The organism is Halopseudomonas sp. 4NH20-0008 (assembly GCF_057548395.1).
Window position 1 is genome coordinate 173,015 of record NZ_BAAJMD010000006.1, and the last position, 45,845, is coordinate 218,859.

The following is a 45,845-nucleotide window of genomic DNA, read 5'->3' on the forward strand; positions in this document are numbered from 1 at the left end:
TATAATTGCTCTCCCCCCATGACTGACTCGGACAATATTCAGCTATGCTTGATAGCAGTCAGGCTATATCGGGGTCAGCGTGAAGCTCTTTTTAGTTTCCATCAGCATCTGGGCATTATTTCCGCTTGAAGTCCTTCATGCGGCTTCTCTGAACTGGGGCTTTTCTCCAACTGACCCACCGCCCTATGTGGTTACCCGTGATGGTCAACTGGAAAACAGTCTGACCCGTGTCATTGGTGAGCGCGTTGCACAGGAACTAGGGTGGCAGGTGCAGTTTGTCGATACGCCCAATGCGCGCATTGATGAGGCCCTGGAATCGGGTCGTATCGACCTGATCTGTAACACTCAACCAGGCTGGCATGCACGGGCAGAAAACCTGCTGTGGACGAACGTGCTCTACCATGATGCAGACATTCTGATTGTGCCTGAGGGCGAGCCTGCTCCGGACAGTATCAATGCGCTGCATGGCAAGATTGTTGGTGCCTCACTGGGTTATCACTATGCACCGGCCTTGACCGAGGCCTTTGACAAGGGTTTGGTTCAAAGACTGGATGTCCGTGATATAGAAACCCGTCTGAGAATGCTGCAACGTGGCCGTCTACACGCATCCGTCGATCTGAGACGGGCAGCCAGCCACTTGATTCGGCAGCATCGCCTGGAAGGCCTCCAAGTCAGTCAGTGGAGCCTTGAGGAAATGGCGTTGAGCTGCGCTATTGGCATCCAGGAACAAGCCAGAGCCGAGCAGTTGAGGGGTGTTATCAATAAGCTACAGGAAGAAGGTCAAATCAACGAACTGGTGAGTCTGTTCGACTGAACAGTTACCCACAAGATCTGTGGATAACTCTGTGGGCAAGGTCTGAGAAAGAAGCCAAAACCCCTACAAGACGTGCTGCGACTCAAACTGCGCACTTTTTGATCAAATAAAAAAATATCAACAATATCATGGAGTTGAAGTGACAGCGAAAGAATCAGGGGGCGCAGAAGCAGACGCGAGGAAGTGTTACCGCAAAATGTGCATAACAGTAACACTCCGGAGCCTGCACGCTCTATTATAGGGCTCCGGAGCTGTTACTAGGCAGACTACTCGCCGAGGTTGGCGATTTCCAGCAACTCGATCTCAAATTCCAGAACCGAGTTCGGCGGAATAGCCGGGCTGGGTGAACGCACACCATAAGCCAGATCACTTGGAATGGTGACTTTCCACTTGTCACCAACCTGCATCAATTGCAGTACTTCAACCCAACCAGGAATCACGCCACCCACAGGAAACTCGATGGGCTCATTGCGACTGATCGAGCTGTCAAACACAGTGCCATCAAGCAGCTTGCCTTCATAGTGCACAGTAACGATGTCGCTTTCCGTAGGGCTCGGGCCTTCGCTTTCAGCCTGGGTCAGCACTTCATACTGCAATCCGGATTCAGTTGTAGTGACGCCTTCGCGCTTGCCATTCTCGGCCAGGTAGGCTTCATTGGCAGCCAACACTTCACCAGCCAATTCTGAGGCACGCTCCTGAACGTTTTTCTGATGCTCTTCAAAAGCGGCTGCCAGCTCTTCTTCACCCAAACGCGCAGGCTCATTCGACATGGCATCCTGCAACCCGAGAGCCAGAGCCTGAACATCAATATCAGTCAAACCATCTTCACGCATGCTGGTTCCGATATTCATACCCACGCCATAGGAAAAATGCTGTGCCGGGGTTTCCAACTCAGGCTCTTTTTCACAACCGGCAAGAACTAGAACACTTAATGCAACACTGGCTGCCAGAAAATTACGCTTCATGCTTACCTCAATAGACTGACCCTGAAAGGGCATGGGAAAACGTTGAGCTTAGCAGGGCTTGGGGTATTCAGGCTACTGGGCAATTCTGGAAGTGTGTACACAGGCAAGGACAAGAAGGGGTGGTGCGAAAAGCGTGGGGAAAAAATGGCGCAGCGGACGGGACTCGAACCCGCGACCCCCGGCGTGACAGGCCGGTATTCTAACCAACTGAACTACCGCTGCGCTATACGACGAGTGCGAGTGGTGGGTGATGACGGGATCGAACCGCCGACCCTCTGCTTGTAAGGCAGATGCTCTCCCAGCTGAGCTAATCACCCATTTGCTCTCGAAGTGGGGCGCATTCTAGGCAGCTTTTACTGCGCTGGCAATACCTTTTTGAAAAATAAATTCAGCCATTATCAATATGTTAATAATCAAGACGCATTGACTGGCCGAAGCATCCCCGCTCAGGCAATATTGTCCCCTTTTGTGCCGCACGAACAAGGACAAGCCCCCATGTGGTTTCGTAATCTTCAGCTCTATCGCTTCAGTCAGACCATCCCCTTTTCCGAATCCGAACTGATCAGCGCACTTGAACAGCGGCCTGCCCGGCCCTGTGGCAGCCAGGAAACCCATACGCTGGGGTGGACTACGCCCTTTGGTCGCCATGCCGAGAACCTGCTGCAGGTCAATGCAGGTTACTGGCTGCTGGCTCTGCGCAAGGAAGAACGCATTTTGCCTGGCAGTGTTGTTCGAGATGGTTTGAGTGAAAAGGTTGAAGAAATCGAAGCGCGTGATGGCCGCAAGGTCTACAAGAAGGAACGCGATACCTTGAAGGACGAGCTGGTCATGTCGCTTTTGCCACGCGCCTTTACCCGCACCCAGACCACCTTCGCTTGTATCGCGCCACAGCACGGCTGGATTGCCATTGACACCTCCAGCAGCAAGCGTGCAGAGGACCTGCTAAGCCTGCTGCGCGAGTGCACCGGCAGCCTCCCCGTTCGCCCTCTGAACGTCAAGATAGCGCCCTCTGCCTGCATGACCGAGTGGGTCAAGACCGGTACCGCACCGGAGGGACTGGAAATCGGTGATGAATGCGAACTACGCGATACCAGCGATGAAGGGGGTGTCATCCGCTGCAAGCGCCAGGACCTGTCCAGCGAAGAAATCCAGCAGCATCTGACGGCCGGCAAACAGGTCAGCCAATTGGCTCTGCAATGGCAAAACAAGCTGGCCTTCAGCCTCGACGATAAACTCGGCATCAAGCGCCTGCGCTTCGAAGACCTGTTGACCGAGCAAGCCGAGGAGCAAGGTGGGGACGATATGGCAAGCCAGCTGGATGCCAACTTCAGCATCATGACACTGACGCTGTCCGAGCTTATCCCTTCCCTGACCGCAGCCCTTGGCGGCGAAGACATCCCCGAAGGAATCTGAATCAGCCTGGACTCAATAGCTATCCACAAAATCTGTGCATAACTTTGTGGATAGCCTGACAAAAAGCCGCTAAGAGCCCTGAAACACGGGGTCACATCCTAGAATGGCTAAAAAATGACCAAAATAATACCTATTTAAATCAATGACTTAGGATCATCAAGCAGATATCAATGACTTACGTAGGTTTTTGACAGTGAGATTGCAAGGGTGCGCACAAACTGTGCACAAAGTTGGCTCAAGCACAATGAAAGGCTGGCACTTTGCCCTAAAACATGGCAGGCCGACCGGAACCTGAATCCATCACAACGCATCACAGTTCCTGGTGCAGATCCAACCAGCGACGTGCATCAATGGCCGCCTCATTGCGCGGATAATGTTGCAGCACATAGCGTAAACGCGAAACACCCAACTCGCGCTTGCCACCCTCGATATCAGCCAAGGCAATCTGGTATTCGGCTCTGGCCATGCCTTCGTGAAGCGCCTCCAGCCGCGGCACAACCTCCTGGCGGTAAGCTGAATCCGGATAACTCCGTACGAAGGCAACCAACTGCTCATGGGCCTTTCGACCAGCGTCAAGACGGCTATTCGGATCACCTTCGGCCAGCTCGAACCGCACGTAATCAACCAGTGCCAGCAGGTAGACTGAGTAATCCACGTTGGGCGGATTGCCGTGTCGCGACTGGTAATCCGACAGCAACTGCTCGACCATCAACACCTGACCTTGCTGCAGACAGGCATAGGCCGCCTCCTGCTCCAGGCCAGGTCGTGCCAGAGCACGAACTTCTTCGACCAGCTCGGCACCGCATCGCCCAAGCCCAAGCTTGGCTCGAATATCGACCAATACAGCATCGGATCCAGGCTGCCTGCCTTGACTTGCACAACCGGCCATCAAGATAAAAGCCAAGATTAGAATCTGATAGCGCATACCGCGTACTCCCCAGAGGTGGTTCATCGGCTATTGCAGCCAGGCTTGCCATTCAATCCAGCCATCGGGCCCGGGAGTACCCAAGAGCCCCAGACCACCAACCAGCCCCGCATCGGCTGTACTGCGTGCCTGCAGGCGAGTATTAAGCTCCATGGGCTGGCCCGGACGCCAGCGTGCCGTCCCCTGAAGCCCCAGCGGACCACCCTGATCAGACAGGGTGAAATTGAGCCAACCATCCATACCCTGCAGTTCAGCACTGAGATGCCCAAGGGGAATAGGCTGTGGCAAGCCACCTGCAGCGCTGTCCCATACCAGGCGACCACTGGCCTGACCGACATGCTCAAGATTATTCAGCTCCAGCACAGGGACATCAAGCAACCAACTGCCTGCCAACACGAAAGGTGCTTTATTGACCGCCGCCATGCTCGCTGCATCCAACCGCCCATTGACCTCACGTAAGGTCACACGGCGCAAACCGGCATGTAGCTCGGCATAAACCTGACCATTACGCGGCCGCCAATCAAGATCGAGGCTGATGGCACCTTTGAGCAAGCCCGCTGGCCGCCAGTCCCAACTCAGTGCGCCTTGATCAATGCCATTCACCTCAATGCGACCTACCTGACCTGACCATAAAGTGCCGGTCAGGCCGTGCAAAGTCACAGCAACCGGCAATCGATCTGCAAGGTTTTTCCAGACAGTCGCTGCGGGCAAGTTCCATATCAGCGAAAGAACGTACAGGAGGCTTGCCAGGATCAGGCTGCGTTTCAAAGTGATAGCCTCAAGCATCAGCGTGGCTCCACCAGAATGCGTGCCGCGACCATGCCAGGCTCCGACCCGGCATCCACCGATATCTGACTGACCTTCAACCCCTGTCGCTGCTCAAGCTCAGACAGCCAGGCAAGCAGTTGATCGAAACCAACCTGTTCAAACCAGAGCCTGGCGCCCTGCCCCTCCGGCTGTACCCGATCCATGACCGACTTGATCCCCGCTGCATTGGCAGATACTTCCACCAGCGTCAGGACTGAACCTGCACCCACCGACGCTGTATTGCTGTCACGCTGCATACCCGCGCGCCGACGAACTTCAACCGCATGTTGCTGCATGAACTGATAGTCCGATGACAGGGCTTCAACCTCGGCCCGCAAGGCGGCTCTTCTATCGGCAATGGGCTCCAACACCATCAACCAGAGGATGATGATCAGCAGCATAAGTGAGCCAAGCATGACTATGATGCGTTCACGCGGGGCAAGACCCGCCCACCAGGCGTTCATGGTGCACTCCTTGAAATTTTCAGCCGCGCAGTGACGCCCTCAGGCGTCGAGTCGGCACCCTGCAAGCTCTCACTGAGCCCGGCATTGCCGGCCAGATTCGCACGCAAGGTTTCGAGCTCGGCAAAGGAACTCAACTGCAATTCGATATCCAGTTCTGTCGGCGAAGCACGAAACTGCACGACCTTTGCGCCAGCACTGGCCTTGACCACTGATAACACGTCGTACAGCAAGCCTCCACCGCTCTCCTGGGTCGTTCCCGTGGCGCCACTCAGTACCTGTCGGAATTGCTCGGCGGGAAATGGCGTCATACGACTGTTCGGCAAGCTGCTATTGAATACAGACTCAATGCCAGCAACCAAACGATCACGCTCGCGCGATAACGTCAGCCACTCAACCATGACCTGGGCCAGTACAATGGCCAGAACAACTCCGGCAGCGACCATCAAGGGCTTGAGTTTGCGCCAGGGCGGCGCAGCCATGCTGGCTGCGTAAGGGCCGGACAACAGATTGAGTGCCGGTGAAGCGGCCAGACTGGCGGTCAAACCAGCCTGTAACACAGCATTGCCACTTGCACCGGCATCATCGCCACTGAAATCCAGCACCTCAGTCTCGGATCCCAAACCCAGGCTCTCTGCACTGTAACCACGCAACTCAACGCGCTTCTGGTCTTCCGGCAAATCAGCCAAACGACGCTTCAGCCACAAGCCCAGCAGTCCGGATTCAATCAATACCGGCTCCTGATCTTGCGCCGTGACCAGAGCCAGCGGAACAGTAGAAGGCCAGGGCGAAGGCACTACCCGCAGGCCAGATGTCGGGGGCTGATCAGCATGCAGCGCAGGCAACGGCAACAGGGCCTCAAGGCGCCAGCCAGAATCGGCAATCCAGGCCTGCCATTGTTGCATGCGACTGTCATCAATGACTGCCGCCGCTATCAGGCCATCCCCACGCCGTGGACCGGCCACGCAATGCAACATCTCCAGATCCTGACTGAGCTGATCTTCCAGCGCGAAAGGCAATGCGGCACGAATCGCGGCGGCGCGCCGCACCGGCATGACCAGACGGTACAAACTCACCGCCATGGGCGGAGCCAGTGCACGCAAGCGTTCAGCTGGGAAGCGTGTTTTCAAGGTGCTTAGCGCATCCTGGCCCTGACTCACAATCTGACCATCACGTTCAAGTTGCCACCAGTACAGGGGCAACTGAGCCAGGTCTTCTTCCTGCCGGCATTCGGGTAACAGCACTATCAGCATAGGATCAATCCGTTATTGTCAGGGCTCGCAGGCCGTTTGTTCTCTGAGGACCACTTTGCCGTTGGGGGCATCCAACAGCGAGCATTGATAAAAGCGCCGCTCGCCAAACTCGGCTACCAGCTCCAGACGCATAAACCAGGGCGCCTCCTCAGGCGCTGCCCGGCCTTCGAAGACCTCCTTGATCAGCTCTGGGCTGCGCTCCAGATCAATCGGGCTCGACGGCCCCGGATAGGCGGTAACAAAGGGCGCTAAGGCCTGCCAGGCTTCTGTATTCATACCCACCACCGAATTCAACTCGGAGGCCAGCAACATCTCGCGGTTACCCGCCAGACGGGACGGCTCATCCAGCCGGTATACCGGATCATCCGTCTCGGGATTCATCCAGTCGGTTACCGCCACGGCCAATTGCGCACCGGCTGGCATGCTTACCCCGCTTTCAGCCCCAACGCGATCAACCAGGCGGGCAAAGTAACCCTGTTCAGCCTCATCCGCGCCGGCCAACGCATTCAGGTTATAGCGACACTGCATGTTATCGAGCGTTGCCTGAAGTCGCACACCGTCCACCGTGAACGGCAGTACCGGCGAACGACAGGTTTCCCATAACAAATCCTCCGGGCTTTCAACGCGTTCAAGCAGCTGTAACACCATCTTTTCTCCCCCCAGGGACACCTGTCTGGAGAAATCGCGTTCAAATACTGCACTGGTGCGCCGAACATCCACTTGCCCACGCATGGCCATGGCCACTGCCGCACTCACAGCCAACGCAACCACCAGCAACGCGGTAATCAGCGCCACCCCCCGTTGCTGGCTGAAAGGCGTCATAGCCCCACCGCCATAAGACGTCGTATTTCGCCGTAACCAGGCAACTCCAGCGTCACTTCAACAGCCAAAGGCAGGGTCGCCGATAACGCGTCAGTATTGACCGGCGGCCAAGAATCGAGACGATCAAGGCTACCGTCTTCCAGCCGCACTATGACGGCAAAGCCACTTTCCAACCCCATTGCTTCATCCGCTTCAACCAGCGTGCCAAAAGGCTGTACACGGGCACTTTCACTGTCCGCAATATCCACGCCCGGCCACAGCTGGCGCTGCAAGCCCTGCTCGGTGATCAGCCAAGCGGTGCGCCGCAGACGCTGATCGCCGCCAGCACCGGCACGAACCAGTTCCAGCAGCTTGGCGTCGCCACCAGCCCGCAGACGCAACGAGGGCATACGGTCGCCGAACTCATCACGCACCGCCAACTCAACAACCTGGGCCAGGTCACGCTCCAGAACACTCAGGGTGACTTGCAAGTCTGCCAACCGCTGTGCATGTCGCTGGGTCACCTCATCGGCGGTCAAGACCGCACGCAGTCCGCTGTAGGCCATGACACTCATCATGGCAAACACGGCCATCGCCACCAGCAACTCCAACAGGGTAAACCCCCCTTGAGCTCGCTTCATGGCAGAGCAAACCCGACGACAGATGCTCGCTGTTGCTGTTCACCCTGTTCAGCCAGCCACAAACGGATATCAATACGCTTGACCGCCGGCAAGGGAATCGGTGCTTCAGGCGTATAGTCACTGATACTGACCTGATAGCCGTATCGAAACGGCCCCATGGTCACGTCACCTGAGCGGTTGCCTTCGGCCAGCGGGCGCATACCCGCCTCGTATTCGGCCAGCAGATTCTGCCCGGCCCAATGCGCCAGCGTGCGCTCCTGCAGGTAGAGCGTATTGCGCGAGTGATCCGAACCACCCTTGATCAGGGCTGCCAGCGCTACCGCCAGAATAGTCAGCGCTACCAGCACCTCCAACAGGGTGAAGCCCTTATTCCGGCAAGGCATCCAGCACCTCGATGCGGCCTTCAAGACCAATCTCGATATAGCGTCGAAGGGGCTTGCCGACGACTTTCAGGGTAATCAGGGCCGGTGTCATTTCACCGGTATTGCCAAGGCGTATATGGGGTTCCCAACCCAGTGTCTGAGGCAGCGATCTGCGCTGACCGTCCATTTCCAATTCCACTTCAATCAGGTCCCGTTCAAACTGCCATGGTCCCAGCTGGGTATCATTCAACGGCTGCCACTCGCGGGTTGAATCATCAAGCACGACCAACTCCAGAAAACTGTAGGCGTCCTGACGTAAGCCTAACGCGCGCTCTGCACTGCCGGTAATAAGGGATTCGTCCCGGGCTAGTCGCAGCACACCGGCCAGCCGTTGGGTTTCGGTACGCAATTGCCGGTCGGCGCCATCACCTATTGCCAGGGTTGCCAGACTGGCAACCACGCCGACCAATACCAGCACAACCAGCAGCTCGATCAGAGTAAAACCTGCATAACCGGAGCTGAGGCGTGGGTGCTGGCGCAGCATGTTCAGCGAGCCTCGGCGCGATCAACGTTCCAGTTGCCGATATCTGCGTTCGCGCCTTCACCACCGGGGCGCGCATCCGCGCCAAGGCTGAACAGATCATATTCCCGACCGTCTCGACCGGGACGCATGTACTGGTATTCGTTACCCCATGGATCCTTCTGCAAGCGGTCGATATAGCCACCATTGCGGTAATTACGCGGTGCATCCGAGCCTGTCGGGCGAACGACCAGAGCAATCAGGCCCTGCTCGGTACTCGGATAAACGAAATTATCCAGACGGTAGAGGTTGAGCGCGCTTTCCAGCGCACGAATATCGTTCTGAGCCTTGGTTGTGCGCGCCTGATCCGGACGATCCATGACCCGGGGCACGACCACAGCCGCCAGAATCCCCAGAATCACCACCACCACCATGACCTCGATCAGAGTGAAACCACGCTGGGCCGCTCGGGCCATATGACTTGTCTTGTGCATCATCAGTTAACCAGTTGATTGAGTTCAAAGATCGGCAACAGAATGGCCAGTACGATGATCAATACCACGCCCCCCATTGCCAGGATCAGCAGCGGCTCGAATACCCCCATTACAATGGCAATACGGGCCTCGAGTTCACGCTCCTGGGTTTCAGCTGCCCGCTCAAGCATGGTATCGAGCGTGCCGCTACTCTCTCCACTTTTAATCAGGCTCAATGTCATCGGTGGAAAATAGCCGCTGCGCTCCAACGCATGCCCCACCCCGGATCCCTCTCGCACCCGTTTGGCGGCATCGGTTACTGCATCACGCATGGGCACGTTGCTGATCACGCTGGCACTCATGTTCAACGCATCCAGCAAAGGCACGCCGCTACCAGCCAGGATGTTCAGCGTTCGGGCAAAGCGCGCGGTGTTCAGGCCGCGAATCAGTCGACCCAACAGTGGCACCTTCAACAGCCAGGCGTCCCAGCGGTATCGGGCCTGGGGGCGTTTGAGCAATTGCTTGAACGCAATGAAACCGACAACCCCCGCCACCAGCATCAAAAGCCCCCAGTTACGCATCGCATCACTGGTTGCGATAAGCGCACGGGTCAACCAGGGCAATTCCTGATTCATGCCAGCAAACACCTGCACCACCTCAGGTACCACATAGGTCAGTAGTGCCACAGTAACAAGCAGGGCAATGACCGTCAGAATCGCTGGATAGAACATCGCCAGTTGGATCTTCTGGCGCATAGCATTCTGCGCCTCGACATTGTCAGCCAGTCGCTCCAATACCAGGTCCAGACGACCGGCCTGCTCCCCTGCAGCCAGAGTGGTACGGTAGATCGCCGGAAACACCGAGGGAAACTCACCCAGCGCGTGGGCCAGCGGCAAGCCTTCCATGACACGCGTGCGCACCGCTGACAGGGTGGATTTGACCTTCTGGGTTTCACTTTGCCGGGCAACCGTACCGAGTACTTCTTCAATCGGCATGCCGGCCCTTGCCAGCGTCGCCATCTGCCGGGTTGCCAGCGCCAGCTCAAGGGGCTTGATACCGCGCTGCATGACCGGCATGCGCATCACGGTCTTGCGTTCGGCAACCTGGTTGACTGACATGGGCATCAAGCCCTGATCTCTTAGCCGCCCACGGACCTGACGGGAAGAATCACCCTCCTCGACGCCCTTGCGGGTGCGACCGGCCTGATCGACTGCAACGTACTCGAATGCCGGCAAAATCAATCCTCCCTGGTAACGCGCAGCACTTCTTCCAGGGTGGTCTGACCCGCCAGCACGCGCCGGATACCATCCTGACGTATGCCGGTTTGTGCCAGACGGGCATGCCGGACCATAGCCTGCTCACTGGCACCGTCATGGATCAGACCTCGGAGGGTATCATCCACCTCAATCAGCTCATAAATACCGGTTCGGCCTTTGTAACCGTGGTTATTACACTCGTCACAACCGACCGGACTATAAATGGTCGGGGTCTCTGCGGCATCCACGCCCATCAATCGGCATTCGCTGGCTGAGGCCGGATGCGCGCGCCGACAGGTTGGGCACAGCGTCCGCACCAGTCGCTGGGCCAGCACGCCGTTCAGGGTCGAGGACAAAAGAAAGGGCTCCACGCCCATGTCACGTAATCGAGTAATAGCACCAACGGCAGTATTGGTATGCAAGGTGGAAAACACCAAGTGGCCGGTCAAGCTGGCCTGAATGGCAATCTGTACCGTTTCGACATCGCGAATTTCACCGACCATCACCACATCCGGATCCTGACGCAGGATGGCCCGCAGACCACGAGCAAAGGTCATGTCGACCTTGGTGTTGATTTGTGTCTGACCAATGCCATCGAGGTAGTATTCGATCGGATCCTCTACCGTGAGAATATTGCGACTGCGATCATTCAATTGCATCAAGGCCGAATACAGTGTGGTGGTCTTGCCCGAGCCGGTGGGTCCGGTTACCAATACAATCCCATGCGGACGACTGATGACCCGTTCCATGGCTTCGTAGTGATCCGCACCCATGCCCAACTGGCGCAACTCAAGCCGTCCAGCCTGCTTGTCGAGCAAACGCAATACCACCCGCTCACCATGGCCGGAAGGCAAGGTCGAGACCCGCACATCCACTGCGCGTCCTACCAGGCGCAGACCAATACGGCCATCCTGGGGCAGCCGCTTCTCGGCAATATCCAGCTTGGCCATCACCTTGATGCGCGAGACGATGACCGGCGCCAGTGCGCGCGGCGGCTCGAGAATATCGCGCAACACGCCATCCACCCGCAGGCGAATAGACAGGCGGTTTTCGAAGGGTTCAATGTGGATATCCGAGGCATTTTCCTTGACCGCCTCGGAGAGCAGCGCGTTGATCAGGCGGATGATCGGCGCTTCATCCTGTGACTCCAGCAAATCCTCAGGCTCAGCCAGGGACTGGGCCACCGACATCAGATCGGCATCCTCGCTGAGGCCCTCGACAAATTGCATGGCATCATTGGCTGAGCGCTCGTAGCGATCACGCAGCCGTGCAGCAAAGGCATCATCATCCAGAACATGGGGTTTCAACGGGTGCTCGGATCGCCTCCGCAGCTCAATCAAGGCTTGCGGATCACAGTCAGAGCGCACATACACATCCAGAAAACCCTGAATCACCGAACCTGGCAGCACGCCAAAGCGCCGGGCAAAACGGTAGCCGGTTTCGGCCTGAGGGCCTTCTGTAGCCGGCAGCATGTCACTCAGCTCTGCGTCACTCATGGCAGCACCCCATCTTTATTCTGCCACCGGTGGGGGTGGTGCCGGCAATGCGGCACGTGCCGGAACACCACCCATGATGGCATTCTCGAAGGGCGCCGGTAGTGACATCAGATAACTCCAGTCGGGGAGAACCGGTGTGTCGTTGCGCGGCAACAGATTGCCGGCGCGGTTGCGCTCCTGCAGTTGCTGATCGCGGATATAGCTGTATTTGGAATGGGTCAGATCCTGGGCAACAGCACTGTCACGGATGATCACCGGGCGCAGGAATACCATCAGATTGCGCTTTTCCATGCGCGCCGTGTCGTAGCGGAACAAACGACCCAAGCCAGGAATGTCACCCAGACCGGGGACCTTGTCCCGGGTCTCGACCAATTGATCATCAATCAAACCGCCGAGTACGATCAGTTCATTATCATCGACCATGACGTGGGTCTTCAGACTACGGGTATTGGTGATCAGGTCAGCTGCACCGGTCACGCCCTGGGCGATCTGCGAGACTTCCTGCTCGATTTCCAGGCGCACGGCGTTACCTTCGTTAATTTGCGGTTTGATCCGCAATTTGATACCCACGTCCTCGCGCTGAATGGTGTCGAAAGCCTGACCCGAGGCCTCAACCGAACGTCCGGAGATAAAGGGGACGTTTTGACCGACGACAATCTCGGCCTCTTCATTGTCCAGCGTCATCAGCGAGGGTGTAGAAAGAATATTACTGGAGCTGTCGCTTTGCAGCGCGTTGATCAGCAAAGCAATCTGGCTACTACCAATGCTCGCCAGACCACCCAGTGCCAGACCATTGCCCAGCGACGGCGGTGTCGTCACTGTACCTTCGAGGAAGGCGTTAACACCGGAGGCCAGATTGACGATGCCATTGCCACCACGATTGAAGTTGATAATACCGACACCAGCACTTTCGTTACCCACGCCCCACTGCACACCCAGCTCCTTGGCGCGGTCATAGGACACTTCAGCGATGACCGCCTCGACCAGGACCTGAGCACGGCGAATATCCAACTGCCGAATAATCGAAGCCATTTCACGGGACAGCTCGGCGGGGCCATAGATAACCACCGAATTGGTGCTCTCATGTGCCTGAATTCGAATGCTGCTGGTTTGGGTTCCGTACTGGCTGCTACCCATGCCGCCATCGGCACTCTGCTGAGTCGGGGCTTGCTCCTGCTCCAACCCTTCGGCAATCCCGCGCAGCACTTCTGCAACGTCTTCGGCCTTGGCATAACGCAGGTAATGCACCTGGGTTGCGCCGTCATCCGCTGGCGTATCCAGACGCTGGATAATGCCGCGCAAGGCCAGACGGTTTTCCGGATCACCACGCAGAATCACGGTATTGGTCCGGTCATCGGCAATCACCCGCGCGCGCTTGGTGAAGTCCTCGCCGGGAATCGGCGCATCAAGGGTTTGAACCATGCGCACCACATCAACAGCTGAAGCATGCTCAAGGGAGATGATCTCGAAATCTTCCATCGATTCGGTATCAATTTGCTGTATCAGACCTTGGATCCGGCGCACGTTTGCAGCGGTATCGGAAATCAGCAGCGTATTGGACTCCACAGCCGCAGCCAGATGGGCACTCTTGGGCATCAACGGACGCAGGATACGCACCAGTTGTCCGGCATTGACATAACGGACACCGATGACATGGGTGATGATGTCATCTGACCGGCTGCCTTCATCCAGCGGCGCAATCTCGTTTTCCTTGGCTTGAACGTCCGGAAGAATACGCACTACCCCGTCCGGGCTGGTGACTGCGGCAAAACCATAGGACTTGAGCACACCAAGAAACAGGTCGTAGAGTTCACCCCGGCGAATAGGTTGGCCTGACACCACATTGACCTGCCCTCTTACCCTGGGATCAACGATGAAATTGATGCCCGTCTCCTGACTGACGATTTCGATCAGCCCGTTAATTTCAGCATCACGCAGATTGAGCACCAACTCCTCATCCGGGTCACCAACGGAGAACACGGCAGTTTGCGCCTGCACAGCAGTACTGAGAAGGCTCAGGCCCAGCATCAAGGGCAGGGTACGGCGGGTCATCTTGGACAACATCAGCATCGTGTCTCAATCCATCGTTATCGTTATAGACAGGGGCTCACCGCCTCTTTCAAGCAGCAGGGTCACAGTGTCCCCGGTCAGCTCCTGAAGGATGTCACGGTAGTCATTGATTTCTGCTACTGGCGTGCCTTCGACGGCAATCACCACATCACCAGGCTGCAAACCGGCAGCCTCAAACTCTCGGGCATTGCGCGACGGGCTCACCTCGATACCGTACATGGCGCCGTCAACCAAAACCGGACTGGCGCTGATCACATCCATGAAGCGCTCGGGGTCCGACATCCATGCCTCGCGATCAATACGGGCAACGCCGCCATCCTCGGCCAGACTCAGATTGGAATCGACGGGGGGTAAATTGGCCGTGCGCCTGGATGGCGATCGAGCAGGCCCAGGCTGTGTGCGCTGCAAACGCAGGGTTTCAAGTTTGCCATCACGAGCCAGAATGACCCGATCAGACAAAACCTGCTCGAGTCTCACGTTACCCGGCAGGCTGGCACCCACACGATAGGCACGCTCCGGCTGGCCCTGAGGCGCGAGAATGGCGGCGCTGCGCTGCGGGTCAGGGTCTGACAACACGCCCTTGAGCACCCAGCTCAAGGAGGTATCAGGGGCGTTGACCACCGCCGTACCGCTTTGCGCAGCAGCACCGAACACCGAAAGGGAGGCAATCTCGAGATAGCCGCGCTGGGCACCTGAAGGGGTCGCGCTTGAGCTGTCAACGCCTCCGACTAATATGGGCGGGAGCACGCTGTCAGGCTCGACAATAGCCCAGGTCAGCCGCCCAAGTAGTACAGCAGACAACATCACCAACACCAGCGTCAGCAGCTTGAGCAGAGGATCAATTGACAAGCGGGCATCCAGGGGCATGCGTTCTCCAGAGCAAAGACAAGGGCCTTTCAAGGGGCCAGATCATCGGCAGCAATACTAATGACCTTTCTTTGCAAAATTATTGTTATAGGTCTGAAACAAGGGTTGCAGGCGAATCGATTGTCACGAAATTGCCATCCCCCGACAACCCCCTGAACGGGTTAATCCGTCCCCCTCAGGCAGAAAAGACAAAACAGACAGGTTTAACTGGTCACCAGCATCACCCAAAAGGGTTAGATTTCCGACACAGTGATCATAACTATTGATGGGGCTCTATCCATTCGACTGAAAACCATGTCCAGTTACAAACTGCTGTCTTGCCGTGAGACAGCTTACAGGCTTTACTAGTGCCAGCATTGCCAGCATTAACACCGCATCAACATAACAACAATTTTTGGCCTTGCCGTCAGGAGAAGAACAATGCACGTATTAAAGAAGTCAGCTTATCTCGGCCTTGTGATCAGCGCCGTTGCCTTGGGTGGTTGTTTGAGTGGTGGTGGCGGTGGTGGCGGTAGCGCCGCCGACAGATCAACACCGCAGCTTGAAAGGATTGACGATGGATTCTTTGTGGTCAATGAAGCTCAACTGCCGTTCGAGCCTCTGGCTGCAGTTCCCGTTTATGAGAACACCAGCCGCTGGACTGGGGTGCTCGGCGGTGCCGGTTATCGTGTTGAAGTACCCGAAAACTGGAATGGCATGCTGGTTATGTATACCCACGGTTTTCGCGGTGAAGGCTCAGAGCTGACAGTTGACAGCCCCCCAATGCGGCAATATCTGATTGATAACGGTTACGCATGGGCCGCTTCATCTTACAGTTCCAACTTCTATGATGTTCGGACTGGTGTTGAAGATACCAACGCGCTAGCTCTGGCATTTACTGATATCGCCGCTGAAAACGGTCGCATTCTGAACGAGCCGAGCAAATACTACATCACTGGTGTTTCCATGGGCGGCCATGTTGCCGGCGCAGCCATTGAGCGCGAAACCCAGCAAACAGCCAACAATTTTGTACCATACGCTGGTGCAGCCCCAATGTGCGGCGTCATGGGCGATACTGCCCTCTTTGATTACTTTGCTGGCTACACACTGTCTCTTTTTGAAATTGCCGGTGTCGGTGCTGATAGCTTTCCGATATCTGAAGCTGATGCTGCGGCTAAACTAACAGACGCACAAGCAGCCATTTGGACCGATTATGCCGCCAATCCGAGAGCGGATGGACTCACCTTTCCAGCCGGTCTGCAGTTTCTTAATACGTTACAAAATCTGAGCGGTGGTCCGCGTCCAGTTTACCAAGTAGCTTTTGGTGGATTCCAAGACTTGCTGCAAAGTTTTGCGGGTGCTGATGGAACAGTGACCGGCATATTGGACAGATCGGTTGTCGATACCAGAGACATTGTCTATCGATTTGAAACCTCCCCGGGAGAACCCCTCTCATCGACTGAGCAGCAATTTAACAATATTATTGTTCAAGCCGAACCTGAAAGACGAGCTAACCCGTTACGCAACGATGGATTGCGCCTGATACCCAAGGTTGATGGCGATCTGTACGCCGATATTCCGGTCGTAACGATTCATACCCTTGGTGACTTGTTCGTCCCCATCAGAATGCAACAAATTTATCGCCAGCGCATGGAATCCAATGGTTGGGGCGACAATCTGGTTCAACGTGCAGTCCGCGCTCCGGGACATTGTGACTTCTCCATTGATGAGTTCACCAACACCCTGGATGCCATGTTGCAATGGGAACAGAACAATATTGTGCCCGCCGGTGACGATCTGCTGGACCCCGTGGCTATGGCCGACCCTCTGTTTGGGTGTGAGTTCACGGTTGATGGGTTCCCGCAAACAACCACACGGCAATCAATCTCTCCATTTATTGGTACCTGCCCAACGCCCTAAAACCACACAAAGCTAGTTGCTTTCGGATTACAGGCCTGCCACGTACCAGCGTGTCAGGCCTGTTTTTTTTCACCATCCAGCTCCACCAACTCCAACGCCCTGCGCCGAATATTGGTGGTTCGCAAACGCTTGACCTTCTGATCCAGCGCCTGCAGCTCATCATTGGGCAGTTCTTCCGTGACTTGCCGCTGCACATCAGCAAAGGCCGCCTTGGCCTTGCCCAGCATCAAACCGAGCATTTTCAGCAAGGTCATACAGCGCTGCGGGCCCAATACCAGCAGCGCCACCATGACAATCACCAGCCACTCCATCATGCCGCTGTCAAACATGCTGCCACCCCCTGTCAGGAAGCGCTGCGTTCGCTGTTAGGATTTGATGGCGATACCTGCACCGCCCCCGCCTCAAGGTTCAAAGCCTCACGACTATCCTCGCCGTCCTTGACTGCCTTTTTGAAGCCGCTCAAGGCACTGCCCAGATCACCACCAATACTGCGCAAGCGCTTGGTGCCAAACAGCAACATGACAATCACCAATACGATCAACAGCGAGCCAATACTTACGCCGCCAATACCCATAATTCAATCCTCGTTCAAATGGCCGCCAATCGGCGTCTCTGGATAAAGTTAAAACCTGGGCTGACCATGCGAGGCACAGCCAGCCCGTGGCGCATCAGCTACCTATAATGCCGCCGTCGTCCTTGGTGATGACAACAGTGCACGAGCGTGGCGAAATACTGTCGTTGTAATCCGGGAAGCGGCTACGTACTGTGCCCTCCGACCACTCAGTTGATGTGGTGGTGGCGCCAGGATGCTGCACGTTGATAAACAGGGTGCGCTGATCCGGCGTGCTGATGCAGCCGGTGATTTCCTGGCCAACCGGGCCGGTCAGGAAGCGACGAATCTCACCACTGACCGGATCCGCTGCAAACATGCAGTTGTTGCCCATGATCTGGTAGACACCGGTGTTCTGACTGCCCTCACCGATATCGGTCTGGATCCAGACCCGGCTGTCGTAGTCAATCCACAGACCGTCCGGCGAACTCATGTAGGCCTCAGGCGTCAGCACATCACCGTTGAGATCGCGGCCGATCAGGTTGCTCTGACCTTCTTCACCTCCGTCACCACCCAGCAGGAACAATTCCCACTCGAAGCGTAGCGATGTATGGTCAGCGTTTTCCTCCGTCCAGCGTACAATCTGGCCATGACGGTTGGTCACCCGCGGGTTCGCCGCATCAATATTGCCGTCGTTACGACCGCTGTTATTGGTCAACGTGAAGTACACATCACCGTTATTCGGATCAACCGCACCCCACTCCGGGCGATCCATCGGCGTGGCACCGACGGTATCAGCGGCCAGACGGGTATTGACCAGTACATCCGCCTGATTGCTGAAACCATTGGCATCGGTCAGACCATTCTGGCCATAGACCAGCGGCAGCCAGTCACCCGTGCCGTCTTCGTTGAAGCGAGCAACATACAGAATGCCGTTATCCAGCAGGCTGCCGTTAGCGGTGGCAGCATTAAATGACTGAGCAGTAACGAATTTGTAAATGTACTGGAAGGTGGAATCATCACCCGAATAACACACCACTGAGCGCCCTTCGACCGCCGGCGCAAAGATCACGCCCTCATGGGCGAAGCGGCCCATGGCAGTGCGTTTCTTCGGCACATCCTCGGGATCGAACGGATCAACCTCGACCATCCAGCCAAAGCACAGCGGCTCGTTACGATAGTCTTCAGTGGCGTTGGCGCCCTTGATGCTGGCATCAAAACGGATGTACTGATCCTCGCCGCTTTGTGCCAACTCCCAGGCATAACGACCGGTGCCAGTCGGGCTGGAGTTGACCCCATAGCGTGAATGCTCACGGGGATTAGCATTGCCGCCATTACGGAAGTAACCGGCCCAGTTCTCCTCGGAGAACATGTAGGTATTCCAGGGTGTCACACCGTGGCCGCAGTTATTCAGGGTGCCGCGTGTCATGGTACCGGTCGGGCTGTAGAGGGTACGAACAAAGTCGGTACCACGAACCGGACCCTGAATTTCCATGGGGGTCAGCGCGGTAATACGGCGGTTCAGTGCATCAGCCTGAATGGCCCACTGGTTGTCCAGGTCCTTGCGAATACGGAAGATGCTGATGCCATGGGCGTTCATTTCCTTCAACACTTCATCGGTGTCACGGAAGCGGTTTTCAAGCTCGTCGGTGTAGATACGCACTCCACCTGAATTCAACGGCTGGCCCACTGAATCGGCATGCATAAAGCGCGGCTCGACATACTCATGGTTGATCACCAGCAAGCCGTCATCCGAGCTGCCCTGATAGGGATCCTGACCCTCAATCGGGAAAAAATGCATGCCATCGTGGTGACTGCCGACCTGGAATGCCTGGTCAGCACCGGTCGACTCAGTCAGGCTTTGCGCCGCCAGACCACCAATGATTGGCGTGCCCCAGGGGGCCAGCACCTGAAAGCTGTAGCCTTCTGGCACAACGATGGTATCGGCTTCGCTGGCCGCTACCGCTTCGAAACCCAGTAGCGCAGGAGCAGGTGTACCCCCATTGTCATTGCTGCCCGAACCACCGCCACTGCTGATACAACCAGTCAGACTGGTGCCCAGCAAACCCAAAGCAGCAGCGCCGACTGTGCCCTTGAGCACATCGCGACGAGCCAGTCGAGCCTGCAAAACGGCGGCAAAGGTCGGGTTCAGTGAGTAATTGACCTGCGGCTCGTCGCCTTCGCCATGATCAACTACCAGCACCTTGTTCATATCTGTGGTCATGCGTCTTTCCTCATCAGGGTTTGTTATCAACCCAGCTATGATGAAAAGCGGTTATGACAAGTCGGCGGCGACAAAATGAAGCTTTGATAAGCGTTTCACTACCAAAGCACTGATTTTTTATGACATGAGAAATTGCCAGTAATCGCGATGAGTTATTAAAAAGCGGAACACTGAATTGAAATATGCATGGCTTATGGTGAATCGACTGTCCATACCCGATGAACTGCCATGCCCTTAACCCTGCAACCTGGAGACGCACTGCCCGATTTTCTTCTGCCAAGCGAGAACGGTGTCAGTCGCTTTTTCTATGAGTCCTGCTGCGGCAAGGCTACCGTCCTCCTGCTCGCTAAGAACATCGCGGCGGTGGCTCATCTGCATCCCACTGATACCTTCAATCTGGTTGTGGTCTTGGGCAGTGAGCGCCACGGCGACAAACCGGCATGGCCTGTTCTGGAAAATGCTGCATCACTTTGTCTGCGCCTGAGCGGCCATGAGCAACCAGACTTGTTAGCCTTGGTCCTGGGACCGGACCTGCGACTGGTAACCACCCTGCAAGCCCCCGGCCAGGCCGAGCTTGTGACTGAGATAGACCGCCTCCCTAAGCGCCGAGATAGCCAACTACTCAGCGAGGCTGCTCCAGCATTGATGATCCCTGGGGTAATCAGCACGGACATTGCTCAGGCTTTACTGAGGTGCTGGCAGCAGAATCACTCACCCAGCGGCATGCCACGGCGACAAGGGGCTGAACAGGTGCTGATGCCGGATCCGAAGTACAAATCAAGACTCGATCACAGCCTGCAGGATAAAGCCCTTATCACAGCGCTGAATCACGCCCTTCAGCAGCGCGTGTTGCCGCCCATGGCCCGCAGCTTTCATTATCTGCCCACCCGCACTGAAGGTTTCAAGATCGTGGCCTATCCAGCTGATCAAGCCGGACACTTTGCCGCACACCGGGACAATATCAGCCCAGAAACACGGCACAGATACTTTGCCCTTAGCCTCAACCTGAATGACGATTACGAAGGTGGCGAACTGGTTTTCCCGGAATTCAGTGACGACCGCTATCGTCCGCCAGCCGGCGCTGCACTGGTGTTCTCGGGATCATTGTTGCACAAGGTTCAACCGGTTAGCCGGGGTTGTCGGTATGTCGCACTCAGCTTTCTGTGGCAATAAAACCAACCCTATATAGCGGGCGGTCTCTGGGACCAAGTGCAACACATAAGTGCAACGCTCACCCCTGAATAAACTTCGTACGGCATATTCCATCCCAGGCGTTTTAGTTGGTTTAGATTGATCTTCGCTGCGACCTTACTTACCGATTCCACGGCATCGTGCTGAAGTCGCTTCCCTTGGAAAAGTATTGCAGCAACAAACCATTGGTGTTCTCGTTGGTGCCGCGCTGCCAGGACGCATATGGGTCGGGAAAGTAAACGCTAAGCCGCTCTTCAAGGCTATCTGTTCGTGCCCCGCAAACTCCTTGCTGGTGTCCAGCGTAAGCGTATGCGCCTGGTGTCCTTTCAGCTGAAGAATAAGGGCCCGCGTCACTTGGAGCATTCTGTGTTTAACCGGATAGGCACTGAGATAACCACTTTTTCGACACACCAACGTGACCAAGTTACCGCCCTTGCCATGCACAATGTCGCCTTCCCAGTCGCCGATCCGTTCACGGCTTGATGCCTCGGAAGGACGCTAGCTGATAGATACCCGATTTCGAAGCTGATCCCGCCTGTCATGGGTCCGTAGTGCTTACGGTAGAGCCTGCGGCGCTGTCGCAGACACAGGTAAAGCTCACCGCGTGGCGTTTATCAGTATCGATAAAACGGTAAATCCATTCATAGCTGACCACATGATCGGAGCATTCAAACCGAAGACGGGTGGCTATTTGCTCTGGGCTATAATCCATACCCAGCCAGACAGGTAGCCGCTGGTTAAGCAATGCACTGGGTTTACAATACTTGCGCGCATTAGTGCGCAGATGATCGAATCGGTCTCCAGCTTGCTCCGCCTTGTAGCGGTCTCCAGGACTATTCCGCCTAACCTCCCAACTGACTGTCGATGTATGGACGCAAATCTGTTTGGCAATGCCCGATAGGGCCCCGCCTGATGCCAATCCGGATTCAATCTGGTAACGTTTGCTCTGAGTCAGCTGCCGGTAATGTGCATTAACTGGTTAGTTGTAGTAAGAATTCAGTTTTTAGATGCTGCTATTAATCCAATCTGCACTGATTAGCGATTTCCTAAAGGTGGTGCACGTGCAGAATGTAATCTACTATCAATAACTTTATAACATATTTTTATGGTGATACATGCGACTACGATCTCTTTTTACAGCCTTCGTTCTATCTTCGATAGCAAGTTTTTGCTATGCAGACTTGGATGCAGGTCTTGCTGCATTTGAAAACAACGACTATAAACTGGCCTATGAGATATTAGCGCCCTTGGCTGAGCAGGGTGATCCTTATGCACAGGACCGTCTTGCATTTATGTACGCAAGTGGACGGTTTGTCCAACAAGATTCTAGGATGTCTGAGATCTTGAATGAGCAGCTGTCAAACACATTAATACAGCGTTCAATTTATGATGATGAATCTGATGAATCTACTGAATCCAGTAATTCAGTTGTTGACTTAAAATTACTGTGTGAATCTTCACACAACCTTTGGACCGGAAGAGTAAAAGTAGCTGAGGAGTTAGAAGGCAGAGTTGTTCGTGTAAGTTTATATGCGACCTCAAGATCAATTGAATTCGATGGTTTGAGCGGTGAAACATCTTTTGGATGCAGAAACTGTGATCAAATTCATTTGGGCATGAACGTTTCTAATGCAAACGCTACAGTTCCAGCTGGTTTAAAAAAGGCTGATCGCGTGATAGTCGAAGGTCGAGTGACTTCAGCTGTTTTATGGGGAAACGTATTTGATGGTTGTTTCGTTAAGGTCGATGCTATAAGCGTTAGTATTGACGGCTTTTAGCAATAGAAAACCATTTTGATAGGAATGTCTCACTCTAATATTTTTTCAGTAGATGGCGGTCTGAATCACACCGGGCTTCGTGGAGGCCTCAACTCTTGAGAGAATGAGGCATGAAGAAATCTAACAGCTACTCCCCTGAAGTCCGTGAACGTGCTGTCCGTATGGTTCTGGAGAACCTGAAAGACTATCCATCTGAATGGGCAGCCATCGAATCCATTGCACCCAAGATTGGTTGTGTCCCGCAGACACTGCATGTCTGGGTGCGCAAACACCAGACCGACAACGGCCAGCGACCCGGTCAGACAACTGAGGAGCGGGACCGTATCAAGGCCCTGGAGCGCGAGAATCGTGAGCTGCGTAAAGCGAACGAGATCCTCCGCCTGGCCAGTGCTTATTTTGCCCAGGCGGAGCCCGACGGGCAGGCCATCCGGCGCCGCAACAAACCCTGAACGCCTTCGTTGACGAGTACCGTGACCGTTACGGGGTCAAGTCGATCTGCCGCGTGGTGCAGATCGCTCCGTCCGGTTACTACCTGCATGCAGCGCGTGCCCGACAGCCTGAACGGCGAAGCACTCGCTCCCAACAGGATGAGTTGCTGTGTGAGGACATCAAGCGTGTATGGGAGGACAACATGCGCTGCTATGGCGTCGTGAAGGTCTAGAAGCAACTCAGGCGCGACAAGGTGCACGTTGCCCGTTGTACGGTTGCGCGACTGATGCGCCACTTGGGGTTACAGGGTGTTCGGCGTGGCCAGGTAGTTCGTACCACGGTGCCTGATGGCAACGCCGCTTGTCCTCTCGACAAGGTTCAGCGCCAGTTCAATGCTGACCGTCCCAATCAGCTTTGGGCTTCAGACTTTACATACGTTTCAACGTGGCAAGGTTGGCTGTATGTAGCCTTCGTTATCGATGTCTTCGCACGACGCATCGTCGGCTGGCGTGTGAGCAACAGCATGAAAACGGACTTCGTGCTCGATGCCCTGGAGCAAGCACTCTACTCCCGGCAGCTAGGCCAAACGGACGGTCTGATCCACCATAGCGACAGGGGGAGTCAGTACGTCTCTATTCGTTATACGGAGCGTCTCGCTGAGGCTGGAATAGAACCCTCTGTTGGTAGCAAAGGAGACAGCTACGACAACGCCTTGGCGGAAACCATCAATGGATTGTACAAAGCGGAATTGATTTACCGGCAGTCCTGGCGGAGCCGCGAAGCCGTCGAAATCGCCACCTTGAAGTGGGTTCACTGGTACAACCACCAGCGGCTACTGAGCTCGATTGGATATATACCGCCGGCAGAAGCTGAGGCAAACTTCTACCAGCGACACACCGGTCAGGCCATGGCTGCCTGACTTAAACGAAATGGCCTCCATAAAACCCGGTGTGATTCAAACATAGCTGGTGGGGATTCTGACCTAAACATGCAAAATAATTCTGATAGCTATTTCACCAAGTCACTGCTTGTCAGCGCTAGTAACTGTCCAAGTAACTACCTGGTCTATTTAGATCAGCAATGGCTCACGGTGAACCATCTTTAGTTTACCGGCGTATTGCACAATAACGAAGCTAATCTGTCTCATGTGTCGATATCGAACATAGACTTCATCATTTTACCATTTATAGCACTATTTTAAGCCATATAGATGTCAACCGAAATTTTCAGTTAGCTCTATTGATGCCGCCTTATATCGAGCAAAGATATCAATTTCATCCAAACTAACAAGGTAATTTGGAATCTTGCTTCTGAGGCCTAATTTGATTAATACCATGTCTTCATCACTAGTAATCAACACAGGAGTCGTATACTTACAGAGCAAATCTTTAAGTTGGCTAAATCCATTTTCTTCAGAAATACAACCCTCAATAAGTATGCTTTGAAGATATCTGAAAGGGACGGCATGATCGTATACTAAGCCCTTATCTCCGAGTCTCTTGTCTAAACTTTTCACAGATCTATATTTTGGGACTTTGTGTTTTTTCTGTCCCCAAGACTCCCACAAAAAGAATATTGGCTCTCTTAAAGCTTTTGTGTAACATCTTGGCGGCATATTAAGAGCCTTCACTTTTCTGCAATACAGCACTGCCTCATAAATTAACTGGAGTCGTTCTTTTTCGGTCAAAATTTTTTTCATGCCAAGTCCTTAAACCAAATTTATAGCAGAGCAGTTGCTGCTAGAAACAACCAACTTATACAAAACACAGTGCATCATTAATTATGATCAGGAAGAATTAGGCCACAAGCATTTACTACTCAGCCATTTTTTGCATGCTGAGTCAATACGACATGCTTACACTGCCTGACAACTAAACTAACTCTGTAGCATTTTCACTCAATTGCAAGCCAAGCAAGTATCCTATGGATCAACAAGAATCGACTGCGCACTTTATCATTCTTGAAGTTTTACAGTCCAGCCCAAGAGTGCATATTATCTTTCATCGCTGGAGGGAAAACTGTCAAAAATTCTTCGAAGCTGAAATGCTCTAGACGCATTTAAAGTCATCGAGCAATAAAATCGAGTATTCGCCTAAATTCTAACTCTTCTAAGCGGCATTTTTCTTTTTTAAATACTGAATCACACCGGGTTTGGTGCAGGCTTCAACTATTGAGAGAATAAGGCATTACTAAATGTTAATGGCCAATTAATCTGACCCACCCTCAAGTGGGTAAAATTAATGACCATTGACACTAAATCCAATAGCTAATCCCCTGAAGTCCGCGAACGTGCTGTGCGCATATACTGTAGAACTTCAAGGACTACCCCTCCGAGTGGACAGCTATCGAATCCATTGCAACCGAGATTTGTTGTCTCCTGCAGACACAGAATGCTAACCTGTGGCTAGTGAGAAGACAGCTATTGAGCCCGTGAAATACCGAAGGAATTGCCGGTAAAGCGGCCTGACGGGCCGAAATGTGGCTAAACGACCTCAAAACGTGACTAGGCCGGTAAAATCGTTAGCGAGATGATTATCTTCGAACTAAAGCAAAAAAATATTGAGATACCTGCTACTTCAGACCTATCCTAAAACTCAGCTGAAATTACTGACAGAAGAATCTAAAAACAAGGAATAGCGCACATGATAAGAGCAAATTTACTTTCTCTAATTATTTTAATCAGTTGTATAATTTCTGGGTGCGCATTACCAGATGGCGGCGCTGCACATTATGCTAAAGCATTACAATACGCAAATGGTGAAGGTATTCAGCAAGATAGCTCAGTCTCGGCAATGTATTTGGAATCTGCTGCTACACAAGGACACATCGAGGCTCAGATCCAACTCGGATTGTTTTTTTTAGACGGCAAAGGTAAAGGTTTACAACGAGATCCCAGAATGGCTCATTACTGGTTCACCAAGGCTACGCAGCAGGGCAATGCAGAGGCACAGCTTTATCTTAAACTGAGTAATTTAAACACACCACTATACTGTGAAGCAGGCGATAGCCAACAATCAGAACTACCAACACTAGCTATAACTGAAACCTATGAAATCAGGGGTGAAAGAGGCATTGAGAGATACACAAGAGGTCACCAAACTCAACATGCGGTTAACCACGAAACGTTACAGCAAGAGAATGAAGAATTTGCCGGCTGGTTACAAAAAATTGCTGGGCAGGGTAGTGTCACCGCCCAGTTACATCTCGGATTATTGTATTTGGTCGGTAAAGGCGTACCAAAAAATGAAATAGTTGCTGCTAACTGGCTCCGTAAAGCGGCTGATCAAGACGATTCCAGCGCGCAATTCCTTCTTGGTTGCATGAATCTGAACGGTAAAGGTGTTGTGCAAGATGATATCGTGGCTGCTAGTTGGTACCAAAGGGCTGCGCAAGGGGGTAGTAGGGAAGCTACAAATGAACTAAGAAGAATAAAAGAAGCGCAACAGCAGGCAATTGCCAAAGCTGAGCGCGAATCTGAGGAAAAGAGAATAAAAGAGATTCAGGACGCACGCGAAAGTGAATTTTCAGCTAATCCCGCCTCGGAAGAACTATATGAAGCGATCCACTTCATAATTCATGGCGACTCACAACTTAGTGGACTCCTTGTCAATTCCGATTGCACGTCATTAGAGAGTAGTTCTTCTGGACAAACATTAATTATTAATTGGAATAACGTTATCTGGAATTCGGCTGCGATTGTGGACAACAACTCCGTGATCCGCTTTTCGTGCATACAAGACTGCATTGAATACATAAACGATAGCCTAAACGATAGTCCGAGCTATTTCCTGAACTCTAGCTATTTACTGATAAACTATTTGCTTCCAAAAAACAGACTTTACTTTCCTGCTCGCACCTCTATAGACCGACTTAGTGGTGCTATTGCCGTTGCTAGAAGTTATTGCCCAGGCGCTAACTCTAGATTTTGATTTTATATCAAAGGAAGGTCTGCAATCGACCCATTTTATAGTGAGGCGGTATTGGCATACTGATAGGCATAAACAACGAATAATGCATGATTATGGGTTAGTAAGAAATGCGCACTGCGCACCATGCGCTGCGGAATGCGCACCGTGATTAAGTATTTAGAATGACGTATACATGCTTGTGGATTTGACTAATCTGCCACAAAGCACCGAGAACTGAGATATAGCGACGAGACAAATTGTCTAACAAAGTGTCTACTTCCGACAAAGCAAACAAAAAAGCCCTGAATAATCAGGGCCTTAGTGGTAATAGTGGCGGAGAGTCAGGGATTCGAACCCTGGGTACGGTTGCCCGTACAACGGATTTCGAATCCGTCCCGTTCGACCACTCCGGCAACTCTCCTAAGTCGGCGCGCATCATAGCAGTTCAGCTATGGCTGCGGAAGGCTTTAACTGAGGGGTACACCGAGGCGCTGGGCGACTTCTTCGTAAGCCTCGATAACACCACCCAGGCCTTGACGGAAACGGTCCTTGTCCATTTTCTTGCGCGTTTCCTTGTCCCACAGGCGGCAGCCGTCCGGGCTGAATTCGTCGCCCAGTACGATCTCGCCTTTGAACAGGCCGAATTCCAGTTTGAAATCCACCAGCAGCAGGCCAGCCTGGTCAAACAGTTGCTTGAGGATAGTGTTGACCTGAAGGGTCAGCTCCTGCATGCGCGCCAGTTGTTCGGCCGTTGCCCAACCGAAGGTGACGACGTGCGAGGCATTGATAAAGGGGTCGCCCTTGGCGTCGTCTTTCAGGAAGAGTTCAAAGGTCGGCGGCACCAGGGCCATGCCCTCCTCCACACCCAGACGCTTGACCAGGCTGCCGGCAGCATAGTTGCGCACTACGCACTCGACCGGAACCATATCCAGCTTCTTGACCAGGCATTCGGTGTCCGACAAGAGACTGTCGAACTGGGTGGGAATGCCAGCTTCTTCTAGCTTTTGCATGATGAACGCATTGAAGCGGTTATTGACCATACCCTTGCGTTCCAGCTGCTCGATCTTCTTGCCGTCAAAGGCCGAAGTATCATTGCGAAACAGCAGGACCAGGCGATCTGGATCGTCGGTGGTAAAGACCGATTTGGCCTTGCCACGGTAAAGTTCAGTACGTTTTTCCATTATCGGCTCCCGCTCTGGGCAATAGGGTGATGATCTGTCAGGTCGTCTGGTCCGGCAATGATCTGCCAGGGCAACCCTTGATTCTGTTCGGCCAGCAGCAGCTCGCCGTGCCAACCGCTCATGACTTGCTGGAGTGCACCCAGGGCCAGATCCGGTCGATTGTTCTTCTCACTGATATGAGCTATAGCCACATGCCGCAAGCGAGTCAGGTCCAGCTTTTCCAGCAGAGCGGCGGACTGCTGATTGCTCAAGTGACCCAAATCCCCACCTACCCGCGCGCGCAGAGAAGGCGGGTAAGGTCCATTGGCGAGCATCTCGGGATCATAGTTGGCCTCGAGAAAAAGACCGTCCAGCTCGCCATAGGACTCGACAATCCAGGGCGTAATGGCACCCGTGTCGGTGAGGATGCCAAAGCGCTGCTGACCACTATCAAAAACAAACTGACAGGGCTCATTGGCATCATGTGGCACCGCCACAGGCAAAACATCAAGTTCACCGATGCGCAAAGGGCTATCCAGTTCGATCCGTTCAAAGGCCAGATCAACACTGCCCATGGCGCGCCGGGTCCCGGCTGTCATGAAGACCGGCAATTGGTAACGCCTTGCCAGACGCTCGACCCCCTGCACATGGTCTGCATGTTCGTGGGTGACCAGAATCGCCGTCAGTTGCCGGGGGCTCAGTCCGGCTATTGCCAAACGCTGCTCAGTAGCCTTGAGGCTGAAACCACAGTCAATCAACAGCCGCGTTGTGCCGTACTCAACGACTGTGGCATTACCACGACTGCCACTACCCAGCGAGCAATAGCGCATACACTGAAGCGCCTTGCTCAATCCAGACTGGCTCTGATCCGTTCGAGCAGACCACGCGCCTCAGCTGCCCCGGCAGCGGTATCAATATCTTTCTGTACCGTTACCTGCACTGCGTCACCAAAGGCCGTCAGACGAACCTGCAGACGCTGCTGCTCGTCAGCTTCCGTCTCGTCGCGACCAAAGAGTCGTGAGAAGAAGCCAGGCTTTTCCTGACTCTCCTGGGCACTTTGCGCCAGATCGACATAGTACACACCCGCACTGCGATTCAAGTCAGTGACCAGAATGTCAGCATCCGCCAGCGCCTGACCAACCGCCGTCCAGGCGCGGTTGAAATCAGCAGGCACATTCAACAACGGATTACCGGCGCCATCCACACCCAGCGTTGCACGTTGCGCCGAGCTGATACGCTGAGCCACCAGCGAGGCGCTGTCACCGGTGCGGCTGAGGCTGAGGTAGCTCTCCATTTCCGCCAGTACTGCACGTTCAAGATTGGCGTTATCCGAGCTGTCGGGCCAATCCGTCCGGCTGCCACCCTTGCTGCGATCCATATGCAGGACAAAAATCTCACTGCTACCAGACTGCACGCCAGGTTCTACGCGAACACGAAAACGCTGTTCCTGTCCATCCACGCGTCGTCCCTGTCCAACCGCAGGCAGAATCCGCCGCAACAGGGGATTATCGGACTGATCATCAAAGGCTAGCCAACCTGTCTGCAATTCACCCAGGCTAGGTGATTCGCTGACTACCGGAACCTGATAATCGGCAAAAAACTGGCGTACCTGAGGCCAGGTTTCGGCTTGTGAGCGTTGCGCCTGAACCCAGCGGACTGCACCATTCTGCTGCAAGGAAAACTCGACGCCACTGGCAGCGATGGACAGGGTCTGAGGACGCGGCACTTCGAACTTGCCCGGCTCATCGACCACCGCTACCTGACCGGGTACCGGCAACAGATCACCCAGCGGCTTGCTCTCAATCTCCTGCGGGACAGCCATGCGCGGCTCGATCACTGACTGCTGATAATCAGAACCCCGATCGCGGAAGTAACCACTATCGCCGAAGATATATCCACAACCGCTCAGGCTGCCAATTACGACCACCGTCAGCGCACCGAGTACAGGCTTCATAAGTATTTCCTTGATTAGGTAAGGACCGGATCCAGTCACAGTAAACCGCATTGCTGCAGCGCCTGCCGGACAGTCTCGTGGCAACGTGCGCTCAGGGGGGTCAAAGGCAGGCGCATGCCATCGCCTATCAAACCCATCTGCTGCAGCGCCCATTTGACCGGAATGGGGTTTGACTCGATAAACAACGCCTTGTGCAGCGGCATCAGTGATTCATTGATGCGTCGGGCAAGGTCGGCGTCGCCCCGCAGAGCTGCGGTACAAAGATCATGCATGGCCTGTGGTGCAACGTTGGCCGTGACGGAGATATTGCCCTTGCCGCCCATCAGAATCAGCTCTACGGCAGTCGGGTCATCACCGGAGTAGACGGCCATACGATCACCCACCCGTTCGATCAGTTCACGGGCACGTTGCAGGTCGCCCGTGGCTTCCTTGATACCAACTATATTACTGATGCCCGCCAGGCGCTCAACGGTCTCGGGCAACAGGTCACAGGCTGTGCGGCCCGGTACGTTGTAGAGAATCTGCGGAATGGCAACCGCTTCAGCAATATGCCGATAATGCTGATACAAACCCTCCTGGGTGGGCTTGTTGTAATAGGGCGTGACCAATAGACAGGCATCGGCGCCGACACTGCGGGCAGCCTCGGTCAGCTCGACCGCTTCACGGGTTGAATTGGCGCCGGTACCGGCAATCACCGGGATTCGTCCTGCAACCTGATCAACCACCCGGCGGATGGCTTCCTTGTGTTCGTTCATGTCGAGCGTAGCCGACTCGCCCGTGGTACCCACGGCAACAATGCCATCGGTGCCTTTGTTCAAATGAAAGTCGATCAGCTGCTCAAGCGCCTGCCAGTCAAGGCCTCCACGAGAATCCATGGGTGTTACCAGCGCCACCAGGCTGCCTGAAATCATGCAACTGCTCCACTTGAAACATTGACCCGCAATGGTACTTTCGACCCGCTGCCAGCACAAGGGAAGCGCCAAAGAATTCAACATCTGCCAAGGCTTTTCGGATTGACTGCCAAGGGGGCCATGATGACGACCACAAGACGGTTGAACCCATAGCCTGAGACAGCCACAATATGCAGGCCGCAGCGGTGCTCTTCTGCAACTCCGTACCGCTTTCCAGCCAAGGAGCAACATGTCTACAGTCATCGCCACCCGGGATCAGTTTCTGGTCATCAATGCCCTGGGCACCCAGACCACCAGCATGGTCACCACGCTTACCCGTCTGTGTCTTGAACAGCGCTGCCTGATCGTCAGCAGCCGCATGAGTCGCCATGGCACCTGCACCTCACTGTTGCTGCAGGTCAGCGGCAATTGGGATGCGCTGGCGCGCCTGGAAAGTCTGATGCAAACCGTGGCCAAGCGTGAGCATCTGTCACTGTCCATGAGTCGCAGTAAAAGTCTTGAGGAGCGCCCCCAGGCGCTGCCCTATAACGTGTTTGTCACGGCTGCACAGCGGCCGGAACTCTGTGCCGAACTCTGCACTTTTTTTCAGCAGCTCGAGATCGACATCGAAGAGCTCTACAGCTTCACTTACATGGCTCAACATACCGGTACCGCGATGCTCAACATGACCTTGACCATCGCCATCCCTGCCCGCACTCAGCTGAGCTGGCTGCGTGAACAGTTTCTGGATTTTTGTGATGAACTCAATCTGGATGCCGTTATCGAACCCTGGCGCCCCATGCACTGAGAGGTAAAAACCATGACCCTGACTACAGGCCAGCCCCTTCCCGATTTCAGCGCGAATGCAACCAGCGATCAAACACTCTGCCCGGCGGACCTTCTGGGCAAACAAGTAGTGATCTATTTCTACCCCAAGGATAATACTCCCGGCTGCACCACTGAAGGTCAGGACTTTCGTGATCTGCACCCGGACTTTGCCGCAGCCAATACGATCATTTTCGGGGTATCCAAGGACAGCTTGCGCACCCATGAAAACTTCCGCAGCAAACAGCAATTTCCGTTTGAGCTGATCAGTGATCCCGATGAGCAGCTTTGCCAACTGTTCGGCGTCATCCAGAAAAAGATGTTGTATGGCAAGGAATACATGGGCATTGAAAGAAGTACGTTTCTGATCGATGCCAAAGGAGTCGTACGCCGCGAATGGCGCAAGGTCAAAGTCAAGGGCCATGCCGCCGAGGTGCTCAAGGCGGCACAGGAACTCAACGGCTGATTACTCAGCCGTGATCACTACCTGCTGCTGGGCCGTCTCCTGGACGGCCTCCAGCCCTCGGGGCCAGGCATACAGCACAGCCTTGAACAGGGTGGCCAGCGGAATGGCAAAAAATACGCCCCAGAACCCCCATAAGCCACCGAATATCAGGACAGCGGCAATGATGGCGACCGGATGCAGGTTGACCGCCTCGGAAAACAAAATAGGCACTAGCACATTACCATCCAGCGCCTGGATCACGGCATAAACGATCATCAGCACCATGAACTCGTTACCAAACCCCCACTGAAATACCCCGATCAGCGCCACCGGGATCGTGGCCACGGCAGCACCTATGTAAGGCACCAGGACCGACAAGCCCACCAAGACGGCAAGCAAGGCCGCATAATTCACACCCAACACCGCGAAGGAAATATAGGTAACCGCGCCGACAATCAGAATCTCGGCAACCTTGCCGCGAATGTAATTGGCAATCTGCTGATTCATTTCAGTCCAGACTTCAGTCATCAGACGCCGCTCATTGGGTAGATGACCGACGATCCAACCACTGATCTTCTGGCTATCCATTAGAAAGAAGAACACTAGAATCGGCACCAGTACCAGATAAACCAGAATGGTCAACAACATCGGTAGGCTGGCCAGTGATTGGGACAGCAACCATTGGCCGAACTGACCCAACTCGGTATTTACCGAGAGCATGACACGCTCGATCTGTCCCTCAGAAATAAAAGCCGGGTATTGTTCAGGCAGATGCGCCAATTGCGCCTGCCACTCGGTCAGCATGCGCGGCAATTCGTTAAACAAATTGCTGATCTGCTTCCAGACCAGAGGTAAAACGATGCCCAGCAAGGCTGCCAGCGCACCAATGAACAACAAAAACACCACCCATACGGCAATCCCGTGGGGCACATGCCAGCGCCGTAACAGGGCAACCATGCCCTGTAGCAAGTAAGCAAGCACAAGCCCGGTCAAGAGTGGAGCCAGCTTGCCGCCAAAACTGATGATGATGGCAAAGCCTATGGCCAGCACCACGGCCAGCACCACGGCTTCCTCATCGGAAAAATAACGCTGCACCCAGCCCTGAAAAATCCTCAACATGCCTTTTGATCTCACGACTTACGCAACCAATAATGAAATTCGCCGTCCAAGGTATCAGATGCCAACAATCGGTGCCCGGACAACTCGGCAAAACGCTGAAAGTCGCGCTGAGATCCCGCGTCGGTAGCCATGATATGCAATATCTGCCCTACCGCCAGCGCATTGAGCGCCTGCTTGGCCTTGAGTAATGGCAACGGGCAGGTCAACTGCCGAGCATCGAGAGTATGATCGGCAGGCAGCGTTTCGGATAGATCGGACATTCTCTGCTCCAGACTCTTAGGTGCTACAGTATAGCGTCGCCAGGTCAGGGCCAGACAAGCGAATCCACGTAGTTAAAGGTTAGCCATGTATTTCAGAAAACAGCTTGTTCGTACCCTTGTCCCGGTCTTGTTTCTGGGCGGCAGCCTGGGCATGCCATCAGAGCCTATGGCCAGCAGCGAATTCAATCTGCCTTCCCTGGGTGATACCAGCGCCTCGATCATGTCACGGGAACAGGAATATCAGCTTGGCCGCGCCTGGGTCTCCATGCTGCGGGGTGCCGTGCGGACCATGGATGATCCGCTACTCAAGGACTACGTTGAAAGCCATGTCTTCAGTTTGGCTGAAACCAGCCAGCTGACTGATCGACGTCTGACCTTTGTGGTAGTAGAAAGCCCGCAACTGAACGCCTTCGCTGCGCCCGGCGGGGTCATTGGGGTCAATGGCGGACTGTTCCTGAATGCCCAGACCGAGGCCGAATTTGCGTCGGTCATGGCGCACGAACTGGCTCACCTCTCGCAACGTCACTTCGCCCGCAATCTTGAACAGCAACAACGCATGCGTATCCCTGTCATGACCGCCATGCTGGCCAGTGTCATCCTGGCAGCGGCCGGGGGTGGCGACGCCGGCTTTGCCGCGCTGGCTTCAACCCAGGCGGCTGCCATTCAGGAACAGCGGCGTTTTTCCAGGCAGAACGAACAAGAGGCTGACCGTGTCGGCCTGCTCAATCTGCAGCAAGCCGGGTATGACCCCAGGGCCATGCCGAATATGTTTGAGCGACTGGCACGCATCAGTCGTTTCAGTCAGACACCGCCTGAGTTCCTGCTGACTCACCCGGTCAACCAATCACGTATTGCCGATTCACGCAATCGTGCCGAACAACTGGCCGCCGAAGGTCGTCTCGACAGCATCGACTACCAGATGATGCGCGCCCGAGTGCAATTACATCACGAGCAAAGCCCTGGTTTGGCTGCACAGCGTTTCCGAGCGCTACTCGATGAGCATCAGGGCGACCATGTCGCAGCCCGCTATGGCTTAACCCTGGCCCTGATTCGCGTCGGTCAGTATGAGGAGGCAGGTCGCGTGCTTGAGCCGCTACTGCAGACGCGCGGCAACAGTGTACCGGTGGTTATGGCTGCTGCCGAGCTGGATGCCAGCGCTGGGCGAATGGATCAGGCTTTGGCGCGCATTGAGTCTCGCCTGCAGGTCAATCCGGACAATTTCCCCTTACTGCAAACCAAGGCAGACCTGCTGTTACGGAGTGGCAGGCACGCAGAGTCGGCCAAGGTCATCGACCAGTTGGCACGTCAGCGGGCTGATGACCCGGATATCTGGTATCTGGCCGCAGAAATTCGCGGCCTGGCCGGCAACATACTCGGCGTGCACCTGGCCAGGGCGGAATATTTCATGCTCACCAGTGACCTGGATCAAGCTGAAGAGCAATTGGGGCTGGCCCTTGATCGCGCTGGCAATGATTACGTTCAGGCCGCCCGGATCAATACCCGCATGCAGGACCTGAGCAACCACAGAGCCCTGCTCAAGAGCTTCTGATCAAGCGTTGCCACGTGCGCTGAGACTGGCCTGACGGGTAAAGTCGAGCATCCGCTCAAGCGGCTGGACGGCTTTGGGAATCAATCCAGCATCGACCTGAATCTCGTTAGTACCCGCCTCCAGACTGTGCAGCATGGCCTGGAGCGTATTCATGGCCATCCATGGACAGTGCGCACAGCTGCGACAGGTCGCACCATTACCCGCGGTGGGCGCCTCGATCAAGAGTCGGTCAGGTGCGCCCTGCTGCATCTTATAGAAAATGCCGCGATCGGTGGCCACGATAAAGGTCTTGTTCGGCAGCGTCTGGGTTGCCTTGATCAACTGGCTGGTTGAGCCGACCACATCGGCCAGTTCAACAACTGACAGCGGTGATTCCGGATGCACCAGAATCGCCGCATCCGGATACACCGCCTTGAGATCCAGCAAAGCCTTGGCCTTGAACTCCTCGTGGACAATACAACTGCCCTCCCAGAGCAACATGTCAGCACCGGTTTCACGCTGTATGTAGTTACCCAGGTGCTGGTCGGGGGCCCATAGAATCTTTTCGCCCTTGTCCATCAGGTGCCCGACAATCTGCAACGCACAACTCGACGTAACAACCCAGTCCGCCCGTGCCTTGACTGCCGCCGAAGTATTGGCATAGACCACCACGGTGCGGTCCGGGTGCTGGTCACAAAAGGCGGAAAACTCCTCTATCGGACAGCCGATATCCAGCGAGCAGGTGGCCTCCAGCGTGGGCATCAGCACACGTTTTTCCGGACTGAGGATCTTGGCTGTCTCGCCCATGAAGCGCACACCAGCCACCACCAGGGTTGTGGCTGCATGATCGCGGCCAAAGCGCGCCATCTCCAACGAGTCAGAAACAATGCCACCGGTTTCTTCAGCCAGAGCCTGCAGCAAGGGATCGGTATAGTAATGGGCAACCAGCACCGCATTATGCGCTTTCAGTGCCTTGGCAATGCGTGCCTTGTAATCCGCCTGCTCCGTTTCGGTCAGGGGTGCAACCTGCTTGGCAGCCAAATGGGCTTGAACCAGCAGACGCTCTGGGATCTGTGACATGCTCAGTCATCCTGTGAATATCGCTAGGCGCGCATAATAGCACGACTTACGGGTGCAAAATCAGCCAGGGGAAAGGGGTAAAAACTGAATAAACCAGGAGGAAACCGGGAACAGCGAAGAAAGTGGTGGGTCGTGTAGGATTCGAACCTACGACCAATTGGTTAAAAGCCAACTGCTCTACCAACTGAGCTAACGACCCGGAACGCGCGCTATAGTACTGATTTCACAGATAAACTCAAGAAAAAATTCAGTTTTTATGCCTTTGCTCCAGCACAGATAGTTCAGACAGGGATCATTCAGGCGTAAGCAGTCGGGTCAGGCACCCCGGCAGCAGCAAAGCCCGCCGACCTCAACCGACAGCTGTCGCAGCGACCACAGGCGCGCCCTTCAGCGTCGGCCTGGTAGCAGGATACGGTCAGACTATAGTCGACACCCAGACGCACACCTGCGGCAATGATCTGTGCCTTGCTCATCTCCTGTAACGGGGCGCGGATTCGAAATCCGTCCCCTTCTACCCCTGCCCGGGTTGCCAGATTGGCCAACTGCTCAAAGGCATAAATAAAGGCGGGACGGCAATCCGGATAACCCGAATAATCTACCGCATTGACTCCAATGAAGATCTCATGGGCATCAAGCACCTCGGCCCAGCCCAGTGCCAGCGCCAAAAAAACCGTGTTGCGTGCGGGCACATAGGTGACCGGAATACCCTGCTGCGGGGTTTCCGGCACCGCAATGCGCTCATCGGTCAGGGCAGAACCGCCCATGCCGTCCAAATCCAGCCCTATTACCTTGTGCGCGTGCACGCCGGCATGCTCGGCCAGGCGTTGTGCCGCAAACAACTCAGCGCGATGACGCTGACCATAATCGAAGCTCAAGGTATGGCAGAGGTAACCCTGCGCCTGAGCCATGGCCAGCACGGTGGCTGAGTCCAGTCCGCCTGACAGCAGGACTACCGCCTTCTTTTCCGTTTTCATCGATCAGTGTCCCGGCTCGTCGTTCCAAAGGTACTTATGCAGCTGCATCTGAAAGCGCACCGGCAGATTGTCCTGAACGATCCACTCGGCCAGGGTCCGCGGCGCCAGCTGACCATGGCTGGGGGAAAACAGAATCTCGCCGACCCGGCCAGGTAGCTGCAACTCGTCCAGCTTGAAGCGCGCCCAGTCATAATCAGCGCGACTGCAAATCACGAACTTGACCTGATCCTCCGGCCCGAGCAAGGCCATGTTACCGTACAGGTTACGCCCTACCTCCAGCGAGTCCGGCGTTTTCAAATCCACCACGCGGCTAACGCGGGCATCTACCGCACTGACATCCAGCGCACCACTGGTTTCCAGTGAAACCGCGTAACCGGCGTCACTCAGAGCAGTCAGCAGTGGTATCGCATTGGGCTGGGCCAGGGGCTCACCGCCCGTCACACAGACGTGTCGCGGCGCGTAGCGCGCAACCTCAGCCAGAATCGCTTGCAGCGTCTGCAGCTCACCGCCACTGAAGGCATAGGCTGTATCACAGTACTGGCAGCGCAATGGGCACCCGGTCAGACGCACAAAGACCGTCGGCAGACCAAGGCTGCGACTTTCGCCCTGAATGGAATAGAAAATTTCGGTGATGCGCAGTGTTTGCGACAACAGGCTGGTCATACAAGCTTCCCGGGCTGGACTGCAAGACAGGCAGAGGCCCACTGGGATATCCGTGCCACATCAGACGAGTTCCGAGGGCAGTTGGGATATCGTGGATTGAGTGCGAGGGAGTGTAGCGGAACACGCTGCAAAATGCAGCGGCCAGTGCTGTCACTGGCCTGGGGAACTGAGCCTGTTCAGCTCAAGCTGTCGAGATCGCGACGTGCCAACTGGGCAGCAGAGGTATCGGGATGTTTGCTCAACACCTCGTTATACAGCTGTCTGGCCTTGTCGTTATTGCCCAGCCGACGCTCAACATCAGCCAGCTTGTAGAGTGCGTCTGCTTCCTTGCGGTGACCGGGATACTGGCTGATGACCAGTGCAAAGGCTCGTCCAGCAGCCTCCAGATCAGACTGTACCAGGTGAATCTCACCCAGCCAGTATTGTGCGTTACCGGCATAGTCACTTTGCGGATAACGGCGGACAAAGGCCGTAAAGGCCTGAATGGCGGTATCAAAGTCACGCTGTCTGACCAGGTCAAAAGCAGCGTCATACATCAGTTTTTCGCGCTCGGGATCGGCTGCAACTGGGGCGCTGCCATTTCCGCTCGCTGAAGAATCGGTCTGAGTGGGCTCGGCATTGTTGCCAGCAGCCGGTTCAGGGGTCGTACTTTGAGAGGTCGCAACCGAACCTGATTGCAGGCGACGATCGAGATCCTGATAACGCTCTAGCTGATCACGTTCCATGGTTTTGAGGCGATGATCCTGCTCCTCAACCAGGCCACGCAACATGGATACCTCTTGCTGCAACTGATAAAGCTGCTGCATGAGCTGGCCTTCCATCGAAAGGCCAGCCCCGGTCTGGGTCACAGGGCGTTGGTTCTGAACAACAGAGGCACCGCCCCCACTGCCTTCGTATACCGGAACCTGCGCTGTTGCCGCCAACGGCAACAACAGGAAGATTGAGGTAGTTAACGCCCTGAGACCCTTCATACGACCTCTTACTTACGCAGTTCTACGCGACGGTTCTGAGCCCAAGCTTCTTCGCTTGAACCCATGGCAGCCGGCTTCTCTTCACCGTAGGAAACCAGTTCCAGCTGGGCAGGAGATACGCCCTGCAGAACCAGGTAACGCTGAACGGAAGCAGAACGACGCTCGCCCAGAGCCATGTTGTACTCGCGAGTGCCACGCTCATCAGTGTGGCCTTCCAGAACAACGCGGTTGCCAGCGGCTTTCAGGTCCTTGGCGTGAACATCCAGAGCGCGCATGGCCTCTGGCTTCAGATCAGCGCTGTCGAACTCGAAGTAAAAGGTAGTGATAGCGCGCAGTGCAGCTTCTTCTGCGCTCATGTCAGAGGAGGTAGTGGTGCTGGTGTAACCGGCATTCGGATCAACCGCGCCAGTACCAGCGGTGTCACCGCCCTTGGAAGAACAGCCAACAATTACGCCGAAGGCAACAACCAGCGCAGCAAACTTGCCAAATTTAGTTACTTGCATCATAGAACTCCTGGAAAACCCCATATGGTTTAGTGTTGTTTCACCCTAAGGCAGGTATGGGGACCATGATGGCACGCGCAGGTCAGTGAATTGAGTCGGAATCTCCGACCTAGCACGACCGTTGGTAGATACCAGCATGAGTACACCCCGTCCCTGTTGACGGGTAGCATAAATTAACATAGTGCCGTTAGGAGCAACAGTGGGCGACTCATCTAACGACGTTTCTGTTAAGACCCTCAGGTTACCGCGCTCAAGATCCTGCGTGGCAATCTGAAAATTACGATAACCATCCTGTCGGTGAACCATGACCATGGTACGGCCATCCACCGACAGTTTGGCATTGGCGTTGTAGTTGCCGACAAATGTCAGCCTCTCGGACACGCCCGTCCTGAGATCCTGTTTATAAACCTGTGGCCGGCCGCCGCGATCCGAGGTAAAGACGATGGTGTCGTTGTCCATCCAGGCCGGCTCGGTATCAATCGCAAAGTGATTAGTTACCCGCCGCATCTGCTTGCTGGCCAGATTCATCACGTAAATCTCCGGGTTGCCGTCGCGCGACAACACGAAGGCCAGGTGCTCACCGTCTGGAGACCAGGCAGGTGCACCGTTCAGACCTTCAAAGCTGGTGATACGCTCCCGGCGACCGGTCTGAATATAATGCACATAGATTTCCGGGCGACGCGATTCAAAGGAAACATAGGCGATACGCTGACCATCCGGCGCAAAGGAGGGGCTCAGAATCGGCTCACGTGACTGCAAATAGGTACGAGCACGGGCACCGTCATAGTCCGACACCTGCAAGGTGAAGCGGGTATTGGTTGGCGAGTAGCGCTCGGCTGCGACATACACCAGCTTGGTGTCGAAGGCGCCACGAATACCCGTGATCTCTTCAAATATTCGATCACTCAGTTGGTGCGCCATATCACGCAACTCTGCCTGACTGCGGGGGGGAGTGCGGAGTGTCAGCAGAACCTCTTCACGCAGCACATTGTAAAGGCTGAATATCACCTCAAAACGGTCAACTGCCGGATCGCTCTTGATGACTTGTCCGACGACAACATACTCAACCCCGAGGATTTTCCAGTCCCGGGCAAACAGCTCGCTCGCCTGGGTCGGGTAGCTGAGCATATTGGCCCGATCAAAGGGCGCGAACATGCCGGTATTGCGTAGATTGTTGGCGGTGATCTGTGCCAGATCCTCGGGCAACGGCGTGCCGCCTTGCCAGCCAAATGGGACAACGGCAATCGGCGTTGCCTTGTCGTTGCCACGGGTAATCTCGATAACGCGCTGCGCATACAGATTCTGTGCGACCAGCATCAACGTGATTGCGGTAAGCCAAATTTTCAACATCTTCATCAGAATCACAAATCCTCTGCTCTAAAACGCAACTCGTATTCTCGAAAGTCCCTGTTAAAGATAGCCAGGTTTTCGCGAGCCAATTGTTGGATCTCCGGAATCCGGCCTACATTTCGGACTGCCCTCACGGCAGACTGATCAAAACCTGGATCACCGCTGCTGTTCGCTATCACGGCGTTGGTGATCTGACCAGTCGGCAGCAGGCTTATGGTGATCGTAACTATCATGTCATTGCGAGCCGACGGTGGCCTGCTCCATTGTTCACTAACCAGGCGACGAATCAGATCGTCGTAGCTGGCTGCCACCTCGTCCCCGAACTGATCCGCCGGGGCCTGCTGATACTGCGGTTCGTCAGACAGCAATTCTGCCAGCGCCCTGGCTCGGGCCTCTTCCTGTTCGCGACGTTCACGCGCCTCACGGTCAGCCTCGGCCTGCCGTGCGGCAGCGGCGCGCTGCTCCGCCTCACGGGCACGTGCCTGTTCAGCTGCCCGACGGGCCGCCTCCTCCTCAGCACGCTTCTTGGCTTCTTCTTCAGCCGCCAGCCGCCTTGCAGCATCGGCACGCCGCTGTGCCTCTGCCTCGGCCTGCTTTTGTGCGTCGGCCTCGCGCTGCTGGGCTTCAGTTCTGGCCGCCGCTGCCGCAGCAGCTGCAGCGGCGGCATCAGCCTGGCGTTGCTGTTCGGCCCGGGCTGTTGCCTCCTGTGCTTCCTGCTGCCGTTGCTGCTGCTGACGCAACTCCTCTGCCTCATGGGCGGGGGCTGAGGTGCGAGCAGCTTCGCCGGCAATGTTCTGGTCGGTTGGCGTGGTCGCCGGACTCTTCGAATTCAGTTGCACCAGTGTAGCCTGCACTATGGGTCGCGCCGGTTCAAACTCCGGGGCGATGCTGAATGAGGCAAACAGCAGTATGGCCACCAGCAAATGCAGTGCCAGGGCCTTGAGCAGCGGTGCTGCGTAGCCGGCGGACCGAACCTGAGGTTGTTCGCGAGTATTCACGGCGCCTCGGTAATCAATCCAACATTGGGCACGCCAGCCTGCTGCAGGGCCGCCATGGCGGTCACCACCACACCGTAATTGGCCTGCTGATCACCACGGATGTACACCAGTGTGTCAGGGCGCGCACGGATGATCTTGGTCACCCCTTCAGACATCTGTTCCAGGCTGACGGCACTGTCGGTCTGGTTTTCGGTATCGACCGTCTCGCCCAGATTCCAGTAATAGGTGCCGTCTGCCAGTACCGACAGGGTCAATACCTGCTGATTGGTGTCCGAAGGCAAAATTTCACTGGCCACCTGCGGCAGGTCAACCTTGACGCCCTGGTTGAGCATGGGCGCGGTGACCATAAAAATAACCAGCAAAACCAGCATCACGTCGATATAAGGCACGACATTCATTTCAGCGACCGGCTTGCGTTTCTGGCGTCTACCTTGCACCTGCATCAGAGCCCCCGATCAGTCTTCGCTGCTGTGAACACGACGGTGCAGGATGCTGGAGAACTCGTCGGCAAAGGTGTAATACCGGCTGATCAGCATCTCCGAGCGTGCAGAGAAACGGTTGTAGGCAATTACCGCAGGAATCGCAGCAAACAGACCAATAGCCGTTGCAATCAGTGCTTCGGCAATACCGGGAGCTACAGTCGCCAGTGTGGCCTGCTGTACGGTAGCCAAGCCACGGAAGGAGTTCATGATGCCCCAGACTGTGCCAAACAGACCGATATAGGGACTGGTGGAACCGACCGTCGCGAGAAAGGGCAAATGCTGCTCGAGGCGCTCTTCTTCCTTGGAAATCGCCACCCGCATGGAGCGCTGTACGGCGTCCATTACCGCATCCGGGTCAACACCCGGCTGCTGGCGCATACGTGAAAACTCCTTGAAACCGGCACGGAAGATCTGTTCCAGTCCGGAGTTGTTATCCGGGTTGCCGGTGATCTGGCGATATAACTTTGACAGATCAATACCTGACCAGAAGCGATCTTCGAAACCATCCAATGCTGACTTGGCGGCACGCAGAAAGCTGCTGCGCTGGAAAATCATTACCCAGGACACCACAGATGCGGCTACCAGGGTCAGCATAACCAGCTGTACCAGCACACTGGCACTGGATATCAGGTGCCACATTGACATTTGATCAGCTTGCACTCGCCACTTCTCCTTGCTTGATCTAACCGCTCACTGCCTGACAGCTGCTGAACTTGACGCTCAATGCCGCCGGAATGGCCCGGGGTTTGTACCTGTCGGCCGAGACACAGGCCACCAGCACTTCACCTTCACACAACAACTCACCGTCAGCCCGTTTCACCTGCTGGCGGAAGCGAATACTGGCGCGCTTGAGTTCCAAGACCTCAACCGTCACCACAAGTTCATCATCCAGACGCGCAGGGGCGTGATAGCGAGCGGCCACCGAATGCACGACAAAAATGATGTTTTCACGTTGCAAGACGCTTTGGTCAAACCCCAATGAGCGCACCAACTCTGTTCGGGCGCGCTCCATGAATTTGAGGTAATTGACGTAATAGACGATGCCGCCGGCATCGGTATCTTCAAAGTAGACACGGGCTCTAAGCTCGAATGGCGGCCCTGAATTGTCAGCGCGCATAATGTAGAGCCAAGTTGGCGCTTTGCATAGTACTTCCCCAGCTAAAAACCAAGTATTTTTTTCACTGCTCGGTCTGACCACCCTCATCGGCAAAAAGGTCCCCGACGTTCGGATTCATTTTTGCTGGCAGATTCAGACCAAAGTGCTGATAGGCATGCCGGGTCAGCATGCGCCCGCGTGGCGTACGGGTGATATAACCCTGCTGGATCAGAAAGGGTTCAAGCACATCCTCGATAGTATTGCGCTCCTCACTGATCGCCGCCGCCAAGCTGTCGATACCCACCGGGCCGCCATCGAACTTGTCGATCATGGCCAGCAACAGGCGCCGATCCATATGATCAAAGCCCTTGTCGTCAATATCCAGCAGGTTCAATGCCTGATCCGCCACCTCCCGGCTGATCACGCCGGAGCTGCGTACTTCGGCAAAATCCCGGACCCGGCGCAACAGCCGATTGGCGATCCGCGGTGTGCCCCGTGAGCGGCGGGCAACCTCCAGGGCGCCATGCGGGTCCAGATTCAAGCCAAGAATCGCGGCCGAGCGCCTGACAATGGTCGCCAGGTCCTCGACTCCATAAAACTCCAGACGCTGCACGATACCGAAACGATCACGCAGAGGATTAGTCAGCATACCGGCGCGGGTGGTGGCGCCCACCAGAGTAAAGGGTGGCAACTCCAGCTTGATCGAGCGCGCCGCCGGGCCTTCGCCGATCATGATATCCAGCTGATAATCCTCCATGGCCGGATAAAGGATTTCCTCGACGACCGGCGACAAGCGGTGAATCTCGTCGACAAACAACACATCGCCAGCTTCAAGACTGGTCAGCATGGCGGCCAGGTCGCCGGCCCGCTCAAGCACCGGCCCCGAGGTACTCTTGATCTTCACACCCATTTCCTGGGCAATGATATTGGCCAGGGTGGTCTTGCCCAGACCCGGCGGGCCAAAAATCAACACATGATCAAGCGCCTCGCCACGCCCCTTGGCGGCCTTGATAAACAACTCCATCTGCTCGCGCACGGTCGGCTGGCCAATATAGTCTTCCAGCCGATAGGGCCGTATTGCCCGGTCTATGACTTCTTCCTGCTGGCGCGGGCTGGCGGCAATCAGTCGATCTTCTTCCAACATGGGGTTATCCGTAGGCTCTTGGCATAATTACACCATGCCCTTGAGGGCACGGCGGATCAACTCTTCGCTGCTCAATCCGTCTTCTTCCACCGCCGCCACGGCGCGACTGGCCTCCTGCGGCTTGTAACCGAGGGAGATCAGCGCACTGACGGCATCTCCCGTCTGCGAAACGGGCGTTGCCACTGAGGCCACGCCGGACAAAGGCTTGACGCTGCCCGGCAAGGCTTCCCAGGCCTTGAAGCGATCACGCAACTCGATCAGCAGCCGCTCGGCTGTCTTTTTGCCGACCCCCGGTACGCGTACCAGTGCGCTGGTATCCTGGGCCTGTACGGCGCGAATCAGCTCATCGGTCTCCAGACCGGACATCAGCGCCAGTGCCAGCTTGGGCCCCACGCCGTTAAGACGAATCAGCTCACGGAACAGCTCACGACCGCGCTTGTCAGCAAAGGCGTATAGCAGTTGAGCATCCTCGCGCACCACCATGTGGGTGTGCAAGGTGACCTGCTCACCCAGTACCGGCAGATCATAAAAGGTGCTCATGGGCGCTTCCAGCTCGTAACCCACGCCCTGCACATCAAGCAGAATATGCGGTGGCTGTTTTTCCAGCAGAACCCCTTTAAGACGTCCGATCACACCCTTCTCCTGTCTTTATCTTTAGCTTTAGCGCCGCCGCACCCGGCCACTGCGCAAACCCAGCACACCGCCGCCCAACTGCGCGGTCAAAGCGCTGGAATGGGCATGGCATAGCGCAGCGGCGAGTGCATCGGCGGCATCAGACTGCGGCGCGCCCGAGAGGCCCAGCAACTGCGTCACCATATGCTGAACCTGGGTCTTGTCGGCGGCCCCGGTACCGACAACAGCCTGCTTGATCTGCCTGGCAGTGTATTCATGCACCTGCAGGTTGGCATGTACCGCCGCGACAATCGCCGCGCCCCGGGCTTGTCCGAGCTTCAGGGCAGAATCCGGATTACGCGCCAGAAACACCTGCTCGATACTGAGAATCTGCGGCTGATGCGTGGCAATCAGCTCGCTCAAGCCTTCGAAGATCAGCTTCAAGCGTTCGGGAAACGGGCCGCCACCCAGCCGGATGCAGCCCGAGGTAACGTACTCGCAGCGGCCGGCGCTTTCGCGCACCAGTCCAAAGCCGGTCGTGCGCGAGCCGGGGTCAATGCCCAGTATCAGAGCCATGCGTTGCGGCGTTCCCTGTAATTGATTGCCGATAGTGTGCCACAACCCAGGGTATCGGCGGACAGAAAGATCAGTGCCAAGAGAACGGGTCGATGCCTTGTTGACGTAACTA

At 55.3% G+C, this 45,845-nt stretch carries 46 protein-coding genes, 4 tRNA genes, 2 pseudogenes and 1 other annotated feature; of the genes and pseudogenes, 10 read left to right on the forward strand and 42 right to left on the reverse strand.

Annotated elements, in window-relative coordinates; all coding sequences use genetic code 11:
• Window positions 1-79 precede the first annotated feature (79 nt).
• The gene (locus AC27HQ_RS08185) at window positions 80-814 is read left to right on the forward strand and encodes a substrate-binding periplasmic protein (protein WP_487155660.1); all 735 of its coding nucleotides are present in this window, start codon (window positions 80-82) and stop codon (window positions 812-814) included.
• Window positions 815-1,080: 266 nt separating this feature from the next.
• On the opposite strand, the gene bamJ is transcribed toward AC27HQ_RS08185, so the two are convergent.
• The 3 genes from bamJ to AC27HQ_RS08200 form a co-directional block, all read right to left on the reverse strand.
• Complete coding sequence (gene bamJ, locus AC27HQ_RS08190; RefSeq protein WP_487155661.1) at window positions 1,081-1,779, reverse strand: BamJ family beta-barrel-assembly machinery protein; 699 nt, start codon at window positions 1,777-1,779, stop codon at window positions 1,081-1,083.
• A 145-nt stretch (window positions 1,780-1,924) separates the two neighbouring features.
• Window positions 1,925-2,001 (reverse strand) — tRNA-Asp (locus tag AC27HQ_RS08195).
• Window positions 2,002-2,020: 19 nt separating this feature from the next.
• Window positions 2,021-2,096 (reverse strand) — tRNA-Val (locus AC27HQ_RS08200).
• 178 nt (window positions 2,097-2,274) lie between these two features.
• Here AC27HQ_RS08200 and rdgC point away from each other — a divergent pair.
• The gene (gene rdgC / locus AC27HQ_RS08205) at window positions 2,275-3,192 is read left to right on the forward strand and encodes a recombination-associated protein RdgC (protein ID WP_487155662.1); all 918 of its coding nucleotides are present in this window, start codon (window positions 2,275-2,277) and stop codon (window positions 3,190-3,192) included.
• A 310-nt stretch (window positions 3,193-3,502) separates the two neighbouring features.
• Here rdgC and bamD read toward each other — a convergent pair whose 3' ends face one another.
• The 13 genes from bamD to gspC are packed head-to-tail and all read right to left on the reverse strand — an operon-like array spanning window position 3,503 to window position 15,124.
• Window positions 3,503-4,117 (reverse strand): outer membrane protein assembly factor BamD, encoded by a 615-nt coding sequence (bamD, locus tag AC27HQ_RS08210; protein ID WP_487155663.1) that lies wholly within the window; start codon window positions 4,115-4,117, stop codon window positions 3,503-3,505.
• Between the two features lie 30 nt (window positions 4,118-4,147).
• Complete coding sequence (locus tag AC27HQ_RS08215) at window positions 4,148-4,903, reverse strand: type II secretion system protein N (protein ID WP_487155664.1); 756 nt, start codon at window positions 4,901-4,903, stop codon at window positions 4,148-4,150.
• On the reverse strand, window positions 4,903-5,388 hold the full coding sequence (gene gspM / locus AC27HQ_RS08220) for a type II secretion system protein GspM (RefSeq protein WP_487155665.1): 486 nt from the start codon (window positions 5,386-5,388) through the stop codon (window positions 4,903-4,905). Before gspM ends, AC27HQ_RS08215 begins: the two co-directional genes overlap by 1 nt.
• Window positions 5,385-6,638, reverse strand: a complete 1,254-nt coding sequence (gene gspL / locus AC27HQ_RS08225) for a type II secretion system protein GspL (protein WP_487155666.1) — start codon at window positions 6,636-6,638, stop codon at window positions 5,385-5,387. Before gspL ends, gspM begins: the two co-directional genes overlap by 4 nt.
• Window positions 6,639-6,656: 18 nt before the next feature.
• On the reverse strand, window positions 6,657-7,460 hold the full coding sequence (locus AC27HQ_RS08230) for a hypothetical protein (protein ID WP_487155667.1): 804 nt from the start codon (window positions 7,458-7,460) through the stop codon (window positions 6,657-6,659).
• A complete protein-coding gene (gene gspJ / locus AC27HQ_RS08235) occupies window positions 7,457-8,080 on the reverse strand; it encodes a type II secretion system minor pseudopilin GspJ (protein ID WP_487155668.1) in 624 nt (207 codons plus the stop codon). The genes AC27HQ_RS08230 and gspJ overlap by 4 nt, the downstream gene beginning before the upstream one ends.
• Window positions 8,077-8,463 (reverse strand): type II secretion system minor pseudopilin GspI, encoded by a 387-nt coding sequence (gene gspI, locus AC27HQ_RS08240; RefSeq protein WP_487155669.1) that lies wholly within the window; start codon window positions 8,461-8,463, stop codon window positions 8,077-8,079. Before gspI ends, gspJ begins: the two co-directional genes overlap by 4 nt.
• Window positions 8,447-8,986, reverse strand: a complete 540-nt coding sequence (locus AC27HQ_RS08245) for a prepilin-type N-terminal cleavage/methylation domain-containing protein (RefSeq protein WP_487155670.1) — start codon at window positions 8,984-8,986, stop codon at window positions 8,447-8,449. Before AC27HQ_RS08245 ends, gspI begins: the two co-directional genes overlap by 17 nt.
• A gap of 2 nt (window positions 8,987-8,988) precedes the next feature.
• Window positions 8,989-9,456 (reverse strand): type II secretion system major pseudopilin GspG, encoded by a 468-nt coding sequence (gene gspG, locus AC27HQ_RS08250; RefSeq protein ID WP_487155707.1) that lies wholly within the window; start codon window positions 9,454-9,456, stop codon window positions 8,989-8,991.
• Window positions 9,457-9,458: 2 nt separating this feature from the next.
• Complete coding sequence (gspF, locus tag AC27HQ_RS08255; RefSeq protein WP_487155671.1) at window positions 9,459-10,670, reverse strand: type II secretion system inner membrane protein GspF; 1,212 nt, start codon at window positions 10,668-10,670, stop codon at window positions 9,459-9,461.
• A 2-nt stretch (window positions 10,671-10,672) separates the two neighbouring features.
• The gene (gspE, locus tag AC27HQ_RS08260; RefSeq protein ID WP_487155672.1) at window positions 10,673-12,187 is read right to left on the reverse strand and encodes a type II secretion system ATPase GspE; all 1,515 of its coding nucleotides are present in this window, start codon (window positions 12,185-12,187) and stop codon (window positions 10,673-10,675) included.
• 15 nt (window positions 12,188-12,202) lie between these two features.
• Window positions 12,203-14,257, reverse strand: coding sequence for a type II secretion system secretin GspD (gene gspD, locus AC27HQ_RS08265; RefSeq protein WP_487155673.1), 2,055 nt, complete (start codon window positions 14,255-14,257; stop codon window positions 12,203-12,205).
• 6 nt (window positions 14,258-14,263) lie between these two features.
• The gene (gene gspC, locus AC27HQ_RS08270; RefSeq protein ID WP_487155674.1) at window positions 14,264-15,124 is read right to left on the reverse strand and encodes a type II secretion system protein GspC; all 861 of its coding nucleotides are present in this window, start codon (window positions 15,122-15,124) and stop codon (window positions 14,264-14,266) included.
• Window positions 15,125-15,544: 420 nt separating this feature from the next.
• On the opposite strand from gspC, the gene AC27HQ_RS08275 reads away from it, so the two are divergent.
• Window positions 15,545-17,023, forward strand: coding sequence for an alpha/beta hydrolase (locus AC27HQ_RS08275; RefSeq protein WP_487155675.1), 1,479 nt, complete (start codon window positions 15,545-15,547; stop codon window positions 17,021-17,023).
• A gap of 53 nt (window positions 17,024-17,076) precedes the next feature.
• On the opposite strand, the gene tatB is transcribed toward AC27HQ_RS08275, so the two are convergent.
• The 3 genes from tatB to AC27HQ_RS08290 form a co-directional block, all read right to left on the reverse strand.
• Complete coding sequence (gene tatB / locus AC27HQ_RS08280; RefSeq protein WP_487155676.1) at window positions 17,077-17,352, reverse strand: Sec-independent protein translocase protein TatB; 276 nt, start codon at window positions 17,350-17,352, stop codon at window positions 17,077-17,079.
• A 14-nt stretch (window positions 17,353-17,366) separates the two neighbouring features.
• On the reverse strand, window positions 17,367-17,597 hold the full coding sequence (gene tatA / locus AC27HQ_RS08285; RefSeq protein ID WP_487155677.1) for a twin-arginine translocase TatA/TatE family subunit: 231 nt from the start codon (window positions 17,595-17,597) through the stop codon (window positions 17,367-17,369).
• A 94-nt stretch (window positions 17,598-17,691) separates the two neighbouring features.
• Window positions 17,692-19,797, reverse strand: a complete 2,106-nt coding sequence (locus AC27HQ_RS08290; RefSeq protein ID WP_487155678.1) for a PhoX family protein — start codon at window positions 19,795-19,797, stop codon at window positions 17,692-17,694.
• Window positions 19,798-20,025: 228 nt separating this feature from the next.
• Here AC27HQ_RS08290 and AC27HQ_RS08295 point away from each other — a divergent pair, with 228 nt between their 5' ends.
• Complete coding sequence (locus tag AC27HQ_RS08295) at window positions 20,026-20,970, forward strand: 2OG-Fe(II) oxygenase (protein ID WP_487155679.1); 945 nt, start codon at window positions 20,026-20,028, stop codon at window positions 20,968-20,970.
• Between the two features lie 8 nt (window positions 20,971-20,978).
• Here AC27HQ_RS08295 and AC27HQ_RS08300 read toward each other — a convergent pair.
• Window positions 20,979-21,943: pseudogene (locus AC27HQ_RS08300) on the reverse strand (IS30 family transposase).
• A 160-nt stretch (window positions 21,944-22,103) separates the two neighbouring features.
• Here AC27HQ_RS08300 and AC27HQ_RS08305 point away from each other — a divergent pair.
• Both AC27HQ_RS08305 and AC27HQ_RS08310 read left to right on the forward strand, forming a co-directional pair.
• Window positions 22,104-22,766 carry a hypothetical protein gene (locus AC27HQ_RS08305; RefSeq protein WP_487155680.1) on the forward strand — a complete coding sequence of 221 codons (663 nt, stop codon included), beginning with the start codon at window positions 22,104-22,106 and terminating at the stop codon, window positions 22,764-22,766.
• A 110-nt stretch (window positions 22,767-22,876) separates the two neighbouring features.
• Window positions 22,877-24,114: pseudogene (locus tag AC27HQ_RS08310) on the forward strand (IS3 family transposase).
• Window positions 23,155-23,286: a sequence feature (AL1L pseudoknot), on the forward strand. Its footprint overlaps the pseudogene before it by 132 nt.
• Before the next feature lie 294 nt (window positions 24,115-24,408).
• On the opposite strand, the gene AC27HQ_RS08315 reads toward AC27HQ_RS08310, so the two are convergent.
• Entirely contained in the window at window positions 24,409-24,894 is a 486-nt protein-coding gene (locus tag AC27HQ_RS08315) for a hypothetical protein (RefSeq protein ID WP_487155681.1), read from the reverse strand.
• A gap of 943 nt (window positions 24,895-25,837) precedes the next feature.
• Here AC27HQ_RS08315 and AC27HQ_RS08320 point away from each other — a divergent pair.
• Window positions 25,838-27,124: a tetratricopeptide repeat protein gene (locus AC27HQ_RS08320; RefSeq protein WP_487155682.1), complete on the forward strand. Its 1,287-nt coding sequence runs from the start codon at window positions 25,838-25,840 to the stop codon at window positions 27,122-27,124.
• Between the two features lie 310 nt (window positions 27,125-27,434).
• Here the strand turns inward: AC27HQ_RS08320 and AC27HQ_RS08325 are convergent.
• The 5 genes from AC27HQ_RS08325 to dapA all read right to left on the reverse strand — a co-directional run bounded on the left by AC27HQ_RS08325 (window position 27,435) and on the right by dapA (window position 31,128).
• Window positions 27,435-27,524: transfer RNA gene (locus AC27HQ_RS08325), tRNA-Ser, on the reverse strand.
• A 46-nt stretch (window positions 27,525-27,570) separates the two neighbouring features.
• Window positions 27,571-28,284, reverse strand: coding sequence for a phosphoribosylaminoimidazolesuccinocarboxamide synthase (purC, locus tag AC27HQ_RS08330; RefSeq protein ID WP_487155683.1), 714 nt, complete (start codon window positions 28,282-28,284; stop codon window positions 27,571-27,573).
• Window positions 28,284-29,093: an MBL fold metallo-hydrolase gene (locus AC27HQ_RS08335; protein ID WP_487155684.1), complete on the reverse strand. Its 810-nt coding sequence runs from the start codon at window positions 29,091-29,093 to the stop codon at window positions 28,284-28,286. Before AC27HQ_RS08335 ends, purC begins: the two co-directional genes overlap by 1 nt.
• Before the next feature lie 17 nt (window positions 29,094-29,110).
• A complete protein-coding gene (gene bamC, locus AC27HQ_RS08340) occupies window positions 29,111-30,217 on the reverse strand; it encodes an NlpB/DapX family lipoprotein (protein WP_487155685.1) in 1,107 nt (368 codons plus the stop codon).
• Window positions 30,218-30,252: 35 nt separating this feature from the next.
• Window positions 30,253-31,128 carry a 4-hydroxy-tetrahydrodipicolinate synthase gene (gene dapA, locus AC27HQ_RS08345; protein ID WP_487155686.1) on the reverse strand — a complete coding sequence of 292 codons (876 nt, stop codon included), beginning with the start codon at window positions 31,126-31,128 and terminating at the stop codon, window positions 30,253-30,255.
• 229 nt (window positions 31,129-31,357) lie between these two features.
• Between dapA and AC27HQ_RS08350 the strand changes: the two genes are divergently transcribed.
• Window positions 31,358-31,915 carry a glycine cleavage system transcriptional repressor gene (locus AC27HQ_RS08350; protein ID WP_487155687.1) on the forward strand — a complete coding sequence of 186 codons (558 nt, stop codon included), beginning with the start codon at window positions 31,358-31,360 and terminating at the stop codon, window positions 31,913-31,915.
• Window positions 31,916-31,927: 12 nt separating this feature from the next.
• Entirely contained in the window at window positions 31,928-32,398 is a 471-nt protein-coding gene (locus tag AC27HQ_RS08355; protein WP_487155688.1) for a peroxiredoxin, read from the forward strand.
• Here AC27HQ_RS08355 and AC27HQ_RS08360 read toward each other — a convergent pair whose 3' ends face one another.
• Window positions 32,399-33,496, reverse strand: coding sequence for an AI-2E family transporter (locus AC27HQ_RS08360; protein ID WP_487155689.1), 1,098 nt, complete (start codon window positions 33,494-33,496; stop codon window positions 32,399-32,401).
• Between the two features lie 11 nt (window positions 33,497-33,507).
• Window positions 33,508-33,756 (reverse strand): sulfurtransferase TusA family protein, encoded by a 249-nt coding sequence (locus AC27HQ_RS08365; RefSeq protein WP_487155690.1) that lies wholly within the window; start codon window positions 33,754-33,756, stop codon window positions 33,508-33,510.
• Between the two features lie 151 nt (window positions 33,757-33,907).
• Between AC27HQ_RS08365 and AC27HQ_RS08370 the strand changes: the two genes are divergently transcribed.
• Window positions 33,908-35,305 carry a M48 family metallopeptidase gene (locus tag AC27HQ_RS08370; RefSeq protein ID WP_487155708.1) on the forward strand — a complete coding sequence of 466 codons (1,398 nt, stop codon included), beginning with the start codon at window positions 33,908-33,910 and terminating at the stop codon, window positions 35,303-35,305.
• Here the strand turns inward: AC27HQ_RS08370 and nadA are convergent, their stop codons facing one another.
• The 14 genes from nadA to ruvC all read right to left on the reverse strand — a co-directional run bounded on the left by nadA (window position 35,306) and on the right by ruvC (window position 45,733).
• Entirely contained in the window at window positions 35,306-36,364 is a 1,059-nt protein-coding gene (gene nadA / locus AC27HQ_RS08375) for a quinolinate synthase NadA (protein WP_487155691.1), read from the reverse strand.
• A 123-nt stretch (window positions 36,365-36,487) separates the two neighbouring features.
• A tRNA-Lys gene (locus AC27HQ_RS08380) sits at window positions 36,488-36,563 on the reverse strand.
• A gap of 97 nt (window positions 36,564-36,660) precedes the next feature.
• Window positions 36,661-37,338 carry a 7-cyano-7-deazaguanine synthase QueC gene (queC, locus tag AC27HQ_RS08385; protein ID WP_487155692.1) on the reverse strand — a complete coding sequence of 226 codons (678 nt, stop codon included), beginning with the start codon at window positions 37,336-37,338 and terminating at the stop codon, window positions 36,661-36,663.
• Window positions 37,339-37,341: 3 nt separating this feature from the next.
• Window positions 37,342-37,989 (reverse strand): 7-carboxy-7-deazaguanine synthase QueE, encoded by a 648-nt coding sequence (queE, locus tag AC27HQ_RS08390; RefSeq protein WP_487155709.1) that lies wholly within the window; start codon window positions 37,987-37,989, stop codon window positions 37,342-37,344.
• A 188-nt stretch (window positions 37,990-38,177) separates the two neighbouring features.
• A complete protein-coding gene (gene ybgF / locus AC27HQ_RS08395) occupies window positions 38,178-38,972 on the reverse strand; it encodes a tol-pal system protein YbgF (RefSeq protein WP_487155693.1) in 795 nt (264 codons plus the stop codon).
• A gap of 8 nt (window positions 38,973-38,980) precedes the next feature.
• Window positions 38,981-39,475 (reverse strand): peptidoglycan-associated lipoprotein Pal, encoded by a 495-nt coding sequence (pal, locus tag AC27HQ_RS08400; RefSeq protein ID WP_487155694.1) that lies wholly within the window; start codon window positions 39,473-39,475, stop codon window positions 38,981-38,983.
• 45 nt (window positions 39,476-39,520) lie between these two features.
• Window positions 39,521-40,825 (reverse strand): Tol-Pal system beta propeller repeat protein TolB, encoded by a 1,305-nt coding sequence (gene tolB, locus AC27HQ_RS08405; RefSeq protein WP_487155710.1) that lies wholly within the window; start codon window positions 40,823-40,825, stop codon window positions 39,521-39,523.
• An 11-nt stretch (window positions 40,826-40,836) separates the two neighbouring features.
• Complete coding sequence (tolA, locus tag AC27HQ_RS08410) at window positions 40,837-41,823, reverse strand: cell envelope integrity protein TolA (protein ID WP_487155695.1); 987 nt, start codon at window positions 41,821-41,823, stop codon at window positions 40,837-40,839.
• Window positions 41,820-42,266: a protein TolR gene (tolR, locus tag AC27HQ_RS08415; protein WP_487155696.1), complete on the reverse strand. Its 447-nt coding sequence runs from the start codon at window positions 42,264-42,266 to the stop codon at window positions 41,820-41,822. The genes tolA and tolR overlap by 4 nt, the downstream gene beginning before the upstream one ends.
• Before the next feature lie 12 nt (window positions 42,267-42,278).
• Complete coding sequence (gene tolQ / locus AC27HQ_RS08420) at window positions 42,279-42,950, reverse strand: protein TolQ (RefSeq protein ID WP_487155697.1); 672 nt, start codon at window positions 42,948-42,950, stop codon at window positions 42,279-42,281.
• 37 nt (window positions 42,951-42,987) lie between these two features.
• Window positions 42,988-43,422, reverse strand: coding sequence for a tol-pal system-associated acyl-CoA thioesterase (gene ybgC, locus AC27HQ_RS08425; protein ID WP_487155698.1), 435 nt, complete (start codon window positions 43,420-43,422; stop codon window positions 42,988-42,990).
• Window positions 43,423-43,483: 61 nt separating this feature from the next.
• The gene (ruvB, locus tag AC27HQ_RS08430; protein ID WP_487155699.1) at window positions 43,484-44,545 is read right to left on the reverse strand and encodes a Holliday junction branch migration DNA helicase RuvB; all 1,062 of its coding nucleotides are present in this window, start codon (window positions 44,543-44,545) and stop codon (window positions 43,484-43,486) included.
• Between the two features lie 27 nt (window positions 44,546-44,572).
• A complete protein-coding gene (gene ruvA / locus AC27HQ_RS08435) occupies window positions 44,573-45,178 on the reverse strand; it encodes a Holliday junction branch migration protein RuvA (protein WP_487155700.1) in 606 nt (201 codons plus the stop codon).
• A gap of 27 nt (window positions 45,179-45,205) precedes the next feature.
• On the reverse strand, window positions 45,206-45,733 hold the full coding sequence (gene ruvC / locus AC27HQ_RS08440; RefSeq protein ID WP_487155701.1) for a crossover junction endodeoxyribonuclease RuvC: 528 nt from the start codon (window positions 45,731-45,733) through the stop codon (window positions 45,206-45,208).
• Window positions 45,734-45,845 lie beyond the last annotated feature (112 nt).

Bases quoted from the DNA above. Each gene is read 5' to 3' on its own strand.
- tolR (WP_487155696.1), bottom strand. From the start codon at position 42,266: ATGCAGGTGCAAGGTAGACGCCAGAAACGCAAGCCGGTCGCTGAAATG.
- gspD (WP_487155673.1), bottom strand. From the start codon at position 14,257: ATGCTGATGTTGTCCAAGATGACCCGCCGTACCCTGCCCTTGATGCTG.
- AC27HQ_RS08315 (WP_487155681.1), bottom strand. From the start codon at position 24,894: ATGAAAAAAATTTTGACCGAAAAAGAACGACTCCAGTTAATTTATGAG.
- AC27HQ_RS08320 (WP_487155682.1), top strand. From the start codon at position 25,838: ATGATAAGAGCAAATTTACTTTCTCTAATTATTTTAATCAGTTGTATA.
- gspJ (WP_487155668.1), bottom strand. From the start codon at position 8,080: ATGAAGCGAGCTCAAGGGGGGTTTACCCTGTTGGAGTTGCTGGTGGCG.
- dapA (WP_487155686.1), bottom strand. From the start codon at position 31,128: ATGATTTCAGGCAGCCTGGTGGCGCTGGTAACACCCATGGATTCTCGT.
- AC27HQ_RS08365 (WP_487155690.1), bottom strand. From the start codon at position 33,756: ATGTCCGATCTATCCGAAACGCTGCCTGCCGATCATACTCTCGATGCT.
- pal (WP_487155694.1), bottom strand. From the start codon at position 39,475: ATGCAAGTAACTAAATTTGGCAAGTTTGCTGCGCTGGTTGTTGCCTTC.
- tatB (WP_487155676.1), bottom strand. From the start codon at position 17,352: ATGTTTGACAGCGGCATGATGGAGTGGCTGGTGATTGTCATGGTGGCG.
- ybgF (WP_487155693.1), bottom strand. From the start codon at position 38,972: ATGAAGGGTCTCAGGGCGTTAACTACCTCAATCTTCCTGTTGTTGCCG.
- tatA (WP_487155677.1), bottom strand. From the start codon at position 17,597: ATGGGTATTGGCGGCGTAAGTATTGGCTCGCTGTTGATCGTATTGGTG.
- AC27HQ_RS08305 (WP_487155680.1), top strand. From the start codon at position 22,104: ATGCGACTACGATCTCTTTTTACAGCCTTCGTTCTATCTTCGATAGCA.
- AC27HQ_RS08275 (WP_487155675.1), top strand. From the start codon at position 15,545: ATGCACGTATTAAAGAAGTCAGCTTATCTCGGCCTTGTGATCAGCGCC.
- queC (WP_487155692.1), bottom strand. From the start codon at position 37,338: ATGAAAACGGAAAAGAAGGCGGTAGTCCTGCTGTCAGGCGGACTGGAC.
- gspC (WP_487155674.1), bottom strand. From the start codon at position 15,124: ATGCCCCTGGATGCCCGCTTGTCAATTGATCCTCTGCTCAAGCTGCTG.
- AC27HQ_RS08360 (WP_487155689.1), bottom strand. From the start codon at position 33,496: ATGTTGAGGATTTTTCAGGGCTGGGTGCAGCGTTATTTTTCCGATGAG.
- AC27HQ_RS08230 (WP_487155667.1), bottom strand. From the start codon at position 7,460: ATGACGCCTTTCAGCCAGCAACGGGGGGTGGCGCTGATTACCGCGTTG.
- bamC (WP_487155685.1), bottom strand. From the start codon at position 30,217: ATGAAGCCTGTACTCGGTGCGCTGACGGTGGTCGTAATTGGCAGCCTG.
- AC27HQ_RS08215 (WP_487155664.1), bottom strand. From the start codon at position 4,903: ATGCTTGAGGCTATCACTTTGAAACGCAGCCTGATCCTGGCAAGCCTC.
- gspG (WP_487155707.1), bottom strand. From the start codon at position 9,456: ATGCACAAGACAAGTCATATGGCCCGAGCGGCCCAGCGTGGTTTCACT.
- gspI (WP_487155669.1), bottom strand. From the start codon at position 8,463: ATGCCTTGCCGGAATAAGGGCTTCACCCTGTTGGAGGTGCTGGTAGCG.
- ruvB (WP_487155699.1), bottom strand. From the start codon at position 44,545: ATGTTGGAAGAAGATCGACTGATTGCCGCCAGCCCGCGCCAGCAGGAA.
- nadA (WP_487155691.1), bottom strand. From the start codon at position 36,364: ATGTCACAGATCCCAGAGCGTCTGCTGGTTCAAGCCCATTTGGCTGCC.
- AC27HQ_RS08335 (WP_487155684.1), bottom strand. From the start codon at position 29,093: ATGCGCTATTGCTCGCTGGGTAGTGGCAGTCGTGGTAATGCCACAGTC.
- AC27HQ_RS08295 (WP_487155679.1), top strand. From the start codon at position 20,026: ATGCCCTTAACCCTGCAACCTGGAGACGCACTGCCCGATTTTCTTCTG.
- bamD (WP_487155663.1), bottom strand. From the start codon at position 4,117: ATGCGCTATCAGATTCTAATCTTGGCTTTTATCTTGATGGCCGGTTGT.
- tolQ (WP_487155697.1), bottom strand. From the start codon at position 42,950: ATGTCAATGTGGCACCTGATATCCAGTGCCAGTGTGCTGGTACAGCTG.
- tolB (WP_487155710.1), bottom strand. From the start codon at position 40,825: ATGTTGAAAATTTGGCTTACCGCAATCACGTTGATGCTGGTCGCACAG.
- ybgC (WP_487155698.1), bottom strand. From the start codon at position 43,422: ATGCGCGCTGACAATTCAGGGCCGCCATTCGAGCTTAGAGCCCGTGTC.
- gspE (WP_487155672.1), bottom strand. From the start codon at position 12,187: ATGAGTGACGCAGAGCTGAGTGACATGCTGCCGGCTACAGAAGGCCCT.
- rdgC (WP_487155662.1), top strand. From the start codon at position 2,275: ATGTGGTTTCGTAATCTTCAGCTCTATCGCTTCAGTCAGACCATCCCC.
- AC27HQ_RS08245 (WP_487155670.1), bottom strand. From the start codon at position 8,986: ATGCTGCGCCAGCACCCACGCCTCAGCTCCGGTTATGCAGGTTTTACT.
- gspM (WP_487155665.1), bottom strand. From the start codon at position 5,388: ATGAACGCCTGGTGGGCGGGTCTTGCCCCGCGTGAACGCATCATAGTC.
- AC27HQ_RS08370 (WP_487155708.1), top strand. From the start codon at position 33,908: ATGCCATCAGAGCCTATGGCCAGCAGCGAATTCAATCTGCCTTCCCTG.
- AC27HQ_RS08355 (WP_487155688.1), top strand. From the start codon at position 31,928: ATGACCCTGACTACAGGCCAGCCCCTTCCCGATTTCAGCGCGAATGCA.
- ruvC (WP_487155701.1), bottom strand. From the start codon at position 45,733: ATGGCTCTGATACTGGGCATTGACCCCGGCTCGCGCACGACCGGCTTT.
- purC (WP_487155683.1), bottom strand. From the start codon at position 28,284: ATGGAAAAACGTACTGAACTTTACCGTGGCAAGGCCAAATCGGTCTTT.
- AC27HQ_RS08350 (WP_487155687.1), top strand. From the start codon at position 31,358: ATGTCTACAGTCATCGCCACCCGGGATCAGTTTCTGGTCATCAATGCC.
- gspL (WP_487155666.1), bottom strand. From the start codon at position 6,638: ATGCTGATAGTGCTGTTACCCGAATGCCGGCAGGAAGAAGACCTGGCT.
- bamJ (WP_487155661.1), bottom strand. From the start codon at position 1,779: ATGAAGCGTAATTTTCTGGCAGCCAGTGTTGCATTAAGTGTTCTAGTT.
- AC27HQ_RS08290 (WP_487155678.1), bottom strand. From the start codon at position 19,797: ATGACCACAGATATGAACAAGGTGCTGGTAGTTGATCATGGCGAAGGC.